This window comes from Viridibacterium curvum (assembly GCF_039544165.1).
Taxonomy (GTDB): domain Bacteria; phylum Pseudomonadota; class Gammaproteobacteria; order Burkholderiales; family Rhodocyclaceae; genus Viridibacterium; species Viridibacterium curvum.
Genome location: NZ_BAABLD010000017.1, coordinates 170,767 through 222,952, shown reverse-complemented (window position 1 = coordinate 222,952; position 52,186 = coordinate 170,767). Strand labels below are relative to the sequence as shown.

The following is a 52,186-nucleotide window of genomic DNA, read 5'->3' as shown; positions in this document are numbered from 1 at the left end:
TCGGCTTCACTGAAGTGCTGTTTCCCGAGCTGGCCGGGCAGCCTGATGATTGACAGGGCTTGCGTAAGCTGTTGGTTTCGTATTAAGCTCGCGGACTTACCTAGTGAGACCAAAAGAGTAGAGATTATGGCAATCACCGCTGCAGACAAGGCGAAGATCGTCGGCGACTTCCAGCAAGCCAAGGGCGACACCGGCTCCCCCGAAGTGCAAGTTGCACTGCTGACCGCCCGCATCAACGGCCTGACCGACCACTTCAAGGCCAACACCAAAGACCACCACTCGCGCCGTGGTCTGCTCAAGATGGTTAGCCAGCGCCGCAAGCTGCTGGACTACCTGAAGGGCAAAGAGTTCGACCGTTACCGCAGCCTCATCGATCGTCTGGGTCTGCGCAAGTAATGTTTCTGGCCGGTCGTGGCGCCCGTTCAGTCATGAATCGGGCGTTCCCGAACTAGGCGGACCAAGCCGGCACCCGAGTGGGCAAGCCGGCTTTTTGCATTTCTGGTTCTCTGCGGTTCGCTCCCCCACCGGCCTGACGCCTTCCTTGCAAGACTGATCCAGCGACTCGCCCCCGCGCGCGCCAGTTGCGGTGCGCGTACGTCATAGAAAGGAATTCAAAGTGCCTACAGCCATCAAGAAAAGCTTCCAGTACGGCCAGCATACCGTGACCTTCGAAACCGGCGAGGTTGCTCGCCAGGCTCACGGCGCCGTTATCGTGACGATGGACGACACCGTTGTCATCGCCACCGTCGTGGGTGCCAAGGACCCGAAGCCGGGTCAGGACTTCTTCCCCCTCACCGTCGACTACATGGAGAAGTTCTACGCCGCGGGCCGTATCCCCGGCGGCTTCTTCAAGCGTGAAGGTCGTCCGACCGAGAAGGAAACGCTGACTTCGCGCCTGATCGACCGTCCGATTCGCCCGCTCTTCCCGGAAGGTTTCTACAACGAAGTGCAGGTCGTTGCGACCGTGCTGTCGCAAAACCCCGAAGTGGATGGCGACATCCCGGCGATGCTGGCAACTTCGGCCGCCCTCGCAATCTCCGGTATTCCGTTCAATGGCCCGATCGGCGCCGCACGCGTCGGTTACGCCGACGGGCAGTACATCCTCAACCCCACCGCTACGCAACTCCAGACCAGCCAGATGGATCTGGTTGTTGCCGGTACTGAAGTCGGCGTGCTGATGGTGGAGTCCGAAGCCCAGCAGCTTCCCGAAGACGTGATGCTTGGCGCCGTGGTGTTCGGTCATCAGGAAATGCAGAAGGCCATCCAGGCCATTCACGAACTCGTCGAAGTTGCCGGCAAGCCGGCTTGGGACTGGGTAGCTCCGCCAAAGGACGAAAACCTGGTGGCGCGTGTGCGCGAAGTTGCCCAGGCCGACCTTGAGGCCGCTTTCGGCACGACCAGCAAGTCGGCCCGCAGCGCGATGCTCAAGGAAGTGACCAAGAAGGCCATCGCCGCCCTGGTGACGGGCGAAGAAGGGGCGCCGAAGGATAACGACGTCAAGAACGTGATCTTCGAACTCGAATCGAAGATCGTTCGCAGCCGCATCCTTGAAGGTCAGCCGCGTATCGATGGCCGCGACACGCGCACCGTGCGTGGCATCGACATCCGCACTGGCGTGCTGCCGCGCACGCATGGCTCCGCGCTCTTTACGCGTGGTGAGACGCAAGCACTTGTCGTCGCTACACTGGGCACCGGCCGCGACGAGCAGATCATCGACGCGATCACGGGTGAGTACAAAGAGCGCTACATGCTCCACTACAACTTCCCCCCGTACTCGACCGGTGAAACCGGCCGCGTCGGTTCGCCGAAGCGTCGCGAAATCGGCCACGGTCGTCTGGCCAAGCGCGCACTCGCTGCCGTGCTGCCGGATGCCGCTGAATTCGGTTACACGATCCGCGTCGTGTCTGAAATCATGGAATCGAACGGCTCCTCGTCGATGGCTTCCGTCTGCGGCGGTTCGCTCGCCATGATGGACGCCGGCGTGCCGCTGAAGGCACCCGTCGCCGGTATCGCGATGGGCCTGATCAAGGACGGTGGCCGCTTCGCCGTGCTGACCGACATCCTTGGTGACGAAGATCACCTCGGCGACATGGACTTCAAGGTGGCAGGCACCACCACTGGCGTGACCGCACTGCAGATGGACCTGAAGATCGACTCGATCAGCCCGGCCATCATGAACAAGGCGCTGGAGCAGGCCAAGGAGGGCCGTCTGCACATCCTGAACCTGATGAACCAGGCGCAGGGCGGAGCCCCGGGCGAACTGTCGGCCTACGCGCCGCGCATGACGTCGTTCAAGATCAACCCCGAGAAGATCCGCGACGTGATCGGCAAGGGTGGCGCCGTGATCCGTGCGCTGACCGAAGAAACCGGTTGCGTCATCGACATCCAGGACGATGGTACCGTGACCATCTCCTCGACCGATCAAGCCAAGTCTGACGAAGCACGTCGCCGCATCGACGCGATCACCGCTGAAGTCGAAGTCGGCAAGATCTACGAAGGCCCGGTCGTGCGTATCCTCGACTTCGGCGCCATCGTGAACATCATGCCGGGTCGCGATGGCCTGCTGCACGTCTCACAGATCGCCAAGGAGCGCGTCAATGCCGTGTCCGACTACCTCAAGGAAGGTCAGGTCGTGCGCGTCAAGGTGCTCGAGACCGACGAGCGCGGCAAGGTCAAGCTGTCGATGAAGGCCTTGCTCACGGAAGAGGCGCCTGCTGCAGCAGAGTGATCTGCCGAAGCGCGCCACGCAGTAAAGAAAATGCCCCGCAACGCGGGGCATTTTCTTGCGGCCGAGGGTTCGCGCTGACGCTCTTGCGTTGAAGACCTTCTCAATCAGCTCTTGCGGTTGGGGCAATCCTTGCGGGTGCACTCGGCGTACAGGTGCATGGCATGGTCGCGCAGCTTGAAGCCACGTTCTTCGGCTACCGAATGCTGGCGCTCTTCAATGGAAGTATCGAAGAACTCTTCCACATGGCCGCAGTCCAGACAGACGATGTGGTCGTGGTGCTGGCCTTCGTTAAGTTCGAAAACGGCTTTGCCCGATTCGAAATGGTGGCGCTTGAGCAGGCCTGCCTGTTCGAATTGTGTCAGGACGCGGTATATCGTGGCCAGGCCGACATCCAGCTCCTCCGCCAGCAGCAGGCGGTAGACGTCTTCGGCGGTCAGGTGACGTTCATTGCTGCGTTGGAAAAGATCAAGGATCTTCAGGCGCGGCAGGGTGGCCTTGAGGCCCATGTTCTTGAGGCTCTGGGGGGAGGCCATGGTGAGCTCCGATGGGGTGGCGCGGGAAGAGCGCCTTGGCCCCTATGATATAGTCTCAGGCTCGCGTTTGGCGCATCTGCCATGCGCATTCGGGTACTTCGGGCAGGGATCGATAGTGGCGGCAATGATCAATAAGGGACATACAGGCAAGCTTGTTGCGGCATGCAGGACTGCGTGCGTCTGGGCGGCTCCTTTGCTGCTGGCAATGACGCTGTCGGCCTGCTTCTCCCTCTACCGGGTGGACATCCGCCAGGGCAACCAGATCTCTCAGGAGATGGTGTTCCAGCTGCGTCCCGGCATGACTGAGGAGCAGGTGCGTTTCATCATGGGCAGCCCGCTGTTGCAGGATCCGTTCCGCAACAATCGCTGGGACTACGTCTATCGCTTTTCCCCCAAGGGCAAGCTGGAGGAGTCGCGTCGCGTTACGTTGATGTTTGCGGATGGCAAGCTGGTCAGCATCGAAGGTGACGTGATTGCTGCCGTGACGCCGGACGCTGCTTCGCAGCCCGCTGCAAAACCCTGATCACCGGGAATTTTCATGACAGTCAAACTTGCAATTGCCGGTAGCTCCGGCCGCATGGGGCGCATGCTCATCGAGGCGAGCCTGCAGACCGAAGGGGTCCAGCTGGTTGCGGCGCTGGATCGTGCTGATAGCGTATGGATTGGCCGAGACGCTGGCGAATTCAACGGTGTGAATACCGGCGTGGCGATCAGTTCCAACGTGGCCGAAGCTTTTGCCAAGGCCGACTGCCTGATCGACTTCACGCGTCCCGAGGCAACGCTCTTGCACCTGCAGGCCGCACGCTCAGCCGGCAAGGGCCTGGTGATCGGCACCACGGGTTTCAAGGCCGAAGAAAAAGCGCTGATTGCGGAAGCCGCACATGAGATTCCCATCGTCTTCGCACCGAACATGGCCGTGGGCGTGAATGCTGTCTTCAAGCTGCTGGAAGTGGCGGCGCAGATTCTCAACAGCGGCTACGACGTCGAGGTCTATGAGGCGCATCACCGATTCAAGGTAGACGCCCCGTCCGGCACGGCGCTGCGCATGGGTGAAGTGGTGGCGCGCGGCTTGGGCCGCGACCTGGAAAAGTGCGCTGTTTATGGCCGTGAGGGCGTGACGGGCGAACGTGATGCAAACACCATCGGTTTTGCGACGGTGCGTGGTGGCGACATCGTGGGTGATCACACGGTGACCTTCGCGGCATTGGGTGAGCGCGTCGAGATCTCGCACAAGGCGGGTAGCCGCATGCCCTATGCGACGGGGTCGATGCGTGCGGCGCTGTTCCTCAAGGGACGCAAGAATGGTCTTTACGACATGCAGGACGTGCTGGGGTTGACCTGAGCGTTTGAGGCGTCGACAAAAAAGCCGCAGGCATGCCTGCGGCTTTTTTCTTGGACATTCAGTCAGAGCCTGAAGGCGCCGGCGACGCTGTTGAGCTTGCCGGAGAGGGTGTGCAATTTCTCAGCCGAATGGGTCATGCTGGCCACAGCGTTGTTATTGTTTTCAACCATGCGAGCGATGCGGTCGATGTTGTTGGCGATCTCGCTGTTGGCGTTGTTCTGCGCGCGCACTGCGGGGGCAATGGCATCGAGCTCGCTGGTTGCACGGGCTACGGCATCTGTAGCATTGGCCAGCGCGGCCATGGTCTCGTCCATGCCTGCCCGGCTGTTGCCGATGGTGGTCAGCCCGTGTGCGACCGAGCTTTCAAGATCGACGGCCTGAGCATTGAGTGTGGCGGTGATGGCGTCGATCTCTGCCGCGGACTGTCCCGATTTTTCGGCCAGTTTGCGTACCTCGTCGGCCACCACGGCGAAGCCACGACCCGCCTCCCCGGCGCGCGCGGCTTCGATGGCGGCATTAAGGGCCAGCAGATTGGTCTGGTCGGCGATTTCACGCACCTGGCGTGTCATCGAGCTGATGCGCTGCATGCTGCGCAGGGACTCCTGTGATGCGGTGGCAACGCGCTGAATCACGTGCGCAGTCTCTTCGATGACCTCTTTCACGTCCTCCAGCTTGTTCTGCACGTTGCGGGATTGCTTGAGGCTATCGTGAGAGAGTCGATTGGCGTTCTCGGCGTTTTCGGTGATGTCGTCCATTGAGCGCGACAGCGCCTGCATCGACGCCGCAGTCGAGCTGGCGGCCTGGGACTGCTCGAGCGAGGAATCGGAGACCTTGACCGCGTCGTCCGCTACGGCATCGACTCCCTGCTTGAGAGTGACCGCGCCCTCGCGCATCTGGGCGATCAGGCTGCCGAGGTCTTTGCGTATCGTCTCAGCCGAGGCGGCAACAAGTGCGAACTCCGTGCAGTGCTCGAGGCTCACCGCACGACTGAAATCGCCGGCGGCAAGGCGCTTCAGATCATCTGCCAGGAGCTGGGTACGGCGCACCAGGTGAGTCTGCAGCACCCACATGAAGCTACTGAACGCAACGATGCATACCAGGCCCATTACGATGCAGCCGACCCACATCGCGTTGCTCGCGCTGCCCAGTACCGCTTGAGTAGCAGCATTGCCCGCGCTGGCTTTCTGCAGCGCTTGCCCAAGCATATCGATGCTGCCGGAGAGGGAGGAGACCAGGATGCCCGCTGTCAGCAAGACGAAGGTCGTGCCGGCGCCGGAAACCAGCAGAAGCTGATTCCGCATGCTGTTGAATGTGCTGCCCATGAAACGCTCCTGTGCCGGTCTGGTACCTACCCGACGGATTACGGCAAACGCCGGAGCCCCTTTAGGGGGACCGGCTGCGAATTTTGACGCACTGGATCAAGAGTCGCGTTCTGTTTGCCGTAGTTACCGGATATCACCAGATGTCAGGGGTCGCAGATGGGCAGGCGCCGTGAAGAGGAAGAGCACGAGAACCACGAGCGCTGGCTCGTTTCGTACGCGGACTTCATTACCCTGTTGTTTGCATTCTTCGTCGTGATGTATGCCGTCAGCTCGGTCAACGAGGGCAAGTATCGCGTATTGTCCGACTCCATAGTCCAGGCCTTTCGCGCCGATGCGAACGTGGTCGGCATGGTCATGATTTCGCCCCCGGCGCCCAACGGCATGCCCGTTGCCGCGTTGAGGCAGAAAGTGTCAGCGGCCGACGCGGCTCGCGACGCTGCACGCAAGAAGCAGCGCGAGAAAGTGCGCAACATGGCCGAAGACATCAAGCGCGTGCTGGAACCCCTTGTGCAAGGCGGTGCCGTGCACGTGACGGAGGGCGTGCACGGCGTGTCAGTCGAGATCAACGCCAGTGTGCTCTTCCAGCCAGGGGACGCAACGCTTGGTGCGCAGGCGACACGCGCCTTGCAAGCCGTAGCCAGTGTGCTGGCGCAGGCCGATTTCCCCATCACGGTGGAGGGGCATACCGATACCCTGCCGATCAAAAGCTCGTCCTTCCCGTCGAACTGGGAGCTGTCCGCTGTGCGTGCCTCGTCCGTAGTACGTCTCTTCGTCGGTAGCGGTGTTGATCCGCGTCGGCTGACGGCGGCGGGTTATGGCGATCAGCGCCCCATTGCCGACAACGGCAACGCCGAGGGGCGTGCGCGGAATCGTCGCGTGACGATCCTCATCGAGTCGATGCTGCCCGAAGTGGCGACTGACGATACGGCATCGCCGCCTGATGCGTCTGGCGGGGCGCTGGGCATGCCGGCGGATCTCAGCCTCCCGTCCTCCAATCCCTGATCAATTCCCCGGAGGGCAAGGGAGTTGAGGCATCATGACAGCGTTCTTGTCATGACTGGCCGCAGTGAGCTTTCTTCGACTTTCCCGCCCTGATGGCAAGCGTTCTCCTGTGCGGGGCATGCTGATTTACGCGTTGGCATTGCTTTTCTTTGCCGGCATGGATGCCATTTCCAAGTTCCTTGCCGTACGCCATCCCGTGCCGTTCGTGGCCTGGATGCGTTACCTGGTGCAGTTGCTGCTGATGACGGCCATTTTTGCGCCTGTCATGGGGCGCGAACTGGTCATCCTGCAGCGTCCGGGTCTTGTCGTGCTGCGCGGCCTGTGTCTGGTCGGCATTACGCTGTTCATGATGTTCGGCTTGCAGCGCCTGCCGCTGGCTGAGGCGACATCAATCGTGTTCATCGCCCCCTTGCTGGTCGTCGTCGGTGCAAAGCCGATTCTCGGAGAGCGAATCGGCAAGGCGCGCTGGCTGGCGGTCTCAGGTGGTTTCGCCGGTGTGCTGCTGATCATCCGGCCAGGCAGTTCGCTGGACCAGTTGGGCGTAGTTTTCGCGATGCTCACCGCCAGCTGCATGACGGCGTATCAGCTGCTGACCCGCGTGCTGACGCGCAGCGAGAACTCGGTGGCCATGCTCTATTACAGCGGCGTCGTCGGTACCATGCTCTTCACCCTGAGCCTGCCCTGGTATTGGGCAACCTACATGCCGCCCTGGCAGGAGATGGTGTTGCTGTGCAGCTTCGGCACACTGGGGTTTTTAGGGCACCTGTGCTTCACGTTAGCGTTCCGCGACACACAGGCCTCGACGCTGGCGCCATTGACCTATGTGCAGTTGCTGTGGGCTGGCCTGTTGGGCTGGCTGGTGTTCGGGCAGCGCCCGGACTCGATTGCCTTGTGCGGCATGGCGATCGTTGGCGCCTGCGGCGTGATCGTGGCGCTGACTCAGCCCTCGGTCGGGCGCGGGTAGGGATAGATCGTCGACAGCGCTTCCGAGCGCCCTGAGGGCTGCACGATGCGCACATGTTCGCGGCGGAATTCGCGCGCATGCCGCAAGCCACAGGAGTGGGCAATCATGTCGATTTCGCGGTTCATGTTTGTTGCGTAGTTGGCGACGCGCGTTGCCTTGTCCTCGACGACCAGACCGCGCTGCAGCCTTTCGTTATGCGTCGTGACGCCTGTTGGACAGGTGTTGGTGTGGCACCTCAACGCCTGAATGCAGCCCAGGGCGAACATGAAGCCGCGTGCCGAATTCACGAAGTCGGCACCGCAAGCGAGCGCCCAGGCCGCGCGTGCCGACGTGACGAGCTTGCCCGAAGCAACGACCTTCACACGGTCGCGCATGCCAGCCGCGAGGAGGCTGTCGACCACGCGTGGCAGGGCCTCGTTGATCGACAGCGCGACGTGATCGGCCAGCGCCTGTGGAGCCGCGCCCGAACCGCCTTCGCCACCGTCTATGACGATGAAGTCGGGAGCGTCGTGCAGACCGCGCCGCAGCGTTGCGTCGCAGAGTTCGTTCATGAACTGCCAGCCACCAATCGCGGTCTTGATGCCTACCGGCTTGCCTGTGATGTCGCGTACGCGCAGTACGAAATCCAGCAACTGGTCTGCGTTAGCGATTTCCGGATGCCGGTTGGGGCTGATCGAATCAACGTGTACCGGGATGCCGCGAATGCGTGCGATTTCTTCGGTGACCTTGCCGCCGGGCAACACACCGCCCTTGCCGGGCTTGGCGCCTTGAGCGAGCTTGATTTCGAAGGCGCGCACCGTATCGTGAGCGGCGAGCTCGCGCAACTTGTCGAGAGACAGCTTGCCGTCCGCCTCCCTTACGCCGTATTTGGCTGTGCCGATCTGCATGATGACGTCGCAGCCGCCATCGAGATGATGTGGCGACAGCCCGCCTTCGCCGGTATCCATCCAGCAACCGGCCGTTGCCGCTCCGTGTGACAGCGCGCGGACTGCCGGTGCCGAAATGGCGCCGAAGCTCATGCCGCTGACGTTGATGATGGATCGCGCCTCGAAGGGCTTGTCGCAATGCCCCGCACCGATGAGCAGTGGCGGCGTCGGCAGCCGGTCCTCTTCGAGCACGGGGAAGGGCGCATTTACGAAGATCAGCGCTCCCGGCTCCTGCAGCCGGTAAGTGGAGCCAAAGCCTATGGTGCCGCCCTCATTCTTGGCGAGGCGGTAGACCCACGAACGCGTCGAGCGGTCGAATGGCATCTCGTCGCGGTCGCCAAGAAAGAAGTACTGCCGGAAGTATTCGCCGAGCTGTTCGAAGAAGTAGCGCAGTCGCCCGATGATGGGGAAATTACGCAGGATGGTGTGCTGTTTCTGGGTGATGTCCCTGACGTACCAGTAGATCAGCAACAGACCCAAGAGCAGTGCGAGCAGCGTGCCGAGCCCTACGCTGAGGATGGTAAACAGACCCCCTGAGACTTCCATCACGTCTTCCTCCCCGCGTGTAGAATTGGCATCCCGCTACCTCCCGGACAGAGCACATGGAAATGAATCAACAACTGCGCGTCGAGATTCAACGGGAAGTTGCCAGCGCACTGGCCGAAGACATCGGCACGGGCGATCTTACCGCACAGCTGATTCCGGAGACCGCGTCGGCTACAGGACGCGTGATCACGCGCCAGGACGCCATCGTCTGCGGCACTGCCTGGTTCGACACGGTCTTCCAGATGCTCGAGCCGGAGTCGTCGGTCGTCTGGCACGTCAAGGATGGAGAGCGCGTGGCGCCCGGCCAGCGACTGTGTGACATCTTTGCCAGCGCCCGCTGCCTGCTGACGGCGGAGCGCACGGCGCTCAATTTCCTGCAGTTCCTGTCCGGTACGGCGACGACCACGGCGCGGTTCGTGGCGGCAGTGGCCGGCACGCGTGCGCGAATCGTCGATACGCGCAAGACGCTGCCGGGCTTGCGTCTGGCGCAGAAGTACGCAGTTGGCGTTGGCGGCGGGCAGAACCACCGCATCGGCCTGTATGACGGCGTGCTGATCAAGGAAAATCACATCATTGCCGCCGGTGGCGTAAAAAAAGCCCTGCAACGTGCCGCGAAGATTGCGCCATCGAATGCCTTCATCGAGATCGAGGTCGAAAGCCTTGCCGAGCTGGGCGAGGCGCTGGAGGCGGGCGCCAAGATGATCCTGCTCGACAATATGTCGATCGAGGAAATGAGCGAGGCGGTCAAGGTCACGTCGGGGCGGGCGCTGCTCGAAGCCTCGGGCGGTGTTAACCTTGAGCGTGTGCGTGAAATTGCCGAGACCGGTGTGGACCGGATTTCGGTTGGCGGTCTGACGAAGGATGTGCGGGCAATCGACCTGTCACTGCGTCACATCGAGGAATGAGGGAGAGAGGACTGTCATGTGGTTCTACGTCTATTACGTCGTTGCAATCGTGATTCTGCTGCTGCAGTTCACGGGCTTTCTTGCACGTCGCAATCTTGAGTGGCTGGTTTATGTGCTCGCTGTCACCGTGTTTCCGGCCGTGCTTTATCTCTGAGCACGGACGGCAGGAGAAATAAAAAAGCCCGGGCAAGCCCGGGCTTTTTTATTTCTGCGGAACCTGTCGATCAGGCGAAGTTCGCGGCAGCAAAGTCCCAGTTTGCGAGGCTGGTCAGGAAGACCTCGACGAACTTCGGGCGGGCGTTGCGGTAGTCGATGTAGTAGGCGTGCTCCCACACATCGATGGTCAGCAGAGCCTTGTCGGCGGTGGTCAGCGGCGTGCCGGCGGGGCCGGTGTTCACGATGTCGACCGAGCCGTCGGCCTTCTTCACCAGCCAGGTCCAGCCGGAACCGAAGTTGCCTACGGCGCTCTTCGTGAAGGCTTCCTTGAAAGCGTCGAAGCTGCCCCACTTGGCGTTGATGGCATCCGCCAGGGCGCCGGTCGGAGCGCCGCCGCCAGCGGGTTTCATGCAGCTCCAGAAGAAGGTGTGGTTCCAGATCTGGGCGGCGTTGTTGTAGATGCCACCGGAAGACTTCTTGACGATGTCTTCAAGCGAGGCGTTTTCGAACTCGGTACCCGGAATCAGGTTGTTCAGGTTGGTTACATAGGCCTGGTGGTGCTTGCCGTAGTGGAAATCGAAGGTCTCAGCCGACAGGTGCGGTGCGAGAGCATCCTTGGCATAGGGCAGGGGGGGCAGGGTATGGGCCATGTTGTTACTCCTTGATTGGGGGTCGGAAAACCTGAGCATTTTAGTCGGGAGTTCCGGGGGCTGACAATCTGCGTGACGGTCGAGCCCGCGTTCGCGCCATGGTCATTCCCTATCGACCCGGGTGATTTTTGCTTGGGCGGCACTTGTGCAGAACTGCAGTGAGACGGCGTCATCGGGGTGCAGTGTGGTCGCGTCGCGGACAATGGCGCCGTCGACATTACGTACGATGGCATACCCCCTTTGCATGGTCTGTCGCGGGTCGAGGTGGCTGATGGCCGCAGCGAGTTGTTCGACGCCTTGCGCCTTGCGCTGTTGCTGCAGTTCGTGGGCATGGCGCATACGCCGGGCCAGGGCCTGGATCCGCGTTTGACGGGCTTGCGTGTCGGGAATGCGGCGTTGCAGGCGGCTGGCAAGCTGGGTGATGTCTTGGGCGAGGCGGTTGTTGTGAGCGGCCCGGTTGTGCAGCAGGCGCAGCGCAAACTGCGTGAGCTGGGCCTGGCTGGCTTGGATGCGCGTGCGAGGGTGCAGCAGGCGGTGGTCCAACAGATCAACGCTCTGGATGGCGCGCTGCAGCTGTTGCGACGAGGCGCGCAGCAGGGACTGCGCGGTCAGAGCCAGGGTCTCGCGCAGGGTGGCAATGCCGCTGCTGATCTGCTCTGCCGCGGCGGTCGGTGTGGCAGCCCGCAGGTCGGCGGCGAAGTCGCAGAGGGAGACGTCGGTTTCGTGACCGACGCCGCTGATGACGGGCAGGGGACAGGCATGCACGGCCCGCACCACGGCCTCTTCGTTGAAGGCCCACAGGTCTTCAAGGCTGCCGCCACCACGACAGACGATCAGTGCTTCGCAATGGTCCAGGTCGCGGCGCTCGCCAGCGACGTTGATGGCCGCCGCGATCTCCGCCGCAGCGCCATCACCCTGCACTCGCGTCGGGTAGAGCACGACTTGCAGGCCGGGGGCGCGCCTTCGCAGCGTAGTCAGCACGTCGTGCAGGGCGGCCGCCTGGGGCGACGTTACGAGGCCGATGCAGCGTGGCAGGCGGGGCAGGGGGCGTTTGCGGGCGGCGTCGAACAGACCTTCCTCTTCCAGCCTGGCCTTGAGGCGCATGAAAGCTTCGAAGAGGTTACCCATGCCCGCCTGGCGGATGCTGTCGACCGATAGCTGCAGGTCGCCCCGTGGTTCATAGACCGTGGCCTGCGCGCGGACTTCGACCTGCATACCCTCGCGCAGCTGGAAGGCAAGCAGCTGGGCGCGGTTGCGCCACATCGTGCAACGCAGCTGGGCGTCACTGTCCTTGAGCGTGAAATACAGGTGCCCGGAGGCTGCGCGCGTCAGGCTGGAGATTTCGCCGCGGATCCAGCCCAGGGGGATGCCCTGTTCCAGATGAAGGCGTATCCGTCGGACAAATTCCGACACCGGGACGGGCTGGTTGCCGACGTTGGCGACGTTGTTCTGCGGGGAATTCATCGCCGGATTCTAGCGATTTTCCATTCTTGTGCAGCGTGCGATAGCGCGCAGGCACCGGGTTGGGGGAAATTCGCGGTTGACAGATTTGCGAATGTATAAGTATATGATTTTTAACGACTGTAACCGTAGCTTAATTTTTGATCGCCGTATCAAAAATCCTTCTGCGACGCCTACTTGGCGCATACGTCCAAAAGCTACCCACACAGTTGTCCACAGATTTTGTGGATTGTCACAGTGACGGCAAAAGCAGCACTCGGGTTGTCCCCTGCACGTTGGGCAGCAGCCGGCCCCGAAGGCGGCGGCGGGGCTTCCGGCGTCCTTGCCAGACCTCCGTCCGGCTTGCTGCCCTTGCCGCGTGACTGCATGAAAGGCTAAAGTCTCGCGCTCGAATGATCACTGGAGTTTGCTCGTGCTGGAAATCATCCGCGCTGCCGGTTGGCCCATCTATTTTCTGTTGCTGGCCTCGGTGATCTCGCTGGCTCTCATCATCGAACGGGCCATTTCCTTGCGCCGCTCGGTCATCGTGCCGCCGGGCTTCCTCGAAAAGCTGATTGGCGAGCTGCGCCAGGGCGGCGTCTCCGACGACCTGGTCAAGCGCGTGCATGCGCACTCGCCCTTGGGGCGCGTGCTGGCAGCGGGTCTGCGCAACGTGCGTTCGACGCGCGAAGTGATGAAAGAGTCCATTGAAGAGGCTGGTCGCGCTGTGGCGCATGACTTGGAGCGCTTCCTGACGACGCTGGGCACCATTGCCACCGTCAGTCCGTTGATGGGCCTGTTCGGCACCGTCATCGGTATGATCGAGCTCTTTGGTGCGCAGAATCCCACGGGCGGCGGTACCGATCCGCAACAGTTGGCACACGGCATTTCGGTGGCGCTCTACAACACCGGTTTCGCCCTGATGATCGCGATCCCGTCCCTGATTGCTTACCGTCACTATCGCGCGCAAGTCGACAGCATCATTCTCGACATGGAACAGCAGGCGATCCGCCTCGTCGATGTGATCCACGGCGAGCGCCGTACCGCCCCGAGCAAGCAGGAGCGCTGATGAACTTCGGCCGCGGTCGTTCGCGCGAAGATCTCGAGATCAACCTGATCCCGCTGATCGATGTGCTGCTGGTGATCATCATCTTCCTGATGCTCACCACCACCTATTCGCGTTTCTCGGGTCTGGAAATCAACCTGCCGACGGCAGACGCCAAGACCAACCAGGACAAGTCTCCCGAGATCGACGTGGTCGTGACCGCGCGCGGCGAGATCCTCATCAATCGCGTCCCCGTGCCCAGCAAGGAGGTCGACGCAATTGCCGACGTCCTCAAGCGTGCCGCACCCGAAGGCTCGACCAAGCCGCCTGTGATCGTCATCAATGCTGACGCGCAGACGCCGCATCAGCGTGTCATCGACGTCATGCAGGCCGCACAGCGCGCTGGTCTGCCCTACGTTTCCTTCGCTACTCAGGCCGGGCGCTGAGCGCTCATCGGCCTTGCATGGCTAGCCTTACCCGTTCAGCGCCCGCCTGGTGGGCTGATCGCGGCTGGCGCAGCTGGCCTTGGTTGCCGCTGTCGGCCTGTTTCGCGCTGCTCGTAGCCTTCCGTCGTCTGGCCTACCGGCTGGGCTGGCTCTCGGTCGAACGCGTCCCCGTTCCCGTCATCATCGTCGGCAACATCGCCGTGGGTGGCAGCGGCAAGACGCCCACCGTGCTTGCGGTTGTCGATTGGCTGCAGCGTGCGGGCTGGCGACCGGGCATCCTGTCGCGGGGCTATGGCGGCTCGCTGACCGGACCGGCTGCCGTACGGGCGACATCGCTGGTGTCAGAAGTTGGTGACGAGCCTGTGTTGATGGCCCAACGTGCCGGAGTCCCGGTCTGGATCGGTCGTGACCGGGTGGCCGTTGCCAAGGCTTTGCTCGCGACACACCCCGAAGTCGACGTGCTGGTCAGCGACGACGGCTTGCAGCATTACCGGCTGGGGCGCGATGTGGAGCTGGTCGTGCTCGATGAGAGCGTGCTGGGCAACGGTCTCCCTCTGCCGGCCGGCCCGCTGCGCGAGCCGCTGTCCCGTCTGGCGTCTGCGCAATTGTTATTGCTGCACGGCCCTGTCAGTGCTGGCCTGGCTGCGCGACTGCCTGCCATTCCCCAGGCGGGTCTTGGCTTGCAGGCAGGCCGTTTCTACAGGCTCGACGATCCTTCGCAAACCCGTTCGGCCGCAGACTTTGCGGGGCTTCGGCTCAAGGCGCTGGCCGGCATCGGCCGACCCGAGCGCTTCCGCGAGACCTTGCTGGCGATGGGCTTGCCGCTGACCACCTTTGAAGCTTTTCCGGACCATCACCCCTATGTGAGCAACGATCTGGCGCTCGATGGTGCGGAAGCTCTCCTGATGACGGAGAAGGATGCGATAAAATGCGCCGGCCTGGCACCACAGGAAACTTGGGTGCTGCCGGTGGATGCCGACGTTGACCTGACGTCCCTTGAGTCCCTTTTGAAGCCATCGCATGGATCCCAAACTGCTTGATATCCTCGTTTGTCCCGTCTGCAAGGGGCCGCTCGATTATCGGCGCGAGGCGCATGAGCTCGTCTGCCGTCCCTGCCGCCTGGCGTACGCCATCCGCGATGGCATTCCGGTCATGCTCGCTGACGAGGCGCGCGAGCTCACGCCAGACGAAGCGCAGCAGTGACATTCAAAGTCGTCATTCCGGCGCGCTACGCGTCGTCGCGCTTGCCCGCCAAACCGCTGGCTGACATTGCCGGTAAGCCCATGGTCGTGCGCGTCATGGAGCGCGCCTTGCAAGCCGGTGCCGGTGAGGTATGGGTCGCGGCGGATCATCCCGAAGTGGCTGCAGCTGTCGAAGCGGCTGGTGGCAAGGTGCTGATGACGCGTGAAGATCATCCCAGCGGGACTGACAGATTGGGCGAGGTCGTCGATCGCCTGGGCTGGGGCGACGCAGAGATCGTTGTGAATGTGCAGGGCGATGAGCCTCTGATCGAGCCCGCTATCATCCGCCTGGCTGCGGCCGCGCTAGAACACGATGCCGAAGCCGCCATCGCAACCGCCGGCCACGCTATTCATTCGCTCGAAGACTTCCTCAACCCTGCTATCGTCAAGCTGGTACGAGATGCCGCAGGACGTGCCATGTATTTTTCGCGCGCGCCCATGCCCTGGCCGCGCGATGCCTTTGCTGGTGGGCCACAGGCGCTGCCTGCAGGATTGCCCGTGTTGCGCCACGTTGGCCTGTATGCGTATCGTGCGGGGTTCCTGCGCGCCTATGCGCAGCTGGCGCCGTCGCCGTACGAACAGATCGAGATGCTGGAGCAGCTGCGCGCGCTCTGGCATGGTTACAGAATCCGCGTAGAGTTGCTCGAAGCCGCTCCGCCCGGTGGCGTGGATACGCCGCAAGACCTGGCGCGCGTGCGCGCTGTTTTCACGAATTCTGCAGGCTGAGCCAGCCTGTCATCTGAGGGGAGAGCACACATGCGTCTGATCTTGTTGGGACCGCCGGGGGCGGGCAAGGGCACGCAGGCCAAATATATTTCCGAGACCTTCGGCATTCCGCAGATCTCCACCGGAGACATGCTGCGCGCCGCCGTCAAGGCGGGTACGCCGCTCGGGCTTGCCGCCAAGGCCGTGATGGATGCCGGTCAGCTGGTGTCGGATGACATCATCATTGGTCTCGTCAAGGAGCGCCTCGAACAGCCGGACTGTGCCAAGGGCTACATGTTCGACGGCTTCCCGCGCACCCTGCCGCAAGCCGATGCGCTAAAGGCTTCAGGCGTGAAGCTGGATGTGGTGCTCGAAATTGCCGTGCCCGATGGCGAAATCGTCGAGCGCATGAGCGGTCGTCGCGTGCACCCGGCTTCGGGTCGTACCTATCACGTCAAGTTCAACCCGCCCAAGGTGGCCGGCAAGGATGACGAAACCGGTGAAGACCTGGTGCAGCGTGATGATGACAAGGAAGAGGTCGTGAAGAAGCGCCTCGACGTCTATCACTCCCAGACCAAGCCTTTGGTTGCCTACTATTCGGACTGGGCTGGCACGGGCGACATGACTGCGCCGCGCTACGCCCGCATCTCCGGACTCGGCAAAGTCGAAGACGTTACCAAGTCGGCGCTTGCGGCCCTGCGTGGCGCATGATGTTGCGCTGAATCGGACGCGATGAAACGGGGCTGCGGCCCCGTTTTGTTTTGGATGACTCAGGCTGCGGCGCGCCGTTTGAAGTCTGCGAGGCGGAAGCCCAGCGCAAATAATGTGACGAAGTAACTACCCGCACCGGCGAAGGTGAGGCCTGTCAGCCACAGCAGCCGACGGCTGGTCGGCGCGTGCAGCCAGTCCTGTTCAGAGCCCATCGCGAACCACAGCACGACACCCATGACGCAAAGTGCCAGCAGCAGTTTGCCGCTGAATGCCCACCAGCCCGGCTGAGGCATGAACACCTCTTTGCGACGCAGGCCGCGATACAGCAGCAAGGCGTTGAGGCTGGCCGCAAGACCGATGGAGAGTGCCAGCCCGGCATGGCGCAACGGGCCAACCATCACGAACAGTACGTTCATCACTTGTGTGGCGAACAGCGAAATGATGGCGAAGCGCAAAGGCGTGCGGATGTCTTGTCGCGAGTAGAAGGCCGGTGCCAGGATTTTTACTAGGATCAGGCCGCACAATCCGACGCTGTACGCCACGAGCGCCTGACGCGTCTGCAGAACGTCAGATGCCGAAAAAGCCCCATGCTGGAACAGGGTCGACGTCAGCGGAACGGAAAGGATGCATAGCGCCAGCGCTGCCGGCAGTGTCAGCAGCAGTGCGAGTCGTAGCCCCCAGTCCAGCATGCTCGAAAAGGCCTCCTTGTCTCCTGCCGCATTCAGGCGTGACAGGCTGGGCAGCAGGATCGTCCCGAGTGCTACGCCCAGCAGGCCTGCCGGAAACTCCATCAACCGATCCGCATAAGTCAGCCAGGACACGCTGCCGGTCGGCAGCCACGAAGCAAACGCAGTATTGATCAGCAGACTGACCTGCGCTACCGAGACGCCCAGTGTGGCAGGGCCCATCAATTTGAGAATGCGAATGACGCCGGGATCCCGGAAATGCAGATCAAAGCGCGGCAGCATGCCGATACGCGCTAGCGCCGGAATCTGGATTGCCAGTTGAAGGCAACCGCCAATGAACGCTCCCCAGGCCAGTGCTGTGACCGGCTTGTCGAACCAGGGCGCGGCAAAAAGGGCCATGACGATCATTGCTACATTGAGCAGGACGGGCGTGACAGCGGGGATCGAGAAATGACTCCAGGTGTTCAACACGCCGGCTGACAGAGCCACCATGGCCATGAAGAAGATGTAGGGAAAAGTGACGCGCGTCAGTTCGACGGTGAGTGCGAACTTCTCCGGGTGATTGGCAAAACCGCTGGCGGTGGCCTGAATGACGAAGGGAGCACCAATTACCCCTAGCACGGTGATCAGCAGAACGATGACACCCAGCAGGGTGGCAACGCGGTTGACTAGCGTATGGGTATCGGCCTCGCTACGTTGCGTGCGGTATTCGGAAAGGATGGGCACAAAGGCCTGAGAGAACGCGCCTTCGGCAAACAGGCGTCGCAATAGATTGGGCAGGCGGAAAGCGACGTTGAAGGCGTCTGTCATCATGCCGGCGCCGAACAGGTTGGCGATCAGGACCTCGCGAACGAGGCCGAGAATACGGGACAGCAGAGTCAGGCCGCTGATCTTGGCCAATGCCTTGAGCAGATTCACTTAATAGGCGAGCGGAAAAGGGGGGGTGGCCCGGATGATAGCCTGCGGCAGGTGCTTGCAAAGCAGTGCCGGCTGAATTATGATTGCCGGCTCTCGTTAAACCGAACCGGAAGAATTGCCATGGCCAATACGGCTCAAGCTCGCAAGCGCGCACGCCAGAACGATGCTGCCCGTGCCCGCAATACCAGTCTGCGCTCCCGTCTGCGCACGGCCATCAAGGCTGTTCGCAAGGCGGTTGAAGCTGGCGACAAGGCTGCTGCACAACAAGTGTTCCAGCAGTCCGTCAGTGTGATCGACAGCATTGCTGACAAGAACATCATCCACAAGAACGCCGCGGCTCGTCACAAGAGCCGTCTGTCCGCTGCCGTCAAGGCACTGGGCGCTTCGGCTGCTTGATGCTTGCCTGACCTGCCTTCCGGCGGGTCAGTGCAAGGCAAAGAAAAAGGCGATGCTCGGCATCGCCTTTTTGCGTTAGCTGCGCCGCTGCAGGCTCAGTTGATGGCGCCTGTGGTGGGATCGTCTTCAGCGTAGGCCACCTGCAGCTCGTTATCCTTGGCGAAGTTCACAAGGAATTTGTAGGCCAGCGGTTCAAGCTTGTAGAGCCGAACGTCCACCATCACGCATTTCTCGCCGCCAGGCATGCTGCCCGGGCGCACGTACGGCGAAAATTTCATTTTCCGGTCTGCGCCGAAGACGGACATGATGCCGCACAGTCGGTCTGCCCAGTCGCTGGGGCGGAATTGCTTGCCGTCCTGGGTTCTACCGATGATGGTGAAGCTCGCGATGATTACGGACATGGGCAACTGAAGCGCGTCTGGCGGGCTTGAGGGCAGGGAGCTGGAGTGCGGCTGGATTTGCGTATGCATGCAGTGCTCTAAGCAAACACCGTGCTTGGTGCCGTTCAGGCTTGGCCACCCAGCTTGTCGGTTATGTGTCTACTGCGGCACTGCAGCAGCCAAAGTTTAACAGAAAGCGCTGTAAGGCCGCGCCAGCAAGGCCGGGCGGGGCTTGGCGAGAGGGTGGTATGGCAGGGGTGGCGGCTCGCAAGGCGTTCCTTTAAACTCCTCAGCCTTGGCGGCAATGAGGCCGCTTTTGTTTTTTGTGCCGTCGCGGATCAGGTTTGGGCACAGAAATGATGCGAGGCCTGACCGCACGAATGTTGCGCTGCGCCAGGATTACCCATGACGACACCGATCAAGCACTACCTGCAGTTCAAGGATTTCAGCCGCAAAGAGTACGAGCATCTGTTTGCCCGCACGCGCTGGATCAAGGAAAAGTTCAAGCGCTACGAACCCTATCACCCGCTGTTTGATCGCACGCTGGTGATGATCTTCGAGAAGGCCAGCACGCGTACGCGCCTGTCTTTCGAAGCAGGCATGTTCCAGCTAGGCGGATCGGCGATCTACCTGAACACGCGCGACTCGCAACTTGGGCGGGGTGAGCCGGTTGAGGACGCGGCACAGGTGATTTCGCGCATGTCTGACGTGGTGATGATCCGTACTTTCGAGCAGGGCATCGTTGAACGCTTTGCGGCGAACTCGCGCGTGCCGGTCATCAACGGCTTGACCAACGAATACCACCCCTGCCAGATCATGGCTGACATCTACACCTGGATTGAGCGCAACGGCTCCATCCAGGGTAAGACCGTGGCCTGGATCGGCGACTCCAACAACGTCTGCAACACTTGGCTGCAGGCCGCCGAGGTGCTGGATTTCAACGTCCACGTCTCGACGCCCGCAGGCTACGAAGTGGAGCCGGAGCGCGCCGGCTTGTATGGCACCGCCAACTTCGAGCAGTTCGCTGACCCGATGGAGGCCGCCAAAGGAGCTGACATCATCACTACCGATGTGTGGACTTCGATGGGCTTCGAAGCTGAAAACGAAGAGCGCCTGCGTGATTTTGCTGACTTCCAGGTCGATGCTGACATGATGCGCGTGGCCAACAAGGGCGCGGTATTCATGCACTGCTTGCCAGCGCATCGTGGCGAAGAGGTGAGCGCAGAAGTGATCGACGGGCCGCAGAGCGTCGTCTGGGAGGAGGCGGAAAATCGTCTCCACGTGCAGAAAGCGTTGCTGGAATACGTTCTTCTCGGCGAGGTTTCGCCGACCTGAGACGGGGTTTCTCCCGCCACAAAAAACCCCGCTTCAGCGGGGTTTTTCATTTTCGTTGCGCTGGGTCAAGAAGTCGCTTTGTCGGACGAATTGCTCTATCAGAGCATCAATTTATCGGATTGTGCATTGCCGCAATCGGTCGTTAGAATTGTTGCCTGAGAGAAGGTTTTTTCCTGTCGAGCCTGATCATCAAGGCCCGACAGGAAAATTCCCTCTATCTGGAGCTTTATCGTGTTTGCCGGTCTCAGCTTTGCCGAATTCGAAGACATATCTCTCAAGTTGCTGCTCAGTGGCTTGATTGGCTACATGCTGTTCATTATCTGGAGCCTGGCGCGGGAGTCACGCGCCGGCCGTTACGGCTCCGCCTGGCTGTTTTTTGCACTCGGCTTCGGCATGTTCGGTTTCATGGCCAAGGAAGTGATCGCCAAAGTGCTCGGCATCTGAGCTGACGTCACGCCGCAACAGGGGCTCCGGTATAATTCGGGGCCTTTTTTCATTCCATTCAGAGAGTTGCCATGAGTCAGTTCGATAATGTGTCGGTCGTCAAGAAAGCCAATGTTTACTTTGACGGCAAGTGCGTCAGCCACACGATCGTGCTGGCAGACGGTACGAAGAAGTCGGTCGGTGTCATCCTGCCCGCCAGCCTGACCTTCAACACCGGCGCTCCCGAGATCATGGAAACCGTGGCCGGCAGCTGCCGTGTCCGCCTCAAGGGCGAGACGGAATGGAAGACCTACGGCGAGGGCCAGAGCTACAACGTGCCGGCCAATTCGAGTTTCGACATCGAAGTCGACGAGGCCTATCACTACGTCTGCCACTTCGGCTAAGAACGCCGCGCTGCGCTACTGCGCGGCCGGCTTGCCGCGTTGGCGTGCTCGACGTACTTTATGTACGTCTGCGCGCGCCGCCTTGCCATCCGGCCGCTTGCTACGCGCATCGCGCCATTCTCTGCGTTTGAGCGGATTCGTTTTCGGAGTTTTTCATGCCTTCTTTTGACGTCACCAACGAAGTCGACTGGGTCGAAGTGCATAACGCTGTCGATCAGTCGAACAAGGAAGTCGGAAATCGGTTCGACTTCAAGGGCTCGGACGCGCGTATCGAGCTGACCGGCAAGGACAAGGAAAAGTCGCTCACCCTGTTTGCAGACAACGATTTCCAGCTCGATCAGGTGTGGGACATCGTGACGGGCAAGTTCGCGAAGCGCGGCGTCGATGTGCGCTGCATGGAGCGCAAAGACGTCGAGACGATAAGCGGTAATAAAGTTAAGCAGCTGGTGACCGTTAAAGCCGGTATCGATACCGAGCTGGCCAAGAAGATCGTACGGATCATCAAGGACAGCAAGCTGAAGGTTCAGGGTAGCATCCAGGGTGATACAGTGCGCGTCACCGGCGCCAAGCGCGATGTGCTGCAGGAAACCATCGCCTTGCTTAAAAAGTCGATCACCGACTTCCCGCTCCAGTTCGGCAATTTCCGCGAATAGGTATTTGCCTGTTTGCCGGCGTGGATGGCCCGTAGCCATCCTTTGTCGAAGTCGCTCGCCCGACTGTCGCAGGAGTCGCAACATGGACGATCTGGTTGGCAGTGTGACCCGTGGTCTGACCACGGAGAGCGTAAGCAGTGTGCGTGGCGAGGCCCAAGTAGCCGTGCTCAAGAAGGCCGTCGACGCTGAGGCACAACAGGCTGCGCAGTTGGTGGAGGCGCTGCCCAAGTTGCCGCCGGTGTCACCAGGTCAGCCTGGCGGCATCATCAATACGCGCGCCTGAGGCCTCCGCCGCTCTGCGCGGCGTTCAACTCTCGAAATAGCTGAGGATGCGGTTCGGAAGCCAGTCGAGCCGCCCCGGGAAGCGTCCGGTCACGAATCCCACGTGGCCGCCCTGATCCGGCTGTTCCAGCGTGACGACGGGCGACACCTCACGCTTGCGCGGCAAGGCGCTGCGCGGCATGAAGGGGTCGTTCTTCGCATTCAACACCAGCGTCGGTACCGTGATCTGCGTCAGCAGGCGTTTTGACGATGCGCGTTCCCAGTAGTCGTGCACGTTGCGGTAGCCGTGAACGGGCGCCGTGTAGGCATCGTCGAAATCGAACAGGGTCTTGGCTTTCGCTGCCCGTTGCGTGTCGAAGAGTTCGGGGTACTTCTGCGCCTTGAGCGCCGCGTTGCGCCGCATCGTCTTGAGGAAGTGGCGCGTATAGACTTTATTGAAGCCTTTGCCCAGATGCATGCCGGCAGCAGTGAGATCCAGCGGAGCCGAGATGGCGGCGGCCTTGGTGACGATCTGGAAAGCCGACTCGCAGCGCGTGCCCAGCCAGCACAGCAGGGCGTTGCCGCCGAGTGATACGCCGACGGCGTAGATGGGTACGTTCTTGAAGCCGCCAGCAAGCTTGCGGATGATCCAGTCGACTTCGTCCGCATCGCCTGAGTGATAGGCGCGACCCAGCCGGTTGGGCTCGCCGGAACAGCCGCGAAAATGCACGACCACACCATTCCAGCCTCGGGCTGCTACGGCGCGCATCAGGGCGCGGGCGTAGTGGCTGTTGCTGGAGCCTTCAAGGCCATGGAACAGCACCACCAGCGGCGTATCCTTGCGCGTGGGTAGACAGTCGATGTCGATGAAGTCGCCGTCTGGCGTGTCCCAGCGCCGACGCTTGAACTTGGGCGCAGGCCCCTTGATGGCGAGTGGCCAGATGGTTTGCAGATGTGGGTTGCTGAGCCACTTGGGCGCTTCGTAACGCATGGTCGTCGAGGAAACGTTCCACTAAACGAGCGAGTTTAATGACGGGCGCGCCAGACGGTAGTTGCAGCGGCGTCGCCGGCTGCTAGTGAACGATGCGCGGTGTTTCCTGCAACAGCAGGCCGTCGGTATCGGGCGCCGGCGAGGTGTGGTGCAGGATCATTTGCCAGCCCTGTGCGCCGCGCGAATAGACGTTGGTGGCGATCATGGGCGGGGCCATGGTGTCTTCGCCCTCGATGCTCACGTGTTCGAGTACGCAGTGCACCGCGATCAGCATGGCTTGCGTCTTGACCGGGTGGCTGGTGCGTACGCGGATCTTCATGCCGCTGGCAAAGAGCTGGCGCCAGGCTTCACGGATGGCTGCCAGACCCGTGAAGCGCGACCCGCCGGGCTGTACGCAGACCACGTCATCGTCTTCGGACCAGACGGCCATCATGGCGTCCAGATCACCTTGCGTCAGCGCCTCGTAGAAGGCTTGCTCGGCGTCATCCGGTGTGGCGAAGATGGTTTTGGCCATGAAGAGGGCGATGTGTTGTGGGGTGTGCCGTGTTGAGAGGCCCGTGAATGCTACACCAAGCGCAGCGCCACGAAATCGCCGACGAAGGTAGCGGCGAGCACGTCGCCAGAGCGGACGCTGGCAGACAGGGTGATACGTGCGCGGCCGCGTTGTGCCAGGGTGTCGAGAAAACGGTTCCAGACTTCAACGCCCGGTGCATGGGCCGTGGCGGTGAAATCCCCTGCTACGGGTTGGCTGTAGTCAACCGTGTTGCGGCGAATGACCAGGCGCGGCAGCGGGTCGAGCGTGTCGGTGCCGACGCGCAGCAGGGACCACGCCGCAAGCGTAGCCAGTGTGGAAATGCTGCCGCCGAAGGCTGTGCCGCGGTGGTTGATGTTGGGCGCCAGTGGGGCGGCGAGCGTCACGCTGCCTTGGGCGAGCGACTGGACCGTGACGCCCATGGCCTGCGACAGCGGGATATGGGCGTAGAGATAATCGAGCAGGGCCTGCTGGTTCATGGCGCGACTGTAGCCCCAACCTGTTCCGGCGTGATGTGGTTGAGGCAGTTCAGATGGCCCAGCGGGCACTCGCGCATGAAGCAGGGGCTGCATTCGAGCTTGAGCGAGATGATCTTGGCCTTGTCTGACAGCGGCGGGGTGTAGCCGGGGCTTGATGACCCGAACAGCGCGGTGAGCGGCACGTCGAGCGCGGCGGCAACGTGCATGAGGCCGGAGTCGTTGGTGACGACATGGCGCGCCGAAGCGATGAGGTGCAGGGCCTGATCGAGGCCCGTGACGCCGCACAGGTTGCGGGCCGAGCCGTCGGAGAGGCGCACGATTTCTTCGCCGACCGGCGCATCCTTCTTCGAGCCCAGCAGCCACACCGGGATGCCTTGTGCCGCGAGCTGGCGGGCCAGTGCGGCGTAGTGCTGCTCGGGCCAGCGCTTGGCCGGGCCGAACTCGGCGCCGGGGCAGAACACGACAGGGGCTGGGGATGCGCTCAGGGCAAGGCTCTGCAGGGTGTCTGCCGTGGCCGCCGCATCCAGCTTGAGTCGTGGCGATGGCAGCGGCCGGGGCAAGGGCTGGTGCGGTTCTTCAGCCAGCACCGCATAGCGTTCCACCTGCAGCGGCAACGCGGTCTTGTCGAGCGTGTGGCGTACATTGATGAGGCCGTAGCGCGATTCACCCGTGAAGCCGACCCGCTTCGGGATGCCGGCGAAGAACGGAATCAGGGCGGACTTGAGCGAGTTGGGCAGCACATAAGCCGCATCGTAGCCGCGCGCTTTGAGCTGCCGGCCCAGTGCCCAGCGCTCACGCAGGCGCAACGCGCCGTGACCGAAGGGGTTGTCGATGACTTCGCCATCAACCTCAGGCATCGCGCTCAGCACGGCAGCTACCCAGGGCGGGGCGAGGGCATCGATGCGGGCATCCGGATACTTCGCACGCAGGCGCATGAACAGCAGCTGCGCGGCGACGGTGTCGCCGATCCAGGAGGGGGTGACGATGAGGATTTTCATTGCGCCATGTCCGGGTGCAGCAGCGCCATGACCAGTGAGTCCTGATATTGGCCGTCGATGCAGATGGCGGCGACGCGGCGGCCTTCATGGCGGAAGCCCAGGCTTTCGTAGAGTCGCAGGCCGCGCTGGTTGCTGTACAAGACGCCCAACTCGATGCGCGTGAAACCGCGCGCCCAAGCACTGCTGATCGTTTGTGCCATCAGTTCGCGGCCAATGCCGCGACCACGCCACTCTGGCAGCAGACCGATACCGAGAATGCCTCCGTGGCGAACAGCGTCCTGTCTCAGTCGTACGACATCGCACCAGCCCACCACGTGCCCACCGTTCAGTACGACGAACTGGGGATTGCCACTGCGCAGGTTGCCTTCGACGAAGTTGCGTGTTTCATCCAGCGGTGGGGCAGCAGTGAATGCGAGGTATTGCTTCTCGCGCGCAACCGCATCGACTGCGGCATGGAAGCCCGGGATGTGCTGCTCGCTGATGTGCTCGATCCGGTAGCTCATTGCGACATCTTGAATGAAACGGGCCGCATCTGCGGCCCGTCCGTGGTTTGAAGCGTGTGGTCAGTGACCCTTGGGCGCTTCACCATGCAGCACATACTTCGCGCCGCAGTACGGGCACTTGGCGTCGCCCGTCCTGGTCACGTCGAGGAACACGCGCGGGTGGCGCGCCCACAGCGGTGCGCCCGGCTGCGGGCAATGCAGAGGCAGGTCCTTGGCTTCGACGGCGATGGGTTGCGACTTGTCGGTGTTTTCAGCCATGGCGATGCTCCTGATTACACAAAGGCCAGCCAGCCATCGTGCTCGGGCAGGCGGCCATTCACGAGGTCAAAGAAGCGGGCCTGGATCTTCGTGGTGATCGGGCCGCGCTTGCCTTCGCCGATCTGGCGGTTGTCGAGCTCGCGCACCGGGGTCACTTCGGCAGCGGTGCCGGTGAAGAAGGCTTCGTCGGCGATGTAGATGTCGTCGCGCGTCAGGCGGCGGGTCTGCACCGTGTAGCCGAGCTCCTTGGCCAGCGTGTGGATGGTGTTGCGCGTGATGCCGGTCAGCGCGGAAGCGATCTCGGGCTCGTAGATCACGCCGTCCTTGACGATGAAGAGGTTCTCGCCAGCGCCTTCGGCCACGAAGCCGTCGGTGTCGAGCAGCAGCGCTTCATCGTAGCCATCCTGCGTGGCTTCGAGGTTGGCGATGATGGAGTTGGCGTAGGTGGTAGCCACCTTGGCGCGCGGCATGGTCACATTGACGTGGTGGCGCGAGAAGGACGAAGTCTTCACGCGGATACCCTTTTCGAGGCCTTCTGCGCCGAGGTAGGCGCCCCAGGGCCAGGCGGCGATGGCCACATGCACGGTGGCGCCGCGCGTCGAGATGCCCATCTTCTCCGAGCCGTAGTAGGCGAGCGGGCGCAGATAACAGCTCTCGAGCTTGTTGGCGCGCACGACTTCCTTCTGTGCTTCGTTGATCTCGTCCTTGGAGAACGGGATCTTCATCATGTAGATGTGGGCCGAGTTGAAAAGGCGGTCCGTGTGCTCCTTGAGGCGGAAGATCGCCGTGCCACGGTTGGTGTTGTAGGCGCGCACGCCTTCGAACACCGACAGGCCATAGTGCAGGGAGTGGGTCAGTACGTGCGTGGTTGCCTCGCGCCAGGGCACCAGCTTGCCATCCATCCAGATGAATCCGTCGCGATCAGCCATCGACATGAGACTTGCTCCCGTTTCCGTTCGGTGAAAAACCGCGATTTTAGCGTAAGACGGGACGTAAAATACCGGCTTTGGTATCTGCGGAGCTCAGCATGGTCTGGAAACCCAATGTCACGGTGGCCGCCGTGGTGCATCGCGAAGGGCGTTTCCTGCTCGTCGAGGAGCACACGGATACCGGCATACGTCTGAATCAGCCGGCTGGCCACCTCGAAGAGGGCGAGTCCTTGCTTGCCGCTTGCGTCCGCGAGGCGCTGGAGGAAACAGGGCACCACGTCGAGCCGACGGCGCTGCTGGGCGTCTACCAATGGCCGCGGCCGCAGGGCGACATCACCTATCTGCGCTTTGCCTTCATCTGTGAGGTGAAAAGCTTTGACAGTACGCGCTCGCTCGATCAAGGCATCATCGGTGCGACTTGGCTGACGCTGACCGAGCTGGAGGAGCAGGCCGGGCGGCATCGCAGCCCGCTGGTGCTGCAATGTGTGCAGGACTATGTGAACGGACGCAGCTTTCCGCTGGAGTTGATCCGTCATTACGATTAGAACGACCAGGTCCTTACGAGATGAATGAAGCAGGTTTGAAAGACGGGCAGGGCATGAAGGTCGTTGTCGGTATGTCCGGCGGCGTGGATTCGGCAGTGTCCGCATGGTTGCTGAAGCAGGCGGGTTACGACGTGACCGGCCTGTTCATGAAGAACTGGGAGGACGACGATGACGACGAGTACTGCTCGACGCGCGAAGACCTCGTCGATGTGGCGTCGATCTGTGACGTGATCGGCATGGAGCTGGAGGTCGTGAACTTCAGCAAGGAATACAAGGACCGCGTTTTCGCCGACTTCCTGCGCGAATACGAAGCCGGCCGCACGCCCAATCCGGACATCCTGTGCAACAGCGAGATCAAGTTCAAGGCCTTCCTCGACCATGCGATGGATCTGGGCGCGGACAAGATCGCCACCGGCCACTATGCCGGCGTGCGCGAATGGACGAGCGACGGTCGCACCGAGTACCAGTTGCTCAAGGCCGAAGACGGTACAAAGGACCAGAGCTACTTCCTCTACCGTCTCAACCAGGCGCAACTCGCGAAGACGATCTTCCCGCTGGCGAATGTTTACAAGCGCGACGTGCGCGGCATGGCCGAGAAGGCCGGCCTGCATGTGCACGACAAGAAGGATTCCACCGGCATCTGCTTCATTGGCGAGCGCCCGTTCCGCGAGTTCTTGATGCGTTATCTGCCGACGAAACCGGGCGAGATCCGCTCGCTCGATGACAATCGTTTGCTCGGCGAGCACCAGGGCCTGATGTATCACACCATCGGCCAGCGCAAGGGCCTGCACATCGGCGGCATCAAGGGCAATGACACGGCCGGCGATCACGAAGCCTGGTACGTGGCCGGAAAGGACATGCAGGCCAACGTGCTGTACGCCGTGCAGGGCCACGAACATCCGGCCCTGCATCGCGAGCGACTCGTGGCGCAGGATCTCAACTGGATCGCTGGCCGTGCGCCGCGCACCAACTGGGTCTACACCGCCAAGCCGCGTTACCGCACGCCGGATCAGCCCTGCGAGGTAGATCGCGTGGCGGACAGCGAAGCCGAGATCGCTTTCGCCGCGCCACAGTGGGCTGTGACGCCTGGGCAGTCGGTGGTGCTGTACGAGAGCCGGGTGTGTCTCGGTGGCGGGATCATCGTCTGATATTCGCTCTATTCGTCATCCCCGCGAAGGCGGGGATCCAGCGACTTTCAGAATGTATTCAAACGACACTGGATTCCCGCTCCAGCCCTCTCCCCCAACCCCTCTCCCACAAGCGGGCGAGGGGAGCATGGAGCAGCTTTGCTGGTCGTAAATCTGGCGGGAATGACGGTTAAGGATTCAAGTAATGGCAGCCATCCAGTGGTTCCCCGGTCACATGAACTCGGCGCGCAAGAAAGCCGCCGAGAACATGGAGTTCACCGATGTCGTGATCGAGGTTGTCGACGCACGCCTGCCGGCGGCGAGCAGCAATCCGATGATCGAGGAGTTGCGCAAGTTCCGCCAGCGGCCCTGTCTCAAGCTGCTCAACAAGGCTGACATCGCGGATCCCAAGGCGACGCAGGCGTGGATAGAGCATTTCGCCGGCACGCCGGGCATGAAGGCCATGGCGGTGTCGTTCAAGAAGGCCTCCGACGTGGCGAAGATCGTTGGCTGGTGCCGCCAGCTGGCGCCGCATCGCGGTTCGCCCGACAAGCAGCTGCGCATGATGATCATGGGCATCCCGAACTGCGGAAAGTCCACCCTCATGAACGCGTTGATGAAGCGCAAGGTCGCCGCTGTCGGTGATGAGCCGGCGGTGACCAAGTCGGCGCAGCGGCTGGAGATCAACAGCAGCACCGTGCTCATCGACACGCCGGGATTGATGTGGCCGAAGATCGAATTCCCGTCCGATGGCTACATGCTGGCGGCGAGTCATGCCATCGGCACCAATGCGGTGATCGATGATGAGGTGGCCTTCTTTCTCGGTAACCTGCTTCTTGAGCGCTACGCGGGTCTTGTCGCGCAGCGGTATGGCTTCGATGTGTCGGGTCTGGATGGCGTCGGGCTCATCGAGCGCATTGCTACCCGGCGTGCCTGGCGCGTGAAGGGCGGCGAGCTGGATATCGAAAAGGCTGCGCTGGCCTTCCTCAAGGACTACCGCACCGGTGTCATCGGCCGCATCAGTCTTGAGACGCCCGCATCGCGTGCGCAGATGATCGAGATTGCACGCGCAACCGTGCCCGAGGACAACGGTGCCGACAAGCCGGAGGATGCCGCAGGAGACGCGGCAGGGTGAGCCAGCAGCGACAGTTCTTCACCCGCACCTGGGTTGTCGTTGTGCTGGCCAGTTTGTGTTGCCTGTTGTGGGGCAGCTCCTACCCGGCGATCAAGAATGGCTACGCGATGTTCGGCATCGCCCCGCAGGACGTGCCTTCGAAGATGGTGTTCGCAGGTTATCGCTTCGCGGCAGCCGGTCTGATCCTGTTGCTCATGTCAGCCATCGGCGGACGCTCCGTGTTCCGCATCAGCGCGGCCGGTTGGCGCCAGCTGTGGCTGCTGGGCACGACGCAGACGGCGATCCAGTACGTGTTCTTCTACATCGGTCTGGCCTACACCACGGGGGTGAAGAGCTCGATCATGAATGCGACGGTGAGCTTCTTCAGCGTGCTGATCGCCCACTTCCTCTATCGCGATGACCGCCTGACCTGGCAGCGCACGGCGGGCTGCCTGATCGGCTTTGCGGGCGTGATGGTGGTGAATCTCGGGCGCGGTGGACTGGACTTCGATTTCACCCTGCTCGGTGAGGGCTTCGTGGTCATCGCCGCCTTCATCCTTGCGGCAGCGTCGATTTACGGCAAACGCGTGTCGCAAGGCATGGATGGTGTGCTGATGACGGGTTGGCAGCTGTTCTTCGGTGGTGTGTTGCTGCTCGTCGGTGGCTATGCGGCGGGTGGGCACATCAGCGGCTTTACGTTTGCTTCGACGGCGCTGCTGGCTTACCTCGCCGTGTTGTCTTCAGCCGCCTTCTCGCTGTGGAGCCTGCTGCTGAAGTACAACAGCGTGGGCAAGGTCACCATCTTCAACTTCCTCGTACCCATCTTCGGCGCACTGCTGTCAGCGGTGTTTCTTGACGAGAGCATTCTCGAGTGGAAGAACCTCGTGGCGCTGCTGCTGGTGTGCGGGGGGATCTGGTTGGTGACGCGGGAGCGCTCGTCAGCCTGAGTTCCCGGTCAGCGCTGGCTGGTCGGAGAGTTTGACGGCTCCAGCTTCTTGTCCAGTCGCTTGATCTCTTCGTCGCTGATCACTTCAATGACGCTGACAACCTTGGTGACGTTGCGCGTGGTGCTGGCGATCTTGACGGCAGCGTCCGCTTCGCTCTGGCCGAGCAGGCCCATCAGGTAAACGATGCCTGATTCGGTCACGACCTTCACGTGGTGGCCCGAGACACTCTTGAGTTCAGGATCGAACAGGCGCGTCTTCACCGACGAGGTGATCAGGCGGTCGCTGGCGCCCGTGCCGAAGGTGGCGGGCCAGCCGACCGTGACTTCGTCGAACACGCTGGCGACACCCTCGGTTTCACGGGCGAGCTTTGCGGCTTCTGCCTTGTAAGACTCGCTGAGCGCCTGACCGGTGAGCAGCACGCGTTTGTTGAACACGGTGGTGGAGACGTTGGCCTTGTCATCGAGCTTGCGGTTGATGGCGCGCATGATCTTGACCTCCAGCTCTTGGTCCTTGTACTGCTCGGCGTAGGTGCGGCGATCAATCGTGGAGGCCACGCCGGTGCCGACGCCGCCGGCGATCAGGGGCACGCAGGCGCTGAGGCTGCTGGCCAGCAGGCCGGCGATCAGCAGGTTCTTGAGTAGGGCTTTGAAGGTGTTCATCAGTTTTCTTCTCCCATCAACAGGCAATCGATGCCGTCGCAGAGGCAGTGGAGGGCGAGCAGGTGGACTTCCTGGATGCGCGCCACGCGATCGTGGGGCGCACAGATATGGATGTCCTGTTCGCCGAGGAGTTCCGTGACGTGGCCGCCGTTGCGGCCGGTGAGGGCGACGACGCGCATGTCGCGTTCGTGTGCGGCCTGGATGGCAGACAGCACGTTGTCCGAGCGGCCACTGGCCGAGATGACCAGCAGGACATCACCGGGCTGGCCCAGCGTGGCAATCTGCCGCGCGAAGACCTGGCCGTATTGGTAGATGTTGGCGAGCGACGTGAGTACTGCAGTGTCGGCCGATAGCGACACCACGGCCAGCTGGGGGCGGTCGCGTTCGAAGCGGCCCATCATCTTGGCGACGAAGTGTTGCGCGTCGGCAGCCGAGCTGCCATTGCCGCACGCGAGGATCTTGCCGTTACCGAGCAGACTTTCGACCATCACTTCGGCGGCGAGTGCGATGGGGCCGGAGAGGACCTCGGACGACGAGCGCAGCGTGCGTGCGCTTTCGTCAAACTGGGCTTCGATGCGGCTGAGAAGATCCACGTATGACTCCGGAAAATGACGCGGCATGGTAGCACGCGTCATTTGCCGGCCCGGTGCGCGGCGTCAGGCGGCGAGGCCGCGTGCTTCGTCGAGACCCAGCATGATGTTCATGCACTGGATGGCCGCACCCGAAGCGCCCTTGCCGAGATTATCGAAGCGGCAGGCTGGCAGCAGCTGTTCGTCATGACCGAAGACGAAGACCTCGGCACGGTTGGTGTCGTTGCAGGTGGTGGCGGGCAGGAAGCCCGCGTCCAGCACAGGCGTCGCATCGAGCGGCATGGTCTTGACGAAGGTCTGACCCGCGTAGTGTTCGCTGTAGAGCGCATGCAAGTCGGCCGGACTCACTTTGCGGGCGAGGAGGCGCGCGATCAGCGGCACCGATACCACCATGCCTTGCGCGAAGTTGCCGACGATGGGGTTGAACAGCGGCTTGTGGGCGAGGCCCGTGAGCGCCTGCATCTCGGCGAGGTGCTTGTGCGTGAGCCCTAGCGCATAGAGGCGTGGGCTGCGCAGGATGTCCTGCTCCCCGCGTGCTTCGTAGTCGGCAATCATTTCCTTGCCACCGCCGCTGTAGCCGGTGATCGAGAAGGTGCTGACCGGATAGTCGGCAGGCACGATGCCGGCGGCAACCAGCGGCGCCATCAGCAGGATGAAGCCGGTGGCATGGCAACCCGGATTGGCGACCTTCTGTGCGCTGCGGATGCGCTCGCGCTGACCGCCGTTGAGTTCGGGCAGCCCGTAGACCCAGTCGGGATTCGTGCGGTGCGCTGTGCTGGCATCGATGAAGCGCGTGCGCGTGTTGCCCGCTGCGAGCAGGGCGACGGATTCTTTCGAGGCAGCGTCGGGCAGACACAGGAAAACGATATCTGCATCGTTGATGAAGCGTGCCTTGACGGCGGGGTCCTTGCGTTGGTCTTCAGGAATCGTGAGGACTTCGATCTCATCGCGGCCAGCCAGCCGCTCGTCGATCTTGAGCCCGGTCGTGCCGTGACGGCCGTCGATGAAAACCTTGTAAGTCATGGTGCCTCTGCCAGAATCGGGTGTGGAATCAGATGTGAAGCCTGCATTGTGGCGGCTGCGCAGGGCTTGTTCAAGTTACGGTTTTGCGCGGCAGATGCCAGCTCGCAAGATTCTCTTATGCAAGGCATGTAAGGAATGCACACCCTACCGGGTCTTGTGCAGTGACAGGACGGTTCGCCGCCTGGCAAACGTCGTGACAACTTGGTGACAAGTGAGTGACAAGTGTTTTCCCCTAGCCCCAGGCCATCCCGGCTTGTAAGGCATATCAACGCAACAGGAGTCTTTACATGAACAAGCAGATCCTCATCCGTGCCGCCCTCGCATCCGTCGTTGCACTGGGCGCTGTCAGCCAATCCGCCGTTGCTGCGGACGAAAAGGAAAAGTGTTTTGGCGTGGCCAAGGCTGGCGCCAATGACTGCGCTTCGAGCGATGGCTCGCACTCGTGCGCCGGCCAGGCCAAGATGGACAAGAGCCCGACCGACTGGAAGTACGTTGCCAAGGGCACGTGCGAAAAGATGGGTGGCATGACCAAGGCCCCGATGAAGAAGTAATGCCTGATTGCGCCTGGGTGACGGTGTCGTTGCCCGGGCGCTTTTCACCATGATGAATCACATCAAACCGGATTACACAGGCATCGGCCTGCGCGCACCGCATTACGCACAGGTGCTCGAAGAGCGGCCGTCGCTGGGCTTTCTGGAAGTCCACTCCGAGAATTTCTTCCACGCTGGTGGTGCCAGCCTGCATATGTTGCAGCGTGCGCGTGAGTGCTATCCGCTGAGCCTGCATGGCGTGGGCTTGTCGCTGGCGTCGGCTGATGCGTTGGCCCTGCCGCATCTGGAAAAGCTTGCTTCGCTCGTCGAGCGGGTAGAGCCCGCGCTGGTGTCGGAGCACCTGTGTTGGGGCGCCATCGATGGCGAGCATTTCAACGACCTGCTGCCCTTCCCGCATACGAGCGAGGCATTGCAGATCGTGACCGAGCGCGTCGAGCGGGTGCAGGCGCGATTGAAGCGCCAGATCCTGCTTGAGAACCTGTCTGCCTATGTCGCGTTCCGCGACTGCGACATGAGCGAGTTCGATTTCCTTGCCGAGCTGGTGCGCCGCACAGGATGTGGCGTGCTGCTCGACATCAACAACCTTTACGTCAATGCCTGCAACTTCGATTTCGACGCGCGACAGGAGTTGGCCCGAGTGCCCTGGGATGCCGTGGGCGAGATCCATCTCGCGGGCCATAGCGTCGGCGAGCTCTGCCTGATTGATACGCACGGCAGCCGTGTTTGCGACGAAGTGTGGGCGCTCTATCGCGAGGCGGTCGCGCTGGGTGGGCCGAGGCCAACCCTCATCGAGTGGGACACCGACATTCCTGCGCTGGAAGTGCTGCGTGACGAAGCGGCGCGTGCCGCAGCCATCAACCGGGAGCAGACATGCCCAGCCTGATCGACGTTCAGCGTCGCTTTGCGAACGTGCTGCGCGCAGGGCAGGGCGAGGCCGACATGCTCGCTTGCCTGCAGGGCGATGCCCAGCGCAACGCGAGCCTGCTGGCGGTATATCGCGGCAACGCCGTCGCTAACGCGCACAAGGCGCTGCAACTGGCGTATCCGGTGATTTGCCAGATTGTTGGAGAAGACTTCTTCGAGGGACTGGCGCGCGCATATCGCGACAGTCATGCCTCGCGCTCTGGCGATCTCAACGAGTACGGTGCTGACTTTGCGGATTTCCTTGCTGAGTTCGAGCATGTTGCGGATATGCCTTATCTGCCTGCCGTGGCGCAGCTGGAGTGGGCGGTCACCGAGGCGGAGAGGGCGGCCGATCATGTACCGCTGTCGATGGCCGAACTCGCCAGTTTTGCCCCGGAGCAATTGGGCGATCTGCAGCTCGGTCTGCAAGCCGCAGCGTGTCTCGTGCGGGCGGACTTTCCTGTCGCCAGCATCTGGCTGCAGCACCAGCCGGCCTACGACGGCGCCTTGAATATCGATTTGGGCGTCGCCGAGTGCTGCATCGTGCATCGCATCGGTTGGCATGCCGCAGTGTTGCCAGTGGTGGTGGCAGAGCTGGCCTTCTGGCAAACCGCGCAAAGCGGTGCGCCACTGGCCACGATGCTCGACGCAGCGTTCTCGCTGGACGAAGATTTTGACGTGCAGACGGCGCTATCGCGCGGTTTCACGGCAGAGCTGGTGACCCGCCTCCAGCTTGCTTGAGATTTCCCCATCCGGTTTTACGACAGACATACAGAGGATTTCCATGAACACAGCATTACTCCAGCGCGGTATCGCCCTCAGCGCGCAACCGGTCTCCTGGCTCAACGCTGCACAGCCCGTGCTGTTGCTGGCTGTGCGCCTCTACATCGCCTGGGTTTTCTTTCGATCCGGTCTCACCAAGATCGATGACTGGGGCACTACCCTGGCCCTGTTCCAGGACGAATACCAGGTGCCGCTGTTGCCACCGGCGTTGGCTGCTTTCATGGGGGCTTCGGGCGAGCTGTTGCTGCCACCGCTGCTGTTGCTGGGGCTGGCGGGGCGTTTCGCGGCGCTGGGGCTGTTCGTGGTGAATGCGATGGCGGTCATTTCGTACCCCGCGCTGTTCCAGTTCGATTGCCCGGCGGCGATTCAGTCGCATTACTTCTGGGGCGCAAGCCTGTTGGGGCTCGCTGCCTTCGGGCCTGGCGCCCTGTCGCTGGATGCCTGGCTGATGAAGCGTTTCAAGAGACTTTAGGCCGCATCGCGCACGGAACAAACAAAAAGGGCCGGTCTTGCGACCGGCCCTTTTGTTTTGCTGCAGGCTGATGGATATCAGCGAGCTTGCCAGCCGCCGTCAACGTTCACGATGGTGCCGTTGAGGTATTCCGAAGCGGCAGAAGCCAGGAACACAGCGGTGCCGGCCAGATCTTCGGGTTGGCCCCAGCGGCCAGCGGGGATGCGGTCCAGGATGGCCTTGTTGCGGGCTTCGTCAGCGCGGATCGGGGCGGTGTTCGCCGTAGCGATGTAGCCCGGGGCGATGCCGTTGCAGTTGATGCCCTTGGCGCCCAGTTCGTTGGCGATCAGCTTGGTGATGCCGGCAATACCGTGCTTGGAAGCGGTGTAGCCCGGCACCAGGATGCCGCCTTGATACGACAGCATCGAGCAGATATTGATGATCTTGCCCTTGCCGTTGCGGCCGATGACGTGGCGGCAGAAGGCTTGCGACAGGTACATCGGGGCATACAGGTTGATCTGCATGACGAAGTCGAAGTCTTCTTCCTTGTGCTCAAGGAACGGTGCGCGGCGAATGGTGCCGGCGACGTTGGCGAGGATGTCGACCTGGCCGGCGATCTTCACGGCTTCGTCGATGACCTTCTGCGGAGCGCCCTTCTCGGTCAGGTTGGCTTGCAGGTACCAGTAGTTGGCGCCCGTTTTGGCCTTGGCAGCGTCGTAGGCAGCGATGGACTCGGCAGCCAGCGGTGCGAAGTCAGCAGCGATCACGGAGGCGCCGGCTTCCATGTACTTGGCAGCGATGGCAGCGCCGATGCCTTGTGCGGCGCCGGTGACGAGGGCGACCTTGCCGGTCAGATCAAAAGGGTTGCTCATTCGATTCACTCTCCCGAGAGATTTTTCAGAAATTCGCCAGAGGGGGCGGCGTTTGCATGACTCTTGTCCGGGGCTGGCGGGGCCGCTGCCCGGTCTGGTCAGAGCCCGCGAGTTTAGCCGATTCAAGCGGCAAGGGCACGGCTGGCGTCCTGCGAGAGGGTTTTGTTGCGGCAGATCAAGGGCCTGCCGTGCGTGCGGGGCGTACTCGCAGCGTCAGGGCCCGTCCACGTTTGCGTTTGCTGCCTCGCACGTTTACCCTTACGGGCTCAGTCGCGCGCGAAATTGGCCCGTGGTGAGCCATAAGGTCCCGCAGGCCCCGCAAAACCGCGCCACATCTGCTTTTCCATTCGACGCCCAGCGTCTCCTCCGAAACTTTGAAGGGATACCCCATGAAGATCGCCCTGATCAACGAAAACAGCCAGTGCGCCAAGAACGAAATCATCTTCAACTCGCTGAAGACCGTTGCCGAGCCCCTGGGTCACCAGGTGTTCAACTACGGCATGTACAGCGCTGAAGATCCGAACTCGCTGACCTACGTGCAGAACGGCATCCTCGCCGGCATCCTGCTGAACTCCGGCGCGGCCGACTTCATCGTCACCGGCTGTGGCACCGGCATGGGCGCCATGCTCGCCAGCAACGCAATGCCCGGCGTGTTCTGCGGCCTGGTTGCCGACCCGACCGACGCTTTCCTGTTCTCGCAGATCAACGCGGGCAACGCCATCTCGATGCCCTATGCCAAGGGTTTCGGCTGGGCCGCTGAACTGAACCTGCAAGACGTGTACCGCAAGCTGTTCGAACTCGAACCCGGCCTGGGCTACCCGAAAGAGCGCGCAGCCATCATGGCCAAGAACCGCGGCATCCTGAAGGACGTGAAGGCCAAGTCCTGCAAGGACATGCTGACGGTGCTGAAGGAAATCGACCAGGAGCTGCTGAAGGGCGCCGTCGCTGGCCCGAAGTTCAAGGAATACTTCTTCGCCAATGCCAAGGATGACGGCATCGCAACCTACATCAAGAGCATTGTCGGTTAATCACCCGCTTCGCCAGATGTGAAACGCCCGTCGTGCGCAAGCCCGGCGGGCGTTTTGTTTTTCTGCAAGTCGTTACGAGTCTGGCGCAGAATAATGGGGCTTTCGATTGCTCTACGCCTTCTCTGGAGACACTGACATGACGATCTATCGCAAGACCTATTACGCCACGGCACCGGATTCGATGATTGGCGCATCGAACGAGCAGCTGCGTCAGCGTTACCTCTTCACTGATCTGTTCGTGGCCGATCAGGTCACGCTCAACTATTCGCACTTCGAGCGCATGGTCGTCGGCGGTGCTGCGCCAGTGGGCAAGAGGGTGGCACTGCCGGCGCAGACCGAGCCGGCATCGGCGGCCGGCAAGCCCTTCCTCGAACGTCGCGAGCTGGGCGTGATCAACGTTGGCGGAGGCGTCGGTGCGATCACCGTGGATGGCACGCGCTACGACATGGCGCCCAAGGACGGACTGTATGTGGCGATGGGGGCGAGCTGCGTTGAATTCGAATCGGCTGACGCAGCCAACCCGGCGAAGTTCTACCTCGTGTCGACGACGGCGCACGCCAGTTACGAGACCCGGCACCTTGCCATCGACAAGGCCGTACCGCTGGAGCGTGGCGCGGCAGAGACATCCAATGAACGCACGATCTACCAGTACATCGTGCCGGCCACCTGCCAGAGCTGCCAGCTGCTGCTGGGGCTCACCATCCTCAAGACCGGATCGGTGTGGAACACCTGCCCGCCGCACCTGCATGATCGCCGCTCCGAGGTGTATTTCTATTTCGATCTCAAGGACGATCAGCGCGTCATGCACTTCATGGGCGAACCGGAAGACATGCGTCACCTCGTGCTGGCGAAGGACGAAGCGGTGATGTCGCCGCCCTGGTCGATCCACATGGGCTCGGGCACCAGCAACTACGCGTTCATCTGGGCCATGGGCGGCGAGAACCTCGACTACACCGACATGAAGGTGCTGGACATCTGCCAGCTCAAGTAAGCGGCTGCCTGATCACGAACGCCCGTCCTGCGAGAGCAGGGCGGGCGTTTTACTTCTTGCGGGATTTTCGCTGCGCGGCACGCAGCGAAGCAGCCAGCGCACTGCGCGCCCAGGGAAGCATGAGGGCGGGGGAGTCCATGGCTTCATCGGGCGCACGCCAATAGCTGGTGCGTGTTTCCTTGCCAGTCTTCGTCTTGTAGGTGAAGGGCGAGGAGCCTGCTGCTTCGAATTCCGCCACGTTGCCGGCGTCGGTTTTCAGGAACAGCTGGTCGTCGATGATGATCGCCACGATGATGCCGTCGCTGTACAAACCGGCGCCGCTGAACATGCGCTTGTGCGAGATGCGACCGAGCGGTGCCAGCAGTTCGGCACACCAGGCGAGATAGTCGGCGGAGACGCTCATGGCTGCAGGCTCGCAAAAATTTCGATGTGGATGCGCTCGCGCGGATTGGGGTGATCGCGCAGGCGGACGATGCGGGCCGTGATCGGCATGCCTTTGTCCAGCGCACTGGCGACCGGACCGCTCAGCTCGCGTGGCAGGTAGCCCAGAACGTGACCTTGCCAGTCGACGCGCACAGCAAGCGGATCGTGCGGGTTGCTCGCATCGCGAACGACTTCCAGTGCATCTCCTTCACGCAGGCGCGGCCAGACGGCTTTGGCTTCGTGGTACGCCACACCGGCAACGCTCACACGCTGCAAAAGCAGGCGTGACGCCGCACCCGCGTGCAGCGCTGCATAACACAGCAGCGCGCCCAGGCTCAGCTGGCGGAGAAGGCGTCGCGCAGCCATTCGATGTTGGCCGTTTCGAGAGAGTCGAGCAGCAGCGCGTCGAAGCGCATCTGCCGCTGGCGGTAGGCGCGACCGTCACCCTGCAGCCAGACGCGCGCAGCGAGTGTAATGCGGCGTTGCTTGGTGGGCGTGATGCTGGCCGCTGCACCGCCGAAGCGCGGATCGCTGCGTAGCCGCACCTCGAAGAACACCAGAGTGCCGGCGTGTTCGCCGATGAGATCGATTTCGCCGCCCTTGCACCGCACGTTGCGCGCGATGATGCGCACCCCTTGTGATTGCAGGAAGTCTGCGGCCAGGCGCTCGGCGCGGGCCCCGCTGGGGGCGTCTTGCGACGACGCGCCTTGCCCGCCCGCCAAGGCGAGCAGACAATGCCGCATCTTTTGCCACAAGCCGGTCGCGTCACCCATGCTTTCCTTGCCCGAAGAAAATGTTCTGCATGCCTCGCCCGCATTGTATGTGGTGGCCACGCCGCTCGGGAACCGCCATGACATCAGCCTGCGCGCACTGGCCCTGCTGGGCAAGGTCGATCTGGTGGCCTGCGAAGATACGCGCCACAGCCAGAAGCTGTTCGACAGCTTCGGCCTGTCGCCGCGCACTCTGGCCCTGCACGAGCACAACGAGCAGGAGGGCGCGACGCGCGTCATCGAGCGTCTGCAGCAAGGGCAGCACGTGGCTTTCGTCAGCGACGCCGGCACGCCGGCCGTATCGGACCCGGGGGCGCGCCTCGTCGCTCGTGTGCAGGAAGCGGGCTTCCCGGTGATTCCCGTGCCGGGTGCCTGCGCGGCGGTGGCTGCTTTGTCGGCATCCGGGCTGGCAAGTGATCGCTTTCATTTCATCGGCTTCCTGCCGCCCAAGACGGCAGCGCGCAAGGCAGAAATTGAAGCCTTCAAGGGGCTGGAGGGCAATGTGGTGCTTTACGAGTCACCGCATCGCGTCGTCGAGTGCGTGGCAGATCTCGTCGCGGTGCTGGAGCCTGAGCGCGAAATCGTCTTCTGTCGTGAGCTGACCAAGCTGTTCGAGCAGATTGCGCGCATGCCGCTGGCCGAGGCGAGTGCCTGGCTGCAAGCCGACAGCAACCGCCAGCGCGGCGAGTTCGTGTTGCTGGTCGGGCCTGCGCCCGCTGCGGAGGGCTTGCCTGCCGAGGCGCAGCGTGTGTTGGCGCTGCTGCTGGAGGAGTTGCCGGTGAAGACCGCTGCGAAGCTGTGCGCCGGGATTACCGGCGCATCACGCAATGCGCTGTATGAGCATGCCCTGAGCCTGAAGCAGGGCGAGAAGTAGTGCGTCAGTAGCGACGTGAAGAGCTGGAACTCTGCAGCGGGATGCCTCCGCCGCGCATGCTGCTGCCACGTTCGTACTGGGCATCCACACGCTGGGCCTGACGCTTGAGATCGCGCAAGGCTCGTTCGGCTTCCGCTGTCTGCTGGCGGCGTTGGCGCTCTTCTTCGTAGCGTGCACGCTCGTCTTCACGGCGATAGCTCTCATCTGCCGCCTGCAGGCGGCGTGCGTTACGGTCTGCCTCGGCGATGGCCTGGTCGCGCTCCTGGCGCCGGCGGCGTTCATCTTCCTGTGCGTCGCGCCGTGCCGATTCGACGGAATAGGTGTCGCGACGTTCGTCTTCACGTGCCTGGCGGGCTTGTTCCTGCTCCAAGCGTTGCTGTTCCAGGCGCACCTGCTCGGCACGGATGCGCAGTCGCTCCTGCTCCACGCCAAGATGCCAGCGGTATCCCATGATTGCGATTGCCACCACGATCAAGGCCAGCACCACCTTGGTCGTGGAGGACATGCCAGGTTCCTGCTCGACATAACTGATTGCGGCGACGCTCGCTGCGCTGCCGCCACGCAGTTTGCGATCGTAGTCGGCCCGACGCTGCGCATCGCTGAGTGTGTAGAACGCGTCCTTGAGCAGGTTGTAGTGGGCGTCTGGCGCCAGCCCGTCGGGCGATTTCAGGTTGTTTGCTGCGCGCTTTGCTTCCACGCGCTCCCACGCGGCCTGGATGGCTTCGTGGCTGGCGCCCTGGCTGACTTCGAGCAGGTCGTAGAGTGTCTTTTTATTCTGCATGCACAGGTCCCGTCTGTTCTTCGGCCGGCTCAGGGTGAGCGTCTTCGTTGTGCCGCGATGATAGGTGGATGACGGGAGGCGTGCAATTTCCTACCCCTTCGGTCAGCGGCTTCCGTCACGCCGGCGTCTGGCTTGCCGCAGGAATTCGGCCAGATGCGGACCGCTGTCGAGCAGGTGTTTGCGTTCCGGAGGGTGAAACTGCGGGTGCCACTGCACGCCATAAACGAAGCTGTTACCGGTCCAGCGCATGGCTTCGACGATGATCTCATCAGTAGACAGGGCATCGACCAGCACGCCGTTGCCCAGCCTGCGGATGGCCTGGTGATGGATGCTGGTGACGCGTGGCGCGTCCTCGAAGGGATAGAGGCGTTCCAGCAATGAGCCGGGCGTAAAGCGGATGGCATGCGTGTGCAGGTCGTAGGCGTCGTGGTCGACGTGCTGTCCGGCGCCAGCAACTTGCTGACCTACGTCCTGGTAGAGCGTGCCGCCGAAGGCCACGTTGAGCAGCTGACAGCCGCGACAGATGCCCAGTACGGGCTTCTTCTGGATGATGCATTCCCAGATCAGGTCCAGCTCATACTGGTCGCGGATGCGGTCTCCTTCCCACTCGGGGCGCAAGGCTTCCTCACCATAGCTGCGGGGGCTGACGTCAGCGCCACCCTGCAGCACCAGCGCGTCAATGGCGCGCACGTAGTCGCCGACATGCACGGCAGCGCGGCGCAGCGAGCCTTCCGATTCCAGCGTGGGCAGCATGAAGCACAGGGCGCCCTCCGCGAGGATCCAGTGCGCAATCGACTGTTCGAGGTACTGCAAGGTCTTGCCACGGAACCCCAGCTCGGCCGGTGGCTGGTGCATCAGCCTGGCGCTGATGCCGATTCGCAGCGGCGCAGGCCGGTCGGTTGCGGGCGGGGCCGTACTCAGCTCTCGCGCCATTGCAGGGCCTGTTGCCAGACGAGATCTCCGAACGAGTGATGGCGCTGGTAGGCGCTACGCATCCACTGCGCGCCATTGCCTTCTTCGCACACAGCGCCCAGCGAAGCGAGGTAGTGCGCGGTGCCGAGTTCTTCAGCATGTGGTGCGAGGCGTTGCAGCGTGATCCGCAAGTCATCGCGCAGGGCCACGCGTTGGCGGGAGGCGGGGTCGACGAGGCAGCCTTCCATGCCGTAACGCGCGGCCTGGTAGCGGTTGACGCTGTAGACCGCATAGAGCGAGTCGTCGATCACGAAAGGGCGTTCGACCAGCAGGTAGCGGCACAGTGTCTGTGCAAAGGCGGCGAGGGCGATGGCGCGCTCGACGGTCAGTGGCGTGTCGCAGATGCGGATTTCGACGGTGCCGAATTCCGGTTTGGGGCGGATGTCCCAGTAGAAATCCTTCATGCTCTCTACGATGCCGAAACCCCGCATGTGCTCAAAGTAGTCGATAAATTCACTCCAGCGCTTGACCATCGGCGCGCGACCCGACAAGGGGAAGGCCGAGATGGCATTCAGCCGCGAGGAGTCAAAGGCCGTGTCTACGCCCTGGTAATAGGGTGACGCGGCCGAAAGTGCGATGAAATGCGGCAGGTAGCGCGACAGTGCATGCAGCAGATAGAGCGCTTCGTCACCGTTGGGGCAGCCGACGTGGATGTGCTGGCCGAAGACGGTGAACTGCTTGGCGAGGTAGCCGTACATGTCGCCGAGCTGGTGGAAGCGCGGCTTGTCGAAGATCTTGCGTTCGGCCCAATGCTGGAAGGGGTGGGCGCCACCGCCGCAGATGAGCAGGTTGAGCTTGTCGGCGGCTTCGACGAGTGTTTTGCGCACGGCCAGCAACTCGGCAGCGAGCGTATCGATGCGCCTATGGATCTGCGCGGTGGATACCTCGATCATGCTTTCGGTGATCTCTGGTTTGAAGTCGCCAGGATGCGGGTGCCGGTTGATGAGGCCCAGCAGCTCGGTCGCGCCGCGCGTGAGGTCGGCATCGAGCCGGCTGACAACCTGCAGCTCCAGTTCCACGCCCAGCGTCAGCGGGTCGGAGGTCGTGAAGCTCAGCGCGTGGCTGGTCGTATCGGGTGCGAATGCGGCGGTATCGCGACTCATGCGGCCTCCCTGGTCTCGTCGGCGCGGCGAAGGGCAAACTGCAGCAGGGGCGGTGCCAGCAATTCGGTCAGGGGCAGGGCAGTCAGCACGATGGCAGCGACCTGTGCGCCCAGCGAGGGCCAGAGGACGCTGGTGCGATCCACCCACAGCAAGGCTGCACCCGACATGGGCAGCATGCAGGCTGCGAGCAAGGATGCCTTGCGATAGCTGAGACCGCAGGGTGTGGCGAAAGCGAATATGCCAATGAGCTTGCCGACGGCGCGTGCGGCGATCAGGGCTATGGCCGGGACGATCGCGGCCTGCAGTGCGGCTGGCGTGAGCAAGGCCCCCGTCGAGATGAACACCACGATGAGGGCGAGGCGTCCGACGAGGCCGAAGTCCATGGGTTGTAATCGTCTGCGCTTGTCCATGGTGCGGCTCAGCACGCCCGCTGCCAGCAGGCTGACAGCAACCGAGAGTTGCAGTGCCGAGGTCAGCGCGACCGAGAAAATGATCAACGCAATCGCCGCAAGCGTCTGGCTGTTGTGCTCGGGCCGCAAACGGGCTGGTACCCACAGTACGACGTGCGCAATGATCAGGCCCAGCAGCAACGAGCCGACCAGCAGGTAGGCAGGGTGCAGCAGGCTTGCGAACAGATCATCGCTGCGCGACGCGGTGTGCTGCCAGCCGTAGGCAATGCCCAGTGCGGCAAAGGCGTAGCAACTGCCTAGCGCGCAGAGCAGTTGCAGGCGTTCGCTAACCGGGCCGCGTGCATGCGTGTCCTTGCAGACGCCCAGCACGACGGCCGGCCCCGTCGCTGCGCCGATGCCCGCACTGATCAGCGCAACCAGTGTGGGCACGCCCAGAGCGAACAGGAGCAGACCAACGCTGGCAAATGCCAACAGGGATTCGGCCAGACTGGTGGCGAGCAGCCAGGGGTTACGCTGCAACCAGCCGAGATCGATGCGCTGCCCCAGTTCGAACAACAGCAGGCCGAAGGCAAACTCGAAGAGCGGCCTCAACAGCGGCAGGATGTCTGGGGTATAGAGTTGCGTCACGGCTTGCCCCAGCAGAGTGCCGAGGAGGACGTAGCCGGTGATGCGTGGCAGGCGCAAGGTGCGCATGGTCAGCTCGCCGAAAGCGACGGCACATAACAGGACCAGAGCAGCCCAGCCGAAATCACTGATGGGCAGCGGCAAGGTCGGCAAAAAGAAAAATGGCTCCATCTCTCCTCCTTGAGCATTTCTTGTTTCAGATGGCAGTAAGTCGTCCGGGCAGGGATGCCGAGGGCGGACTTGCGGGAGGGATTGCTGAAATGCGTTACGGCGGCAGGCTCAGCCAGGAGGCTGGGCGATCTGAAGTGGCATCAGCGGAGGCAGTGTGCCCGCTACTTGCAAGAGTGTGACCCGTGTGATGGCAGAAGGTTCTGTCGTGGCAGGCAGGGGCGCCGGGGACATGCTGTAAACTTACCGTCGACTTTTGCTACCTTGGCCCGATCGGGCCTGAATGGAACTCCGATGTCTCTCGCTTCACTGACCATCACACGCCCCGACGACTGGCACCTTCACCTGCGCGATGGTGCGTCGCTCGCCGTCACCGTGCCCGACGTTGCGCAACGCTTCGGCCGCGCCATCGTCATGCCGAACCTGCGCCCCCCGGTGACCACCGTCGCGCAGGCCGCCGCCTACCGTGACCGGATCAACGCCGCTGTGCCGGCTGGCCTCAAGTTCGAACCCCTGATGACGTTGTACCTGACTGACAACACTCCGCCCGACGAGATTGATCGGGCGAAGGCTTCCGGTTTCGTGCATGCCGTCAAGCTGTACCCGGCCGGGGCGACGACCAATTCCGATGCCGGAGTGACGTCGATGGACAAGGTGGCTGCAACGCTGGAGCGCATGCAGGCACTGGGTGTTCCCCTTCTGGTACATGGCGAGGTGACGCATGCTGATGTGGATATCTTTGATCGCGAGCGTGTTTTTATTGATCGCGTATTCGCGCCGCTCCAGGCGAAATTCCCGGGTCTTCGTACGGTCTTCGAGCACATCACGACTGCGGAAGCCGCGCAGTTCGTAGCCGGTGCCGGCCCCAATGTGGCGGCCACCATCACTGCGCATCATCTGTTGATGAACCGTAACGCAATCTTCGCTGGTGGCATTCGTCCCCATCACTACTGTCTGCCCGTGCTCAAGCGCGAAACGCATCGTGTTGCACTGGTCGAGGCCGCCATCTCCGGCAATCCGCGCTTCTTCCTCGGCACGGACTCCGCACCGCATGCCAGGAGCACCAAGGAAGCGGCTTGTGGCTGCGCTGGCTGTTACACCGCACACGCGGGCATCGAGCTCTATGCCGAAGCCTTTGACGAAGCAGGTGCGCTCGACAAGCTCGAAGCCTTTGCCAGCCACAACGGCCCCGACTGGTACGGTCTGCCGCGCAATGCCGACAAGGTCACCCTCGTGAAAGAAGACTGGGCCGTGCCCGCCAGCATCGACTACCTGCCGGGCGACCCGCTGGTGCCGCTGCGTGCCGGTGAAGCCATCCACTGGAAGATTGCCTGACCATGCACATGACGCGTCTGCTGCCCTTGCTGTTGCTGCCTTGCCTCACAGCCTGCGAAAACACGGGCGCGTCTTACATGATCGATGGCAACAAGGATCACTCGATCAGCGTCGTGCGCGAGCAGCGCTACTTCTGGGGCAGCGCCGTGGCGCAGAAAGTGGTCGCGGCGCGCTTCCCGATCTGCCAGCAGCGTTACGACATTGCCGATGGCAAAGCCGGTGCAGGCGAGCTGGAACTGTACGAGGTGAACGAAGTGCTCTACGTGTTGCACCAGGGCAATAACTGGTGGGGCGTGGGCACAGAGAAGTGCGAGCTGCAGGCCTTCAAGACGCCACCGGAAAAATACGGCGATCTGCTCGGCAAGTTCCGTTTCGATAACGGCACATTCAAGTTTGTCGCCACCAAGCCCGCTACGCCGCCGGGCAAATAATCCAGTCTCTAGGGCCTGTTAACAATTATCCGGCGGTCGCGCTTGCGTTCAATTGGGCGTGGAACAAGGCGCAGCAACGAAGACAGGGTGGCCCCCTGTCGAGGCGCTGCAACACAGTGCCACGTTCAATTGAATGCAAGCCCTCCGGGTTGAGTCTTATGGCTCGTGGATACTGCGTTGCACTCCTTGTGTGGGGCGAATCTGCCAACTGAGACCCCACACCGCGTCGCGCGCCTTGTCCCACAAGCCATAAGACTCAATGCGATCCGCCGGATAATTGTTAACAGGCCCTACTGCTCACACAGCTATACTCCGCCCCGGGAAGTTCGCCAGGCAGTCGCGGTGTGCTGGAGGAAATCGGTACATCGAGGAAAGTCCGGGCCCCGCAGGGCAGGATGCCGGCTAACGGCCGGGCGCTATAAGTCAGGCTTGCCTGACCCAAGGCGACGGAAAGTGGAACAGAGAATAGACCGCCGATGGCTCGCAAGAGCACAGGTAAGGGTGAAACGGCGAGGTAAGAGCTCACCGCAGACGTGGTAACACGGACTGGCACGCTAAACCCCATCCGGGGCAAGGCCAAATAGGGGGGCGTTGATGCGGCCCGCAGAGCCCCCGGGTAGGCTGCTAGAGCCCTGCAGTAATGCAGGGACCAGAGGAATGACTGCCCCGCATGCGCAAGCATGCGCGACAGAACCCGGCTTATCGGCGAGCTTCCCAATCGCTACTGCACAAGATATAGCCATGATGCAGCTAGCTTCCCCAGCGATACCAGCCGAGTCGTTTGACGGCTTGCGGCGTAACTTCGACAAACAAGTATCCTGAGACAGTTCCTCCTGAGTAGGGAGCGAACGCAAATGTCCGGCCTTTGATCGAGAAAACTTGCGGTGTGTTGTCCCAAGACAGTCCGCACTGTGTTTCGCAGTCCTCAAGCTCCTGTGTGATGCCACTGAGCCATTCGTCTTCGTTGTTGGGTGGTAGCAGCTGAACTTTTCCTTTGTGATTCAGGTTTCGCCATAGCGAAATACTTGCGTATTCGATAGGGCGTTTGCGCGATCTTTTAGAGCTTGCACGAGTATTCGCGCCAAAGTGCTGAATTTTCTGTCCGTCCTGAAATGTGAATTCGGTTGCAACTCCGTCCAGTTCCGTCAGGTCAGCAGCTTTTGCATATGTTTGGGTGCATTGCTTTGAGTCGCATTGCTTGACCTTCGCGTTGCGCCAGAATGCAAGTTGTGACGACAGTTCGGGCCAGTTGAGCCACTCTTTTCGAGGCGCCTTCCTGACTTTCGCGAACTCCAGCTGTTTGCTGTTGGCAAGTACGGCACCCTGCATGTCCTGTGCAGAAGACGGCCCGAGATCGAAGCCGATACCGGAACCTGATGCATCAGCGAAATATGTTCCGCCCCTTGCGGAATAAGTGTGGCCCTCTGCATCGAACCATTGCTTGGGCGGCGCGGTCATGTAGTGTCGTTTTGCGACCAGCGACGATGCAATCGGGCACTGAACGATGTCTTGGTCCTTGGGAATCCCAAGCCGCTTCCTGCATTGCTCTACTGCCGAGAGAATCTCGGGTGTTCCTTCTTGACGGCTTTCAATATCGATTTGTCGCTGATCTGGGCTTGGTATCGACAGTACGGGCAGGGCTATGCGTTTATCCCGGTCAATATGAAGAATTGCAATTTCGACAGGAGCTTCGTTTTGGGCTTGTGAAGTCGATGACAGCAGACAAAGCGAAGCGACGAAAATGAGGCGTGGCGCTGTTTGCAGCATTTTGAGGTCCAGGAGTGAGTGCACTTTGATGCTTGGTGATATGCAACTTCAGGTTTGTGTAGACGTACAGCAGGACCGGCGCCTATCGGCGAGCTTCCCAATCTTCTTCGTCAGACACCTCTTCCGGCGGCGACAGCTTGCGCCGGATCAGCGCAACGACCGGCTTGTGCAGCAGCCATGCGATCAACAGTGCGCCCAGGCTCAGGCACACGATGGCGGCGAGTCTTGATGCGGTGGCGATGCCTTCGGCAAAGCTGCGCCAGAACGCCGACCCCGTCAGTCGCCCGTTCAGTGTCGGATCGTTGACTTTGCCGAGCGGCTTGCGCGCGGCATCGAAGCGCCACACGGCCCCCTGCGCACCATCCAGCACCCACAATTCCTTGCCCAGCCAGGCCACATCCAGCGCCTTGCTGCCAACGGGCAACGGGAATTCCGCCTCGGTGGCGTCGCTGAAGACGTCGACGACGCGGGTCTGGCCGTTTTCAGGATGACGGCGGATCACGGTCGCCACCGCCGGCTTGTCGCGGTCGCTCATCTGCCCACGTGAGAGGCGGGCAATGCCGGGTACGCGTAAGGCGTTGAGGCCGCTCAAGGGTACGTTGTCCTGCGCCGTGAGCGAGTCGGCTTGCAACTGCGTGAGTTGCTGCTTGGTGCTGTCGGCTACCCACCAGGCTTCGCCATCGAACAGCACGCCTTCGGCCTGACGCACCTCCCCCTTGACACTGCTTGCCAGCGATTTTCCCTGGTCATCGAAGCGCTGCACGGCGCCGTCGAGCACGGCGGCGATTTCGAAGCTCTGGCCGCGCTTGCGGCTGGCGAGACGTATCGGCGCCTGCGGGGCCGGGGCGGCGAGCGGGATGACGCCCGACGCGCTGCCCGTATTGGCGTCCAGCAACTTGAGTCGCGCGCTGCCTGGCTCTGCGAGCAACAGGTGAGTGGCATCGATGGCGTGCAGTTCGCTGATGGCTTTGACGCCCAATTCGCTGAGGCTGCGTTCACGCACCAGCTTGCCCTGCGCATCGATTTGCATGAGGCCGTGGTTGTCGGCCAGCCAGGCGTTCGTGCCCGTCGCGATGGCATTGGCGGCCAGTGAGTTGCGTAGGTAGTTGCCTGCAAAGCTGGCCAGCAGGGCGGCGGCAATGCCCAAGGTGATCGCCAGCGTGGCCAGCAGGCGGAGTCGTCGTCCAGCGCTTTCCATTTCTTCTTCCTCCCGGGCAAATCGTGGCGACGATCTTGCCATGCCGCCGCGTGAGACGTGGCGTCGCGTGCTGCAGAGGCAACAAAACGACGTAAGGCGGCCCGCTGTTCTGTTTGCAGGAATGGAGCGCGCTTGCCCTTGAAAACATTCGGAATTGCGGCCTGAAAACCGCCCGCTCCGGCGCTTGACCGGGTATGACAGTTCAACTAAAGTGGTGCAAAGTGGTAAGAAATGGATAAAAGTGCACAAAAACGACGCTCCGGCGGAGGGTCGTGGTCCGGAGGGCGGAATCCCCGGGTGTCTGGTTGAACGGTGGCTGGCGCTGGTCCGGCTGAGGAGCGTGGATGTTTCAAGGTGCTGCGGCGCTGACTCTCGATGCGAAGGGACGCCTGGGCGTCCCCGCGCGGCATCGCGATGCGCTGGCAGTGGCTTGTGGCGGCCGCCTGGTTGTGACCGCACACCCGCACCAATGCCTCGTTATCTATCCGGAGCCTGCCTGGGAGCCGATCCGCGCGCAGGTGCTCGCCGCCCCCAGCCTTGACCCGCGTTCGGCCGCCATCAAGCGCCTGCTGGTCGGTAATGCGCGCGATGAGGAAATGGATGCGACGGGGCGCCTGTTGATCGCGCCGGAGCTGCGTGAGTGGGCTGCGCTGGACAAGTCTGTCTGGCTGGTCGGGCAGGGCACGCACTTTGAGCTGTGGTCGGACGAGCGCTGGAAGAAGCAACAGGAAGCGATGCTGGCCATCTTCCAGTCGGCCGAGCTGCCACCCGGCCTTGCCGATTTGAGTCTGTGAGCGTGGCTAAGTGAATGAAGACCTGCGGCACATCACGGTCTTGCTGGATGAGGCAGTTGAGGCGCTGGCCATCAGGCAAGACGGTGTGTACGTCGATGCGACCTTCGGGCGTGGCGGACACAGCCGGGCGATTCTGGCGCAGCTGGGTGCGCAGGGAAGGTTGATTGCGTTTGACCGCGATCCGGCGGCGGTGGCGGCCAGCAAGGCGCTGAACGACGGACGTTTCACCCTGGTGCACGAGCCGTTCTCGGAACTGGCGGCTTCGCTGGATGCGCTCGGTGTGGCGCGTGTGGATGGGGTGTTGATGGATATCGGCGTGTCGTCACCGCAGCTCGACGATCCGCAGCGGGGAATGAGTTTCCGTTTCGATGCGCCGCTCGATATGCGCATGGACACGACAAGGGGCGAGCCTGTCTCGCAATGGCTGGCGCGGGCAACCGTCGCCGAAATCACAAATGTAGTGAGGGATTACGGTGAAGAACGGTTTGCTTATGCGATTGCAAAGGCGATTGATGCTGCTCGGGCGGGGAGCCCTATTGCTACCACAGGACAACTTGCCGCGCTCGTGGCGGAGACCGTCCGCACACGCGAGCTGGGTCAGCACCCGGCGACGCGCACCTTCCAGGCTCTACGGATTTTCATCAACCGGGAGCTTGAGGAACTATCGCTGACACTGCCGCAAGCGGTGTCGAAGTTGAACACAGGGGGACGTCTGGTGGTCATTTCCTTCCATTCGCTGGAAGACCGCATCGTGAAGCGCTTCATGCGTGATCACTCGCGTCCGCCTGCCTTGCCGCGTGGCTTGCCGATTCGCGAGGCCGACCGCCCGCGTCCGTCCCTGGGACTTGTTGGCGACGCGGTGCGCGCGTCCGATGCCGAATTGAGCGCCAACCCGCGTTCGCGCAGCGCCATCATGCGCGTGGCTCAGCGTACCGACGCAGCTTTTGCCGGAGGTGCAGCATGATCCGCATCTCCGCCATCCTTGTTGTGCTCGTGGTGGCCAGTGCCCTGGCGGTCGTCAATCTGACCCATCGCTCGCGTGGTCTCGTCAAGGCACAGGAGCGGGAACAGGCTCGCTCGCGTGCGCTCGAAGCGGAATGGACGCAGCTGCAACTGGAGAACGGTACCTGGGCCGCCCCGGCACGCGTCGAGAAAATTGCCCGTGAGCGACTGGGCATGAACCAGCCAGCGCGCGATCATCTTTTGTCGCTTGAAGCCTCCACAGGGGGCGCACGATGAAGTCCTACACCTTCAACCACAATCCGTTGCTGTCCGAGCGCTTGCCACCCTGGCGTGCGCGCTTCGTAGTGGGTGTGCTGCTGATCGGGTTGGTGAGTCTTGTCGGTCGTGCGGTCTACCTGCAAGGGGTCAATCGTGACTTCCTGCAGGCCAAAGGCGAGTCGCGGTATGCGCGCACTCTGACCTTGACCGCCACGCGTGGCCGCGTGCTCGATCGTCATGGCGAACCGCTCGCGATGAGCACACCGGTCAAATCGGTGACGGCCATTCCCGATCTTGCCAATCTCAATGCAGGTCAGGTTGCGCAGCTCGCCAAGGTGCTGGGCATGCCGCTCGAAGACATCAACCGCAAGCTCGCCAGCGGCAAGGACTTCGTCTACCTCAAGCGCGAAGTGCCGCCCGATGTGGCTGCGCAAGTCGCTGCACTCAAGCTCGAAGGCATTCACAGCGAAGATACCTATCGCCGTTACTACCCGGTGGGCGAAGTGGCTTCGCACATGGTGGGCTTCACCAATATCGATGATCGTGGACAGGAAGGCGTTGAGCTCGCGCTCGAGCAGCGCCTCGCCGGCAAGAACGGTTCGCGTCGCGTGATCAAGGATCTCTACGGCTCCGTCGTCGAAGACGTCGAGTCGATCCGCCGCCCGCGCAATGGCGAAGACATCAACCTCTCCATCGACGCCAAGGTGCAGTACCTGGCCTACAGCGCGCTCAAGCAGGCCGTGCAGGTGAACAAGGCCAAGGCTGGCGCGGTAGTGGTGCTCGACGTGCGCACCGGCGAAGTCCTGGCACTCGTCAACAACCCGACATACAACCCCAACAATCGCGGCAAGCTGTCGGGCGAGCAATTGCGCAACCGCGTGCTGACCGATACCTATGAGCCCGGTTCGACGATGAAGCCCTTC

The 52,186-nt window shown here is 62.2% G+C and carries 65 protein-coding genes and 1 other RNA gene (2 of these 66 running past the window's edge); 39 read left to right on the top strand and 27 right to left on the bottom strand.

What is annotated here, in order from left to right:
• The 3 genes from def to pnp form a co-directional block, all read left to right on the top strand.
• Positions 1–53 carry the 3' end of a peptide deformylase gene (gene def / locus ABEA02_RS17485; protein ID WP_345534386.1) on the top strand. Its footprint begins 481 nt before the window's first position, so 53 of the gene's 534 nt are visible here — the last part of the coding sequence; the start codon falls outside the window, past its left edge; the stop codon is at positions 51–53.
• Positions 54–126: 73 nt separating this feature from the next.
• The gene (gene rpsO, locus ABEA02_RS17480; RefSeq protein WP_345534385.1) at positions 127–396 is read left to right on the top strand and encodes a 30S ribosomal protein S15; all 270 of its coding nucleotides are present in this window, start codon (positions 127–129) and stop codon (positions 394–396) included.
• A 220-nt stretch (positions 397–616) separates the two neighbouring features.
• Complete coding sequence (gene pnp / locus ABEA02_RS17475) at positions 617–2,728, top strand: polyribonucleotide nucleotidyltransferase (protein ID WP_345534384.1); 2,112 nt, start codon at positions 617–619, stop codon at positions 2,726–2,728.
• Between the two features lie 104 nt (positions 2,729–2,832).
• Here the strand turns inward: pnp and fur are convergent, their stop codons facing one another.
• Positions 2,833–3,261 carry a ferric iron uptake transcriptional regulator gene (gene fur / locus ABEA02_RS17470; RefSeq protein WP_345534383.1) on the bottom strand — a complete coding sequence of 143 codons (429 nt, stop codon included), beginning with the start codon at positions 3,259–3,261 and terminating at the stop codon, positions 2,833–2,835.
• Between the two features lie 205 nt (positions 3,262–3,466).
• Here fur and ABEA02_RS17465 point away from each other — a divergent pair, with 205 nt between their 5' ends.
• Together ABEA02_RS17465 and dapB are read left to right on the top strand one after the other, a co-directional pair.
• Positions 3,467–3,784, top strand: a complete 318-nt coding sequence (locus ABEA02_RS17465) for an outer membrane protein assembly factor BamE (protein ID WP_345534382.1) — start codon at positions 3,467–3,469, stop codon at positions 3,782–3,784.
• A 15-nt stretch (positions 3,785–3,799) separates the two neighbouring features.
• Complete coding sequence (dapB, locus tag ABEA02_RS17460; RefSeq protein WP_345534381.1) at positions 3,800–4,603, top strand: 4-hydroxy-tetrahydrodipicolinate reductase; 804 nt, start codon at positions 3,800–3,802, stop codon at positions 4,601–4,603.
• Positions 4,604–4,665: 62 nt separating this feature from the next.
• Here dapB and ABEA02_RS17455 read toward each other — a convergent pair whose 3' ends face one another.
• The gene (locus tag ABEA02_RS17455; protein ID WP_345534380.1) at positions 4,666–5,925 is read right to left on the bottom strand and encodes a methyl-accepting chemotaxis protein; all 1,260 of its coding nucleotides are present in this window, start codon (positions 5,923–5,925) and stop codon (positions 4,666–4,668) included.
• A gap of 156 nt (positions 5,926–6,081) precedes the next feature.
• Here ABEA02_RS17455 and motD point away from each other — a divergent pair, with 156 nt between their 5' ends.
• Positions 6,082–6,927, top strand: a complete 846-nt coding sequence (gene motD, locus ABEA02_RS17450; RefSeq protein WP_345534379.1) for a flagellar motor protein MotD — start codon at positions 6,082–6,084, stop codon at positions 6,925–6,927.
• A gap of 118 nt (positions 6,928–7,045) precedes the next feature.
• Positions 7,046–7,891 (top strand): DMT family transporter, encoded by an 846-nt coding sequence (locus ABEA02_RS17445; protein WP_345534378.1) that lies wholly within the window; start codon positions 7,046–7,048, stop codon positions 7,889–7,891.
• On the opposite strand, the gene ABEA02_RS17440 is transcribed toward ABEA02_RS17445, so the two are convergent.
• Positions 7,867–9,363: an FMN-binding glutamate synthase family protein gene (locus ABEA02_RS17440; protein WP_345534377.1), complete on the bottom strand. Its 1,497-nt coding sequence runs from the start codon at positions 9,361–9,363 to the stop codon at positions 7,867–7,869. The two genes, ABEA02_RS17445 and ABEA02_RS17440, sit on opposite strands and share 25 nt — an antisense overlap.
• Positions 9,364–9,419: 56 nt before the next feature.
• Between ABEA02_RS17440 and nadC the strand changes: the two genes are divergently transcribed.
• Entirely contained in the window at positions 9,420–10,268 is an 849-nt protein-coding gene (gene nadC / locus ABEA02_RS17435; protein WP_345534376.1) for a carboxylating nicotinate-nucleotide diphosphorylase, read from the top strand.
• A gap of 16 nt (positions 10,269–10,284) precedes the next feature.
• Positions 10,285–10,422, top strand: a complete 138-nt coding sequence (locus ABEA02_RS17430) for a hypothetical protein (RefSeq protein WP_345534375.1) — start codon at positions 10,285–10,287, stop codon at positions 10,420–10,422.
• 70 nt (positions 10,423–10,492) lie between these two features.
• Here ABEA02_RS17430 and ABEA02_RS17425 read toward each other — a convergent pair whose 3' ends face one another.
• Together ABEA02_RS17425 and xseA are read right to left on the bottom strand one after the other, a co-directional pair.
• The gene (locus ABEA02_RS17425) at positions 10,493–11,074 is read right to left on the bottom strand and encodes a superoxide dismutase (protein WP_345534374.1); all 582 of its coding nucleotides are present in this window, start codon (positions 11,072–11,074) and stop codon (positions 10,493–10,495) included.
• Positions 11,075–11,176: 102 nt separating this feature from the next.
• A complete protein-coding gene (gene xseA, locus ABEA02_RS17420) occupies positions 11,177–12,538 on the bottom strand; it encodes an exodeoxyribonuclease VII large subunit (RefSeq protein ID WP_345534373.1) in 1,362 nt (453 codons plus the stop codon).
• Positions 12,539–12,947: 409 nt separating this feature from the next.
• On the opposite strand from xseA, the gene ABEA02_RS17415 reads away from it, so the two are divergent.
• Genes ABEA02_RS17415 through adk form a run of 6 tightly spaced genes read left to right on the top strand, consistent with a single transcriptional unit; the run spans position 12,948 to position 16,662 of the window.
• Entirely contained in the window at positions 12,948–13,583 is a 636-nt protein-coding gene (locus ABEA02_RS17415; protein ID WP_345534372.1) for a MotA/TolQ/ExbB proton channel family protein, read from the top strand.
• Positions 13,583–14,005 (top strand): ExbD/TolR family protein, encoded by a 423-nt coding sequence (locus ABEA02_RS17410; protein WP_345534371.1) that lies wholly within the window; start codon positions 13,583–13,585, stop codon positions 14,003–14,005. Before ABEA02_RS17415 ends, ABEA02_RS17410 begins: the two co-directional genes overlap by 1 nt.
• Positions 14,006–14,022: 17 nt before the next feature.
• Positions 14,023–15,045 carry a tetraacyldisaccharide 4'-kinase gene (lpxK, locus tag ABEA02_RS17405; RefSeq protein WP_345534370.1) on the top strand — a complete coding sequence of 341 codons (1,023 nt, stop codon included), beginning with the start codon at positions 14,023–14,025 and terminating at the stop codon, positions 15,043–15,045.
• The gene (locus ABEA02_RS17400) at positions 15,026–15,208 is read left to right on the top strand and encodes a Trm112 family protein (protein ID WP_345534369.1); all 183 of its coding nucleotides are present in this window, start codon (positions 15,026–15,028) and stop codon (positions 15,206–15,208) included. The genes lpxK and ABEA02_RS17400 overlap by 20 nt, the downstream gene beginning before the upstream one ends.
• Positions 15,205–15,972 carry a 3-deoxy-manno-octulosonate cytidylyltransferase gene (gene kdsB, locus ABEA02_RS17395; RefSeq protein WP_345534368.1) on the top strand — a complete coding sequence of 256 codons (768 nt, stop codon included), beginning with the start codon at positions 15,205–15,207 and terminating at the stop codon, positions 15,970–15,972. Before ABEA02_RS17400 ends, kdsB begins: the two co-directional genes overlap by 4 nt.
• A gap of 30 nt (positions 15,973–16,002) precedes the next feature.
• A complete protein-coding gene (adk, locus tag ABEA02_RS17390; RefSeq protein WP_345534367.1) occupies positions 16,003–16,662 on the top strand; it encodes an adenylate kinase in 660 nt (219 codons plus the stop codon).
• A gap of 59 nt (positions 16,663–16,721) precedes the next feature.
• Here adk and murJ read toward each other — a convergent pair whose 3' ends face one another.
• Complete coding sequence (gene murJ, locus ABEA02_RS17385; RefSeq protein ID WP_345534366.1) at positions 16,722–18,266, bottom strand: murein biosynthesis integral membrane protein MurJ; 1,545 nt, start codon at positions 18,264–18,266, stop codon at positions 16,722–16,724.
• Positions 18,267–18,386: 120 nt separating this feature from the next.
• Here murJ and rpsT point away from each other — a divergent pair, with 120 nt between their 5' ends.
• Complete coding sequence (rpsT, locus tag ABEA02_RS17380) at positions 18,387–18,662, top strand: 30S ribosomal protein S20 (RefSeq protein ID WP_345534365.1); 276 nt, start codon at positions 18,387–18,389, stop codon at positions 18,660–18,662.
• Positions 18,663–18,757: 95 nt separating this feature from the next.
• Here rpsT and ABEA02_RS17375 read toward each other — a convergent pair whose 3' ends face one another.
• Positions 18,758–19,063, bottom strand: coding sequence for a DUF3579 domain-containing protein (locus ABEA02_RS17375; RefSeq protein ID WP_345534364.1), 306 nt, complete (start codon positions 19,061–19,063; stop codon positions 18,758–18,760).
• A 384-nt stretch (positions 19,064–19,447) separates the two neighbouring features.
• Between ABEA02_RS17375 and argF the strand changes: the two genes are divergently transcribed.
• The 5 genes from argF (at position 19,448) to ABEA02_RS17350 (ending at position 22,140) form a co-directional block, all read left to right on the top strand.
• The gene (gene argF, locus ABEA02_RS17370) at positions 19,448–20,377 is read left to right on the top strand and encodes an ornithine carbamoyltransferase (protein ID WP_345534363.1); all 930 of its coding nucleotides are present in this window, start codon (positions 19,448–19,450) and stop codon (positions 20,375–20,377) included.
• A 231-nt stretch (positions 20,378–20,608) separates the two neighbouring features.
• Positions 20,609–20,821, top strand: coding sequence for a DUF2788 domain-containing protein (locus tag ABEA02_RS17365; protein ID WP_345534362.1), 213 nt, complete (start codon positions 20,609–20,611; stop codon positions 20,819–20,821).
• A gap of 71 nt (positions 20,822–20,892) precedes the next feature.
• Positions 20,893–21,204 carry a pyrimidine/purine nucleoside phosphorylase gene (ppnP, locus tag ABEA02_RS17360; protein ID WP_345534361.1) on the top strand — a complete coding sequence of 104 codons (312 nt, stop codon included), beginning with the start codon at positions 20,893–20,895 and terminating at the stop codon, positions 21,202–21,204.
• A gap of 155 nt (positions 21,205–21,359) precedes the next feature.
• On the top strand, positions 21,360–21,857 hold the full coding sequence (locus ABEA02_RS17355) for a YajQ family cyclic di-GMP-binding protein (protein WP_345534360.1): 498 nt from the start codon (positions 21,360–21,362) through the stop codon (positions 21,855–21,857).
• An 82-nt stretch (positions 21,858–21,939) separates the two neighbouring features.
• On the top strand, positions 21,940–22,140 hold the full coding sequence (locus ABEA02_RS17350) for a YjfB family protein (protein ID WP_345534359.1): 201 nt from the start codon (positions 21,940–21,942) through the stop codon (positions 22,138–22,140).
• A 24-nt stretch (positions 22,141–22,164) separates the two neighbouring features.
• Here ABEA02_RS17350 and ABEA02_RS17345 read toward each other — a convergent pair whose 3' ends face one another.
• From ABEA02_RS17345 to ABEA02_RS17315, 7 genes are all read right to left on the bottom strand, one after another.
• The gene (locus tag ABEA02_RS17345; protein ID WP_345534358.1) at positions 22,165–23,109 is read right to left on the bottom strand and encodes a hydrolase; all 945 of its coding nucleotides are present in this window, start codon (positions 23,107–23,109) and stop codon (positions 22,165–22,167) included.
• Positions 23,110–23,191: 82 nt separating this feature from the next.
• The gene (locus ABEA02_RS17340; RefSeq protein ID WP_345534357.1) at positions 23,192–23,623 is read right to left on the bottom strand and encodes a YybH family protein; all 432 of its coding nucleotides are present in this window, start codon (positions 23,621–23,623) and stop codon (positions 23,192–23,194) included.
• A 50-nt stretch (positions 23,624–23,673) separates the two neighbouring features.
• On the bottom strand, positions 23,674–24,120 hold the full coding sequence (locus ABEA02_RS17335; RefSeq protein WP_345534356.1) for a YiiD C-terminal domain-containing protein: 447 nt from the start codon (positions 24,118–24,120) through the stop codon (positions 23,674–23,676).
• The gene (waaF, locus tag ABEA02_RS17330) at positions 24,117–25,118 is read right to left on the bottom strand and encodes a lipopolysaccharide heptosyltransferase II (RefSeq protein ID WP_345534355.1); all 1,002 of its coding nucleotides are present in this window, start codon (positions 25,116–25,118) and stop codon (positions 24,117–24,119) included. Before waaF ends, ABEA02_RS17335 begins: the two co-directional genes overlap by 4 nt.
• A complete protein-coding gene (locus ABEA02_RS17325; RefSeq protein ID WP_345534354.1) occupies positions 25,115–25,621 on the bottom strand; it encodes a GNAT family N-acetyltransferase in 507 nt (168 codons plus the stop codon). The genes waaF and ABEA02_RS17325 overlap by 4 nt, the downstream gene beginning before the upstream one ends.
• A gap of 60 nt (positions 25,622–25,681) precedes the next feature.
• Positions 25,682–25,879 (bottom strand): zinc-finger domain-containing protein, encoded by a 198-nt coding sequence (locus ABEA02_RS17320; RefSeq protein ID WP_345534353.1) that lies wholly within the window; start codon positions 25,877–25,879, stop codon positions 25,682–25,684.
• A gap of 14 nt (positions 25,880–25,893) precedes the next feature.
• The gene (locus tag ABEA02_RS17315) at positions 25,894–26,814 is read right to left on the bottom strand and encodes a branched-chain amino acid transaminase (RefSeq protein ID WP_345534352.1); all 921 of its coding nucleotides are present in this window, start codon (positions 26,812–26,814) and stop codon (positions 25,894–25,896) included.
• A gap of 92 nt (positions 26,815–26,906) precedes the next feature.
• Here ABEA02_RS17315 and ABEA02_RS17310 point away from each other — a divergent pair, with 92 nt between their 5' ends.
• From ABEA02_RS17310 to ABEA02_RS17295, 4 genes are all read left to right on the top strand, one after another.
• Positions 26,907–27,353: an NUDIX hydrolase gene (locus ABEA02_RS17310; protein WP_345534351.1), complete on the top strand. Its 447-nt coding sequence runs from the start codon at positions 26,907–26,909 to the stop codon at positions 27,351–27,353.
• A 53-nt stretch (positions 27,354–27,406) separates the two neighbouring features.
• A complete protein-coding gene (gene mnmA / locus ABEA02_RS17305) occupies positions 27,407–28,501 on the top strand; it encodes a tRNA 2-thiouridine(34) synthase MnmA (RefSeq protein ID WP_345534871.1) in 1,095 nt (364 codons plus the stop codon).
• 184 nt (positions 28,502–28,685) lie between these two features.
• Complete coding sequence (gene ylqF, locus ABEA02_RS17300) at positions 28,686–29,615, top strand: ribosome biogenesis GTPase YlqF (RefSeq protein ID WP_345534350.1); 930 nt, start codon at positions 28,686–28,688, stop codon at positions 29,613–29,615.
• A complete protein-coding gene (locus ABEA02_RS17295) occupies positions 29,612–30,541 on the top strand; it encodes a DMT family transporter (RefSeq protein ID WP_345534349.1) in 930 nt (309 codons plus the stop codon). The genes ylqF and ABEA02_RS17295 overlap by 4 nt, the downstream gene beginning before the upstream one ends.
• Before the next feature lie 8 nt (positions 30,542–30,549).
• On the opposite strand, the gene ABEA02_RS17290 is transcribed toward ABEA02_RS17295, so the two are convergent.
• From ABEA02_RS17290 to argC, 3 genes are all read right to left on the bottom strand, one after another.
• The gene (locus tag ABEA02_RS17290; protein WP_345534348.1) at positions 30,550–31,200 is read right to left on the bottom strand and encodes a BON domain-containing protein; all 651 of its coding nucleotides are present in this window, start codon (positions 31,198–31,200) and stop codon (positions 30,550–30,552) included.
• On the bottom strand, positions 31,200–31,793 hold the full coding sequence (locus ABEA02_RS17285) for a phosphoheptose isomerase (RefSeq protein WP_345534347.1): 594 nt from the start codon (positions 31,791–31,793) through the stop codon (positions 31,200–31,202). The genes ABEA02_RS17290 and ABEA02_RS17285 overlap by 1 nt, the downstream gene beginning before the upstream one ends.
• A 63-nt stretch (positions 31,794–31,856) precedes the next feature.
• Entirely contained in the window at positions 31,857–32,813 is a 957-nt protein-coding gene (gene argC, locus ABEA02_RS17280) for an N-acetyl-gamma-glutamyl-phosphate reductase (RefSeq protein WP_345534346.1), read from the bottom strand.
• A 287-nt stretch (positions 32,814–33,100) separates the two neighbouring features.
• Between argC and ABEA02_RS17275 the strand changes: the two genes are divergently transcribed.
• Genes ABEA02_RS17275 through ABEA02_RS17260 form a run of 4 tightly spaced genes read left to right on the top strand, consistent with a single transcriptional unit; the run spans position 33,101 to position 35,522 of the window.
• Positions 33,101–33,364, top strand: coding sequence for a BufA1 family periplasmic bufferin-type metallophore (locus tag ABEA02_RS17275; protein ID WP_345534345.1), 264 nt, complete (start codon positions 33,101–33,103; stop codon positions 33,362–33,364).
• A 49-nt stretch (positions 33,365–33,413) separates the two neighbouring features.
• Positions 33,414–34,247, top strand: a complete 834-nt coding sequence (gene bufB, locus ABEA02_RS17270; protein WP_345534344.1) for an MNIO family bufferin maturase — start codon at positions 33,414–33,416, stop codon at positions 34,245–34,247.
• Entirely contained in the window at positions 34,235–35,008 is a 774-nt protein-coding gene (locus ABEA02_RS17265; protein ID WP_345534343.1) for an HvfC/BufC family peptide modification chaperone, read from the top strand. Before bufB ends, ABEA02_RS17265 begins: the two co-directional genes overlap by 13 nt.
• A gap of 43 nt (positions 35,009–35,051) precedes the next feature.
• Positions 35,052–35,522: a DoxX family protein gene (locus ABEA02_RS17260; protein WP_345534342.1), complete on the top strand. Its 471-nt coding sequence runs from the start codon at positions 35,052–35,054 to the stop codon at positions 35,520–35,522.
• A 77-nt stretch (positions 35,523–35,599) separates the two neighbouring features.
• Here ABEA02_RS17260 and ABEA02_RS17255 read toward each other — a convergent pair whose 3' ends face one another.
• A complete protein-coding gene (locus tag ABEA02_RS17255) occupies positions 35,600–36,373 on the bottom strand; it encodes an SDR family oxidoreductase (RefSeq protein ID WP_345534341.1) in 774 nt (257 codons plus the stop codon).
• A 389-nt stretch (positions 36,374–36,762) separates the two neighbouring features.
• Here ABEA02_RS17255 and ABEA02_RS17250 point away from each other — a divergent pair, with 389 nt between their 5' ends.
• Both ABEA02_RS17250 and kduI read left to right on the top strand, forming a co-directional pair.
• Positions 36,763–37,401 (top strand): RpiB/LacA/LacB family sugar-phosphate isomerase, encoded by a 639-nt coding sequence (locus tag ABEA02_RS17250; RefSeq protein WP_345534340.1) that lies wholly within the window; start codon positions 36,763–36,765, stop codon positions 37,399–37,401.
• A gap of 136 nt (positions 37,402–37,537) precedes the next feature.
• A complete protein-coding gene (gene kduI / locus ABEA02_RS17245) occupies positions 37,538–38,392 on the top strand; it encodes a 5-dehydro-4-deoxy-D-glucuronate isomerase (RefSeq protein ID WP_345534339.1) in 855 nt (284 codons plus the stop codon).
• Positions 38,393–38,441: 49 nt separating this feature from the next.
• Here kduI and ABEA02_RS17240 read toward each other — a convergent pair whose 3' ends face one another.
• Genes ABEA02_RS17240 through ABEA02_RS17230 form a run of 3 tightly spaced genes read right to left on the bottom strand, consistent with a single transcriptional unit; the run spans position 38,442 to position 39,588 of the window.
• Positions 38,442–38,795, bottom strand: a complete 354-nt coding sequence (locus ABEA02_RS17240; RefSeq protein ID WP_345534338.1) for a TfoX/Sxy family protein — start codon at positions 38,793–38,795, stop codon at positions 38,442–38,444.
• Positions 38,792–39,181, bottom strand: a complete 390-nt coding sequence (locus ABEA02_RS17235) for an HIRAN domain-containing protein (RefSeq protein ID WP_345534337.1) — start codon at positions 39,179–39,181, stop codon at positions 38,792–38,794. Before ABEA02_RS17235 ends, ABEA02_RS17240 begins: the two co-directional genes overlap by 4 nt.
• Positions 39,151–39,588: a YraN family protein gene (locus ABEA02_RS17230; RefSeq protein ID WP_345534336.1), complete on the bottom strand. Its 438-nt coding sequence runs from the start codon at positions 39,586–39,588 to the stop codon at positions 39,151–39,153. The genes ABEA02_RS17235 and ABEA02_RS17230 overlap by 31 nt, the downstream gene beginning before the upstream one ends.
• On the opposite strand from ABEA02_RS17230, the gene rsmI reads away from it, so the two are divergent.
• Positions 39,587–40,459, top strand: coding sequence for a 16S rRNA (cytidine(1402)-2'-O)-methyltransferase (gene rsmI, locus ABEA02_RS17225; protein ID WP_345534335.1), 873 nt, complete (start codon positions 39,587–39,589; stop codon positions 40,457–40,459). The two genes, ABEA02_RS17230 and rsmI, sit on opposite strands and share 2 nt — an antisense overlap.
• 4 nt (positions 40,460–40,463) lie before the next feature.
• Here the strand turns inward: rsmI and ABEA02_RS17220 are convergent, their stop codons facing one another.
• The 4 genes from ABEA02_RS17220 to ABEA02_RS17205 all read right to left on the bottom strand — a co-directional run bounded on the left by ABEA02_RS17220 (position 40,464) and on the right by ABEA02_RS17205 (position 44,520).
• Entirely contained in the window at positions 40,464–41,240 is a 777-nt protein-coding gene (locus ABEA02_RS17220) for a hypothetical protein (RefSeq protein WP_345534334.1), read from the bottom strand.
• Between the two features lie 102 nt (positions 41,241–41,342).
• The gene (locus tag ABEA02_RS17215; protein WP_345534333.1) at positions 41,343–42,173 is read right to left on the bottom strand and encodes a gamma-glutamyl-gamma-aminobutyrate hydrolase family protein; all 831 of its coding nucleotides are present in this window, start codon (positions 42,171–42,173) and stop codon (positions 41,343–41,345) included.
• The gene (locus tag ABEA02_RS17210; RefSeq protein WP_345534332.1) at positions 42,158–43,315 is read right to left on the bottom strand and encodes a YbdK family carboxylate-amine ligase; all 1,158 of its coding nucleotides are present in this window, start codon (positions 43,313–43,315) and stop codon (positions 42,158–42,160) included. The genes ABEA02_RS17215 and ABEA02_RS17210 overlap by 16 nt, the downstream gene beginning before the upstream one ends.
• Positions 43,312–44,520: a cation:proton antiporter gene (locus ABEA02_RS17205; RefSeq protein ID WP_345534331.1), complete on the bottom strand. Its 1,209-nt coding sequence runs from the start codon at positions 44,518–44,520 to the stop codon at positions 43,312–43,314. Before ABEA02_RS17205 ends, ABEA02_RS17210 begins: the two co-directional genes overlap by 4 nt.
• 291 nt (positions 44,521–44,811) lie before the next feature.
• Between ABEA02_RS17205 and pyrC the strand changes: the two genes are divergently transcribed.
• The 3 genes from pyrC to rnpB all read left to right on the top strand — a co-directional run bounded on the left by pyrC (position 44,812) and on the right by rnpB (position 47,001).
• The gene (gene pyrC, locus ABEA02_RS17200) at positions 44,812–45,852 is read left to right on the top strand and encodes a dihydroorotase (protein ID WP_345534330.1); all 1,041 of its coding nucleotides are present in this window, start codon (positions 44,812–44,814) and stop codon (positions 45,850–45,852) included.
• A gap of 8 nt (positions 45,853–45,860) precedes the next feature.
• Entirely contained in the window at positions 45,861–46,283 is a 423-nt protein-coding gene (locus ABEA02_RS17195; protein ID WP_345534329.1) for a hypothetical protein, read from the top strand.
• 321 nt (positions 46,284–46,604) lie between these two features.
• An RNA gene (gene rnpB / locus ABEA02_RS17190) (RNase P RNA component class A) lies at positions 46,605–47,001 on the top strand.
• A gap of 32 nt (positions 47,002–47,033) precedes the next feature.
• On the opposite strand, the gene ABEA02_RS17185 is transcribed toward rnpB, so the two are convergent.
• Both ABEA02_RS17185 and ABEA02_RS17180 read right to left on the bottom strand, forming a co-directional pair.
• A complete protein-coding gene (locus ABEA02_RS17185; protein ID WP_345534328.1) occupies positions 47,034–48,050 on the bottom strand; it encodes a hypothetical protein in 1,017 nt (338 codons plus the stop codon).
• An 82-nt stretch (positions 48,051–48,132) separates the two neighbouring features.
• Positions 48,133–49,248, bottom strand: coding sequence for an NHL repeat-containing protein (locus tag ABEA02_RS17180; RefSeq protein WP_345534327.1), 1,116 nt, complete (start codon positions 49,246–49,248; stop codon positions 48,133–48,135).
• 344 nt (positions 49,249–49,592) lie between these two features.
• Here ABEA02_RS17180 and mraZ point away from each other — a divergent pair, with 344 nt between their 5' ends.
• The 4 genes in view from mraZ to ABEA02_RS17160 are tightly spaced (at most 10 nt apart) and all read left to right on the top strand, a layout consistent with a single transcriptional unit that may run on beyond the window.
• Positions 49,593–50,042: a division/cell wall cluster transcriptional repressor MraZ gene (mraZ, locus tag ABEA02_RS17175; RefSeq protein WP_345534326.1), complete on the top strand. Its 450-nt coding sequence runs from the start codon at positions 49,593–49,595 to the stop codon at positions 50,040–50,042.
• A gap of 10 nt (positions 50,043–50,052) precedes the next feature.
• A complete protein-coding gene (rsmH, locus tag ABEA02_RS17170) occupies positions 50,053–51,006 on the top strand; it encodes a 16S rRNA (cytosine(1402)-N(4))-methyltransferase RsmH (RefSeq protein WP_345534325.1) in 954 nt (317 codons plus the stop codon).
• A complete protein-coding gene (ftsL, locus tag ABEA02_RS17165; RefSeq protein WP_345534324.1) occupies positions 51,003–51,281 on the top strand; it encodes a cell division protein FtsL in 279 nt (92 codons plus the stop codon). The genes rsmH and ftsL overlap by 4 nt, the downstream gene beginning before the upstream one ends.
• Positions 51,278–52,186, top strand: the 5' portion of a protein-coding gene (locus tag ABEA02_RS17160) for a peptidoglycan D,D-transpeptidase FtsI family protein (RefSeq protein ID WP_345534323.1). Its footprint extends 831 nt past the window's final position; the window shows 909 of its 1,740 coding nt (coding positions 1–909); the start codon lies at positions 51,278–51,280; its stop codon lies beyond the right edge, outside the window. The genes ftsL and ABEA02_RS17160 overlap by 4 nt, the downstream gene beginning before the upstream one ends.

Bases quoted from the DNA above. Each gene is read 5' to 3' on its own strand.
- ABEA02_RS17220 (WP_345534334.1), bottom strand. From the start codon at position 41,240: ATGCAGAATAAAAAGACACTCTACGACCTGCTCGAAGTCAGCCAGGGC.
- ABEA02_RS17255 (WP_345534341.1), bottom strand. From the start codon at position 36,373: ATGAGCAACCCTTTTGATCTGACCGGCAAGGTCGCCCTCGTCACCGGC.
- ftsL (WP_345534324.1), top strand. From the start codon at position 51,003: ATGATCCGCATCTCCGCCATCCTTGTTGTGCTCGTGGTGGCCAGTGCC.
- ABEA02_RS17290 (WP_345534348.1), bottom strand. From the start codon at position 31,200: ATGAACACCTTCAAAGCCCTACTCAAGAACCTGCTGATCGCCGGCCTG.
- nadC (WP_345534376.1), top strand. From the start codon at position 9,420: ATGGAAATGAATCAACAACTGCGCGTCGAGATTCAACGGGAAGTTGCC.
- rpsT (WP_345534365.1), top strand. From the start codon at position 18,387: ATGGCCAATACGGCTCAAGCTCGCAAGCGCGCACGCCAGAACGATGCT.
- ABEA02_RS17315 (WP_345534352.1), bottom strand. From the start codon at position 26,814: ATGTCGATGGCTGATCGCGACGGATTCATCTGGATGGATGGCAAGCTG.
- ppnP (WP_345534361.1), top strand. From the start codon at position 20,893: ATGAGTCAGTTCGATAATGTGTCGGTCGTCAAGAAAGCCAATGTTTAC.
- ABEA02_RS17250 (WP_345534340.1), top strand. From the start codon at position 36,763: ATGAAGATCGCCCTGATCAACGAAAACAGCCAGTGCGCCAAGAACGAA.
- ABEA02_RS17345 (WP_345534358.1), bottom strand. From the start codon at position 23,109: ATGCGTTACGAAGCGCCCAAGTGGCTCAGCAACCCACATCTGCAAACC.
- ABEA02_RS17195 (WP_345534329.1), top strand. From the start codon at position 45,861: ATGACGCGTCTGCTGCCCTTGCTGTTGCTGCCTTGCCTCACAGCCTGC.
- mraZ (WP_345534326.1), top strand. From the start codon at position 49,593: ATGTTTCAAGGTGCTGCGGCGCTGACTCTCGATGCGAAGGGACGCCTG.
- ABEA02_RS17340 (WP_345534357.1), bottom strand. From the start codon at position 23,623: ATGGCCAAAACCATCTTCGCCACACCGGATGACGCCGAGCAAGCCTTC.
- adk (WP_345534367.1), top strand. From the start codon at position 16,003: ATGCGTCTGATCTTGTTGGGACCGCCGGGGGCGGGCAAGGGCACGCAG.
- rpsO (WP_345534385.1), top strand. From the start codon at position 127: ATGGCAATCACCGCTGCAGACAAGGCGAAGATCGTCGGCGACTTCCAG.
- pyrC (WP_345534330.1), top strand. From the start codon at position 44,812: ATGTCTCTCGCTTCACTGACCATCACACGCCCCGACGACTGGCACCTT.
- ABEA02_RS17260 (WP_345534342.1), top strand. From the start codon at position 35,052: ATGAACACAGCATTACTCCAGCGCGGTATCGCCCTCAGCGCGCAACCG.
- ABEA02_RS17235 (WP_345534337.1), bottom strand. From the start codon at position 39,181: ATGGCTGCGCGACGCCTTCTCCGCCAGCTGAGCCTGGGCGCGCTGCTG.
- motD (WP_345534379.1), top strand. From the start codon at position 6,082: ATGGGCAGGCGCCGTGAAGAGGAAGAGCACGAGAACCACGAGCGCTGG.
- fur (WP_345534383.1), bottom strand. From the start codon at position 3,261: ATGGCCTCCCCCCAGAGCCTCAAGAACATGGGCCTCAAGGCCACCCTG.
- ylqF (WP_345534350.1), top strand. From the start codon at position 28,686: ATGGCAGCCATCCAGTGGTTCCCCGGTCACATGAACTCGGCGCGCAAG.
- ABEA02_RS17400 (WP_345534369.1), top strand. From the start codon at position 15,026: ATGGATCCCAAACTGCTTGATATCCTCGTTTGTCCCGTCTGCAAGGGG.
- xseA (WP_345534373.1), bottom strand. From the start codon at position 12,538: ATGAATTCCCCGCAGAACAACGTCGCCAACGTCGGCAACCAGCCCGTC.
- ABEA02_RS17320 (WP_345534353.1), bottom strand. From the start codon at position 25,879: ATGGCTGAAAACACCGACAAGTCGCAACCCATCGCCGTCGAAGCCAAG.
- bufB (WP_345534344.1), top strand. From the start codon at position 33,414: ATGATGAATCACATCAAACCGGATTACACAGGCATCGGCCTGCGCGCA.
- argC (WP_345534346.1), bottom strand. From the start codon at position 32,813: ATGACTTACAAGGTTTTCATCGACGGCCGTCACGGCACGACCGGGCTC.
- ABEA02_RS17430 (WP_345534375.1), top strand. From the start codon at position 10,285: ATGTGGTTCTACGTCTATTACGTCGTTGCAATCGTGATTCTGCTGCTG.
- ABEA02_RS17180 (WP_345534327.1), bottom strand. From the start codon at position 49,248: ATGGAAAGCGCTGGACGACGACTCCGCCTGCTGGCCACGCTGGCGATC.
- ABEA02_RS17465 (WP_345534382.1), top strand. From the start codon at position 3,467: ATGACGCTGTCGGCCTGCTTCTCCCTCTACCGGGTGGACATCCGCCAG.
- waaF (WP_345534355.1), bottom strand. From the start codon at position 25,118: ATGAAAATCCTCATCGTCACCCCCTCCTGGATCGGCGACACCGTCGCC.
- ABEA02_RS17230 (WP_345534336.1), bottom strand. From the start codon at position 39,588: ATGGGTGACGCGACCGGCTTGTGGCAAAAGATGCGGCATTGTCTGCTC.
- ABEA02_RS17440 (WP_345534377.1), bottom strand. From the start codon at position 9,363: ATGGAAGTCTCAGGGGGTCTGTTTACCATCCTCAGCGTAGGGCTCGGC.
- mnmA (WP_345534871.1), top strand. From the start codon at position 27,407: ATGAAGGTCGTTGTCGGTATGTCCGGCGGCGTGGATTCGGCAGTGTCC.
- ABEA02_RS17265 (WP_345534343.1), top strand. From the start codon at position 34,235: ATGCCCAGCCTGATCGACGTTCAGCGTCGCTTTGCGAACGTGCTGCGC.
- ABEA02_RS17185 (WP_345534328.1), bottom strand. From the start codon at position 48,050: ATGCTGCAAACAGCGCCACGCCTCATTTTCGTCGCTTCGCTTTGTCTG.
- ABEA02_RS17425 (WP_345534374.1), bottom strand. From the start codon at position 11,074: ATGGCCCATACCCTGCCCCCCCTGCCCTATGCCAAGGATGCTCTCGCA.
- ABEA02_RS17355 (WP_345534360.1), top strand. From the start codon at position 21,360: ATGCCTTCTTTTGACGTCACCAACGAAGTCGACTGGGTCGAAGTGCAT.
- lpxK (WP_345534370.1), top strand. From the start codon at position 14,023: ATGGCTAGCCTTACCCGTTCAGCGCCCGCCTGGTGGGCTGATCGCGGC.
- ABEA02_RS17445 (WP_345534378.1), top strand. From the start codon at position 7,046: ATGCTGATTTACGCGTTGGCATTGCTTTTCTTTGCCGGCATGGATGCC.
- ABEA02_RS17215 (WP_345534333.1), bottom strand. From the start codon at position 42,173: ATGGCGCGAGAGCTGAGTACGGCCCCGCCCGCAACCGACCGGCCTGCG.
- ABEA02_RS17275 (WP_345534345.1), top strand. From the start codon at position 33,101: ATGAACAAGCAGATCCTCATCCGTGCCGCCCTCGCATCCGTCGTTGCA.
- rsmI (WP_345534335.1), top strand. From the start codon at position 39,587: ATGCTTTCCTTGCCCGAAGAAAATGTTCTGCATGCCTCGCCCGCATTG.
- ABEA02_RS17335 (WP_345534356.1), bottom strand. From the start codon at position 24,120: ATGAACCAGCAGGCCCTGCTCGATTATCTCTACGCCCATATCCCGCTG.
- kduI (WP_345534339.1), top strand. From the start codon at position 37,538: ATGACGATCTATCGCAAGACCTATTACGCCACGGCACCGGATTCGATG.
- ABEA02_RS17410 (WP_345534371.1), top strand. From the start codon at position 13,583: ATGAACTTCGGCCGCGGTCGTTCGCGCGAAGATCTCGAGATCAACCTG.
- ABEA02_RS17455 (WP_345534380.1), bottom strand. From the start codon at position 5,925: ATGGGCAGCACATTCAACAGCATGCGGAATCAGCTTCTGCTGGTTTCC.
- ABEA02_RS17210 (WP_345534332.1), bottom strand. From the start codon at position 43,315: ATGAGTCGCGATACCGCCGCATTCGCACCCGATACGACCAGCCACGCG.
- ABEA02_RS17310 (WP_345534351.1), top strand. From the start codon at position 26,907: ATGGTCTGGAAACCCAATGTCACGGTGGCCGCCGTGGTGCATCGCGAA.
- ABEA02_RS17350 (WP_345534359.1), top strand. From the start codon at position 21,940: ATGGACGATCTGGTTGGCAGTGTGACCCGTGGTCTGACCACGGAGAGC.
- ABEA02_RS17375 (WP_345534364.1), bottom strand. From the start codon at position 19,063: ATGTCCGTAATCATCGCGAGCTTCACCATCATCGGTAGAACCCAGGAC.
- ABEA02_RS17325 (WP_345534354.1), bottom strand. From the start codon at position 25,621: ATGAGCTACCGGATCGAGCACATCAGCGAGCAGCACATCCCGGGCTTC.
- ABEA02_RS17240 (WP_345534338.1), bottom strand. From the start codon at position 38,795: ATGAGCGTCTCCGCCGACTATCTCGCCTGGTGTGCCGAACTGCTGGCA.
- argF (WP_345534363.1), top strand. From the start codon at position 19,448: ATGACGACACCGATCAAGCACTACCTGCAGTTCAAGGATTTCAGCCGC.
- dapB (WP_345534381.1), top strand. From the start codon at position 3,800: ATGACAGTCAAACTTGCAATTGCCGGTAGCTCCGGCCGCATGGGGCGC.
- ABEA02_RS17205 (WP_345534331.1), bottom strand. From the start codon at position 44,520: ATGGAGCCATTTTTCTTTTTGCCGACCTTGCCGCTGCCCATCAGTGAT.